We start from the raw sequence: 47482 nt of genomic DNA, 5'->3' as shown, positions 1-47482 counted from the left end.
CGCGGGTACTCGCGCAGCAAGTCGAAGCGGCACTCCCAGGGATCGAAGGGGTGGCGGCTGCACAGCACGCTCTTGACGATCTCCGGCACGGACTGCTGCTGGTAGATGCGGTATTGCTTGCCCTTGCCGAGCAGGGCCAGTTGATGTTGCAGGGTGACTTCGTAGCGGGCTTCGTCCCTTGAGCTGGACAGGCGTTTGAAGTCGGTAATGATCCCGCGCACGGTACGCAACGGCAGCTCGGGTTCGGGCGTGCCCCAGGCCGGTTTGACAGGCGGGTTATGCAGGGTGAAATCGGCGAACTTGCCGAGGACCTGGGCGGCGGCTATGTCTTGCTCGGTGCAGGTGAACTCGATGATGTATTTGAACGGCTGGCTCAGTTGCTCTTCGCCCTCGAAGGCGAGGACGTCGAGGTGGGCGTCGAGGTCGTGGATATCGAGTTTATGGCGGGTGTGGTCGTAGAAGACCTGGGCTGCGGTGGACATGCTCAGGCCTCCCAGCGTCGCAACGGGTTGGGCAGGTGGCCGGTAGCACTTTTAACGTGGCTGTTTAATTGCGTTGAATTATTAGCCTGGAAATAATCAATCAATGGTTGATGGCAATAAACACTGTTGTTTTTCACGGTCGCGACCTCCCGCCACCATGAATATCAATGGCAGCCCGGCTTTAGAAAATCAGATTCTCAAGGTGACAAGGACAGTCTCTGTCGAGGGTTTGCCTTGTCTCAGGCGCGAAACAGTGGAGGATCGGACAGCTCTAATCCAGACCTCGGAATGAGTTTCGGAAAAGTCCTGCGTAGTTAGGGACGAGTCCTACAAATGACTAACGGATAGCCGTCAGGTAATAGTCGGCGGACCGGACGGCAAACATACGCACCCTCCTCTTCAAGTCATCAGAGAAAGGCGCGCTGCATGGTGTTTGACTCAACTGAAGCAATCAAGCTGGAAGTTACGTTACGGCCTCAGCCCAACGCAGTATCAAGAAACATCATCACCGCCCACACATCAGGTCAACAACCGCTCCAACACCACCTCCAACGGATGGCGCATCTGCCGGTCGGCCATGCGCTTGACCTGGCTGCGGCACGAATAGCCGGTTGCCAACGCCTCACCCTGCTTGTCCAGCTTGGTCGCCCAGGACTGCTCGAAGATGGTCCGGGACGTCTCCTGATTGCGCGCTTCGTGGCCGTAAGTGCCGGACATGCCGCAGCAGCCGGTAGCCTCGGTGGTCAACTTCAGGCCGAGACGCGAGAACACCTTCTCCCACTGCCCGGTGCTGGCTGGCACGTTGGTCTTCTCTGTGCAGTGGGCCATCAGGCGGAACGCAGCCGGGGACGCGGACGCCGATGCTGTTGCTTCAGGCAAGGCGTCCATCAGCCATTCCTGTGGCAGCAGCACTTTCGGGCAGTCTTCCAGGCCCGGCACTTTCTGATATTCCTGGCGGTAGACCAGGGTCATCGCCGGGTCCAGCCCCACCAGCGGCACGCCACAGTCGGCCAGGGCCTTGAGCTGGGTGGCGTTGCGCGTGGCGGCCTTGGCGAAGGCGCCGAGGAACCCTTGCACATGCAGCGGCTTGCCGTTGGCGCTGTAAGGCGCCAGGAACACCCGATAGCCCAACTGATGGACCAGCTGAACAAAAGACGCCAGCAGCGGCGTCTCGAAATAGCGGGTAAAGGCGTCCTGCACCAGCACCACGCTGCGCTGGCGTTGCTCATCACTCAGTTCCCGCAGCGCTGGCAACGTCGCGGCGCGCACGTTGCAGCGGCTCAGGGTGGCCTGCAGGTTGTAGCGATGGATCAACGGGCTGTCGAGCATGCCGACGTGGCGTTCGAGCAGGCCACTGACCCACTTCGAGCCCATCACTGCGTTGTACAGGCCCGGTGCGTAAGCCATATAAGGAATGCTGAATTCCAGCGATCCGATCAGGTAGTCACGCAGCGGACGCTGATAACGGCCGTGGTACAGCTCCAGAAAGCGCGAACGAAACTCCGGCACGTTGACCTTGATCGGACATTGCCCCGCGCAGGACTTGCACGCCAGGCAACCGGCCATAGCGTCATAGACTTCGTGGGAAAAATCCGCGTCACCGCGAGACCGCGCCCGGTTGTTGCGCAGCCGCGTCGGCAGCTCCTTGAGCCAGGACGCCCTGCCCCGTGCCGCTTCCAGCACGTCGATGCTCGCCGCGCCCTGCAGACGCAGCCACTCACGAATCAGCGACGCCCGGCCCTTGGGCGAATGCTGGCGCTCACGGGTGGCTTTCCACGACGGGCACATCGCGTCATTCGGATCGAAGTTGTAGCAGGCACCGTTACCATTGCAGTGCACGGCGGTGCCGAAACTCTGCCAGACGCGCTCGTCGATCTGCCGGTCAAGATCGCCGCGCAGGGTGACTTCGTTGACCTTGAGCAGGCCCTCGGCCGCGTCCGGCGGGGTGCAGATCTTGCCGGGGTTGAGCTGGTTGTACGGGTCGAAGGCGCCCTTGAGCGCCTGCAACGCCGGGTACAGCTCGCCGAAAAACGCCGGCACGTATTCCGAACGCAAGCCCTTGCCATGCTCGCCCCAGAGCAGGCCGCCGTAGCGCTGGGTCAGCTCGGCCACGGCATCGGAGATCGGCTTGACCAGCGCGGCCTGGGCCGGGTCTTTCATGTCCAGCGCCGGGCGCACATGCAGCACCCCCGCGTCGACATGGCCGAACATGCCGTAGGTCAGGCCATGACCGTCGAGCAAGGCGCGGAATTCGGCGATGTAGTCGGCCAGACGCTCCGGCGGCACCGCCGTATCTTCCACGAACGGCTGCGGGCGAATCTCGCCCTCGACATTGCCCAGCAGGCCCACCGAGCGCTTGCGCATGGTGTAGACCCGGGTCACCGCCGCCTCGCCTTCGGCCAGGGTATGGCCCAGGCGCTCGATAGTAGTGTCAGCCTGCAAATGCGCGACGAAGGCCGTAACCCGTGCATTGACCTCCTCGACCTCGTCGCCGCTGAACTCCACCAGGTTGATGCCCAGGGTCGGGCGCTCGGCATCGGCCGGAAAATATTCGGCAACGCTGTGCCAGACGATGTCTTTCATCGCCAGCATCAATACCCGGGAGTCCACGGTTTCGATGGACAGCGGCTTGTGCGCCAGCAAGGCGTTGGCGTCGCGCAGGGCATCCATGAAGCTGCTGTAGCGCACGTTGACCAGCACCGAATACTTCGGAATCGGCAGGACATTGAGCCTGGCCTCAACCACGTAACCCAGCGAACCTTCGGCGCCGCACAGCACGCTATTGAGATTGAAGCGGCCCTGCTCGTCGCGCAGGTGCGCCAGGTCGTAACCCGTCAGGCAGCGATTGAGCTTGGGGAAAATCGCCTCAATCAGTTCGGCCTGGGTTTCCTGGATCTGCCGCGCGCTGCGATAAACCTCGCCGCTGCGACCAGACTGGGCGCAGGCGACGTCCAGTTCGGCGTCGGACAACGGCCGGGTATGCAGATGCTCGCCGCCAAGCAGCACGCTGTGCAGTTCCAGCACATGGTCGCGGGTCTTGCCGTAGGTGCAACTGCCCTGACCGCTGGCATCGGTGTTGATCATGCCGCCGACGGTGGCGCGGTTGGACGTCGACAGCTCCGGGGCGAAAAACAGCCCGTGGGGCTTGAGGGCGGCGTTGAGCTGGTCCTTGACCACACCGGCCTGGACCCGTACCCAGCGCTCGGCGACGTTGATTTCAAGGATGCTGTTCATATGCCGCGACAGGTCGACAACGATGCCATCGGTCAGCGACTGGCCGTTGGTGCCGGTGCCACCGCCCCGTGGGGTCAGCTTGATCTGACGGAAGCGCGGCTCGGCCATCAGTGTGGCAATGCGCGCGACGTCATCGGCATCCAGCGGGAACACCGCCGCCTGGGGCAGGCGCTGATAGATCGAGTTATCCGTGGCCAGCACGGTGCGCGTGGCGTAGTCGGCACTGAGCTGGCCGCGGAAACCACTGGCGCGCAGAGCGTCGAGAAACTCAGGGTACTGCGGCGCCGGGGCGGCGCCTGTCAGCTGGGCGATCATCATGGGATGGCCTCTTGTCGGTCTGATCACGGGAAAAAGCAAAATACTTGTCGTCCGGGCATTAATCGGTCAGCCTCGGATCTTGGTCTGTGCCAATGATCCCGGAGGTTATGGCGCAGGACAAATGGATATTCCTGCCGCTATCGATGAATTTTCTGAATGAATTACCGTCACCTCACGCCCTCAATGTCGCTGCTGCTGGCCTTTGAAGCCGCCGCCCGTCATGAAAGCTATACCCGCGCCGCAGTGGAGCTGTCCCTGACCCAGAGCGCGGTCAGCCGCCAGGTCCAGGCCCTGGAGCAACAACTGGGCCTGACCCTGTTTCGTCGCGAGGGCCGCCAAGTGCAGTTGACCGATGTCGGCCGTCTTTACCAGCGGGAGATGAGCGAGGCCCTGGGCCGGATCCGCAGCGCCACCTTGCAGGCCATGGCTTTTCAGTCCGGTGGCGGCACCCTGCGTTTGGCCACGCTGCCGACCTTCGGTTCGAAATGGCTGCTGCCGCGCCTGCATGGCTTCTACAAGAGCCATCCCGGCATGCTGATCCATATCAATTCGCGGATCGACGCCATCGACTTCGACACCAGTGGCATCGACGCTGCCATCGTCGTCGGCACCACCGACCTGCCGGGCCTGATCAGCCATCGCCTGCACGCCGAAGAACTGGCACTGATCATCTCCCCGGAAGCCGCCCAGGCCCATGGCGACTGGACGCCGGAGCGCATCGGCGAGCTGATGCTGCTTAACGTCGCCAACAACCCCAATGTCTGGGGCGACTGGTTCAGCCATCACCACCTACCCCACCGCCTGATGCGCCTGGGGCCGAGCTTCGAACTGACTTCGCACCTGATCCAGGCGGTCAGGGCCGGTATCGGCATTGGCCTGGTCCCGCGCATTCTGGTGGCCGATGAACTGGCCTGCAGCGAGCTGATCAGCCTCGGCCAGCCCTTTGCCAGCCAGCGCAGCTATTACCTGACCTACCCGCCACGCAACGAAATGCTGCCATCGCTGGTGGCGTTTCGTGGGTGGTTGCTGGGGGAGATTTAAACCAGGACGGCTCCCACAGGTCTTGCATGCGACACAGATCCCTGTGGGAGCGAGGCTTGCCCGCGAAGACTGACTGTCAGGCTCCAAAAATGCGCCGGATGTAGGGACCATTTGCCGGCAAGCCCGGTTCCTGTGGGGTCTGCGGGTGTATCGCAGCCGCACTCAACGCCCCAGAAACGCATACCCAAGGCTCACGACCTTGGCGTCCTCGCCATACCGGCCCAGAAACGACACCCCCACCGGCAGATTGCCCTTGATCGTCCCCGCTGGCACCGTTATTTCTGGGAATCCCGTCGCCGAGGCTATATAGGACGCGGCATAGGTATCCCCTGCCGCACAGACGTAACTGTCGTCCGCTACCCCATGCACCACCGACGGCGGACAGTTGAGGGTGGCGAAGAACAGGCTGTCGACCTTGTTCTGCTTCATGATTGCCGACAGTTGCTCACGCAACTGTGGAATCTTGCGCGTCAGGATGGAAATGACCTGTGGCGAATCGGTCGTGCCAGCTTTCAGTACGGCTTGCAGCCCGCTCAGACGCGCCGGGTTCATACCGTGCTCGTTGTTTTGTGCCTGGTTCTTGCCCGCCTGCTCGACGAACTGCTCGAGGGTGCGAGGCTGGCTGGCATCGAGCGTGGCCAGGTAGCGTTCGAATTGCGGCTTGAACTCCGCATCACCGACCGGACCCAGCACATCACTCCACAGGCTTTCAAACCCCTTGGGCAAAGCAATGCTGACGATATGTGCACCACGTTTCTTCAGGGTTTGCTGCGCCGACTGGAACACGGCATCGACCTCAGGATTGGCACCCTTGAAGTTGCTGACGATGCCGATAGTCTTGCCTTTGAGCGACGAACCACTCAAGCCCCGGACGAACTGTATCTGCGCGGACGCCAGGTCCAGGGTCGCCGCGTCGTTTTTGTCCTGGCCCTTGATGACATCCAGCACCACCGCCTGATCCAGCACACTGCGGGTAATGACGCCTGCGGTATCAAAAGTCAGAGACAAAGGAATGACACCACTGCGGCTGACCAGGCCAATGGAAGGCCGCAAGCCCACCGTGCCAGTGACGCTGGCCGGGGCTCGAATCGAACCGCTGGTATCTGACCCAAGGGCTATAGGTGCGAACTGCGCAGCCACTGCCGCCGCCGAACCACTGCTGGAGCCTGAAGCGTCACGCCGGGCATTGCGCGGGTTCACGGTCTGGCCGCCGAACGAACTGTAGCCAAACCAGCCAAAGGACGCGGCCAGTTCCGACATATTGGTCTTGCCGAGCAGAATGGCCTGGCCGTCGATCAGTTGCTGGATGGCATACGCATCCTGGCCCGGCACGGACGTGCGCAGGACATAGGAACCACCGGATGTAACCAGGCCCTTGCTGTCGAAGTTATCCTTGGCTACGAAGGGAATACCCGCCAGCGGTGCATGCCTGGCCCCGGGATTTTTCGCCCGTTGTGCGTCCCACTGCCGGGCCTGCTCCAACGCATCGTCGTTAAGCGTTACCAGCGCATTGATTTTCTGCCCCTGGCGATTATTGGCGCGAATATTATCCAGATAATGACTGACCAACTGCTCTGACGTCATACTGCCGTTATCCAGGGCCTTGCGCATATCGACAAGGGTCAGAGGATCGATTACGCCATCTGCATGGGCAGCGGTGGCCAGCATGCAAAATGCGCAGGCTGCGAACTTTTCAAATAACTGCATTGATATTCCCCATCATGGATACACACGAAAGAATGGCAGCCGACAAGACAGGCCAGCGTTATTCGCCTGGCCCGGGTGATGCAGTCTCTGTGATCAGAGCAACTTGTTATTTTGCAGAAACGCTTTGGCGACGCTCTCAATGGACTCGCGACCGACATCGACCCGCGCATTGAGTTGTCCGATGTTTTCGTCGTCGAGCCTGGCCGACAGTGCGTTGAGCAACTCAGCGATCCTGGGGTTATCCGCGAGGATTTTTGTACGAATGACGGGCGTCAGCGCATAGCTGGGGAAGAAGTCCTTATCGTCCTTGAGCACAATGAAACCGAACGCGGGGATCCGCCCGTCCGTAGAAAGCACCAGTGCCAGGTCGACTTGACCATCCTTGAGCGCCTGATAGGTAAGGCCGCCGTCCATGCGGATGATGTTCCTGCGCTCGAACTCGAACTTGTACATCTCCTGCAAAGGCTTCAAGCCGTCGGAGCGGGAAAAGAACTCGGCATTGGAGGCAAACTTATATTCCTTGCCTGCACTGACCTTTTGCGCCAGATCACTGATCGACGTGATGCCGTCTTTACCCGCTTCGTCCTTGCGCATGGCCAGGGCGTAAGTATTGTTGGCTTTTGATGGATTCAGCCAGGTAATACCCTTTTGCGCATCGAGCATGCTGATCCGCTTATAGGTTTCGTCGGCGCCGAGCCGTTCCTTGATATTGTTATAGATAACCAGCGAAGTTCCGGTGTACTCCCAATACACATCAACCTGGCCGTTTTCCTGTGCCGCTCGCAGCACCGAAGAACCGAGGTCGGCGCGTTTATCGACGCTATAGCCATTGGCGCGGAATAACTGCGCAGTCATTTCCGCAACCAGTTGCTGCTCTGTGAACTTTTTGCCGCCCACGACAATAGTGTTCTCGGCATTGGCGCTGCCAAATGCGCCCAAGGCCAGAGAGAAGACCAGACTGGTGAGTATTCGATGAATCATCATGCACCTCGATTATCAGTTTTATAAGCAGCCCTGGCGCGGGCGCGGTTACCGCCGGCAGTTCGAGCCCTGGAATGGTCACTAACGCCCAGCCAGCCGTAACCCACGCGACACCACAACGGTTTGAATCAGGCCGCAGCCCATATCCACGGCGATAGCCAGCAAGGCAGTCGAGGCGGCACCGGCCAGCATCATGCCGAAGTCATTCAAGTCGATCCCGGTGAAGATCAACTCGCCCAGCCCGCCCCCGCCGACCAGAAAAGCCAGGGGCGCGGTGCCAACATTGATGGCCAGTGCCGTGCGGATACCGGCGAAAATCACATTCATGGCGTTGGGGATCTCGACCTTCAATAGCGTTTCCCGTGGGGTCATGCCCATCGCTTCGGCCGCCTCGATCAGTTGCCGGGGTACGGCACGCAGACCTTCATAGGTATTGACCGCCACCGGTAACAGCGTTGCGACCCACAGGCCGAAGATCGCCGCACCGCCGCCAATACCCAGCAGACTCATGGCCAGGGCCAGCAATGCCAGCTTGGGAATGGCCTGCCCGACGTTAAGAACCTGCATACTGGCCATGGCATAGCGTTGATTGGCCGCACGACTCATCCACACGCCCAGAGGCAGCGCGACCAACAGAGCCAGCACGCCGCTGATGGCGACGATGCGCAAGTGTTGTCCGCTGAGGTAGCTGATGTCGCTCCAGTAATACTGCAGCCCGGTCCAGAATTTCATCATCACGTCAGGCATCGTCAGTGCCCCGCCGTGGTGGTGTTTTCAACCAGCCTGGCGAGGATATCCGCCTGGTAGACATAGCCGACCATGCGACCATCGCTGTCGTTGCACAGTGCCCACTGCTGACCGCGCCCCAGCAGTTGCGAAAGTACCTGACGAAGATCGTCGTTGGGCTTGACGATCAGCGGCGTGTGCAACGAGCCGCCGTTGCCGCCCACGACCTGCATCTGTTCACGCGGCGGATTCATGCAGACGACATCGGCCGCCCGCAGCAGGCACAAGCGCTTCATGATCCGGTCACCGCCCATGAAATTGGCGACGAACTCACTGTTCGGTCGGGCCAACAGATCGTCTGGCGTGCCGAATTGCTCGATCCTGCCGTTATGGAACAGGGCAATGCAGTCGGCCATCTTCACGGCTTCATCAATGTCGTGGCTGACGAACAGCACGGTCTTGTTGACCTGGCGCTGTATGCGCATGAATTCATCCTGAATCACCTCGCGGTTGATCGGATCGATTGCGCCAAACGGCTCGTCCATCAGCATCACCGGCGGGTCCGCAGCCAGGGCGCGGGCGACACCGATGCGCTGCTGCTGACCGCCCGACAGCTCGCAGGGATAGCGCTGCAGGAACTTCGACGGCTCCAGCGCCACCACCTCCAGCAACTCGGCAGCACGCTTGCGGCTTCTGGCCTTGTCCCAACCCAGCAGGTTGGGCACGACACAGATGTTTTCTTCCACGGTCATGTTCGGGAACAGGCCCACCTGCTGGATCACATAGCCGATCGAGCGCTTGAGGGTCACGCTATCGAGCTCGGCAGTGTCGCGACCGGCAATCCTGACCGTGCCGGAGGTGGGAGGTATCAGCCGATTAATCATTTTCAGCGTTGTGGTCTTGCCGCAGCCCGAAGGGCCGAGCAGTACGCAGATCTGCCCTTCTTCAACCTTGAATGAGACATCTTCTACGGCGGTGATAGAGCCAAATTTTTTGTTCAAGTTATCGATCTGGATCACGTCGTCGCTTCCTTCATTTGGCCTGCGGCCATTTTGGTCAGGCCGGTTGGCGTCAAGAGGCGTTGCAAGGCGTACAGCGCATAGTCGGCAGCAATGGCAATCACACTGATGACAATGGCCCCGGCCAGCAGCTGGCGGGTGTCGGACTGGGCGATGCCACGAATGATCAGGCTGCCCAGGCCACCGGCACCGATATAGGCGGCGATTGCCGCGATGCCGATATTGATCACCGTGGCCATGCGGACCCCGGCCATGATCAGCGGCACCGCGAGCGGCAGCTCAACCTTGCGCAGGCGTTGCCAGGAAGACATGCCCATTCCTGTAGCAGCCTCGCGCAACGCCGGATCGATATTGGCAATGGCCGTGGTGGTATTGCGGATGATGGGCAACTGGGAGTAGAGAAACAGTGCAATGACCGCTGGCACTACGCCGATCCCATAGCCAATCAGGGACAAGGCCGGGATCATCAGCCCGAACAGTGCGGCGGAGGGAATGGTCATCAGTATCGCGGCGAAGGCCAGGACCCAGCGCCGCGCACGCGGATGCTGGGAAATGGCGATGCCGACCGGCACGCCGGTAATGATCGCCAGCCCCACCGCGACGATCACGATGAGCAGATGCTGTCCGAGTAGCAGGCTGATCAGCCTGGCGTTCTCCAGAATGAAGTGCATGGTGTCCATGGTGGTGGTGCCCTCTTCACGTCGTTGTTATTTTCGCCGGCAGTGCATCTGGAATTGCCAGCCGGGCTTGTGAAGAACCTTACCCCGAGGCGCAACTGTCACAGCGCCTGGAGATCGACGATCTCTATCAAAAAACCGCCATTACGCGGCTTGTCGGCAATCATTATCAGGAGTGGGCCTCATCAAATTTCCGCCGCTCCTCGCCCGGCGTACAACCCCAGACCCGTCGATAGGCCGCACCCAGGTGCGACGCCGAGACAAAACCGCAGCAGTAGGCAATGGCAGCGATGGGTTGGGCGCTTTCACGCAGCAAGCGGCGCGCCTCGTTAAGGCGCAGCTCCAGGTAGAACTTCTTCGGTGTCATGCCAAAGTGCTGATGCCACAGGCGCTCCAATTGCCGATGCGACAGATTGCAGCGATCAGCAATACTCTCGATGCCGACGACGTGTTCAAGGTTGTTTTCCATGAAAGCAATGGCCGCTGTCAGGCGCCGGTCATGGATTCCGAAACGCCACTGGATAGACATCCGTTGGTGTTCTTCCGGCGCCCGGATCCGCGCGTGCAGAAACTGCTCGGCAATGCTGGCGGCCAGCGGGTTGCCAAAATCCAGCCCGACCTGCGCCAGCATCAGGTCGATGGCGGCAGTCCCGCCTGCGCAGGTCCAGCGATTGCCATGGTTGACGTATAGCTCCCTGGTCACTTCGATGGTCGGGAACTCTTCGGCAAACTGGCCAATGGACTCCCAATGCAAGGTGCAGCGCTTACCCTCCAACAATCCCGCACGGGCCAGAATGAAAGTGCCGGTACTCAAGGCGCCGACCGTTTTGCCCCGGGCCGCCATGCGCTGCAGGTAACGCAGCATGTTGGGCGGTTTCTGGTTTTCGATGTCGAGGCTGGCCAGGACGAATACCCGGTCGATCTCGGGTGCCTGGTCGATGGCGACGGTTTGTATCTCGAAACCGCTGCTGGAACTGATCATGCCGCCCGACTCCGACAGCAGGGTCCACTCATAGAGCCGCTTGCCGGAAAGCCGGTTCGCCGCCCGCAAAGGCTCACTCGCCCCGGCCAGGGCCATCATGGAAAATTGCGGCAGGATGAGCAGACCGATACGCCGGGTTGATTCAGTGCTGGCAGGCGCTATGGGTTCACTGGGGCTAGTCATCGCCAGTTCCTTGTCATGGGAGGTTGTAAGCGGACACGGCGCACCGTTGCGCCACGCGTGATCGCGAAGTGCCGGGCGCACGTCTTGAGCCGCATACTAAAGCCAGACTGAAGATGGATGACAGCGAAGGTGCTGCGAGACCTCGGTGTCGGGGTCTCGCAGGTGGTGACGGGCAGATCAGGCGTGGGCGCGGATGGCTTCGTCAATGCTCTGGATCATCGATTTGAACACCGGGCTGTCGACCTGATTCTGCTGACCATGCTGCATGTTCGGCAAAATCAGCGCGCCAGGCCCGGCATCACCCGGATAGTGCCGATGCAGACGGATGGACTCCGCAGGCATATGCAGGGTGTTGTCGGCACCATGGATGATCAGCGCAGGAGGGAAGCCCTTGGCGCCTTCAATGGATTGCTCCGGATCGTAGGCCACGTAGGTCTTGTAAGACTTGGCAGAGACATGGCTGCAACCCGGCCAGCGATCGGCACCGCCCGCTTCGGTGTAGCCACCCAGTTGCTGATCGACATAGGCCTGGGTATCTGGATCCAGGGGGTAGTAGCCAAGCCTGGTTGCGGCCGTACCGGTATCGAAGGCCGGGATCGCGGCGTCATCAGCGAGTTGCCGGATCGCCGCATCGGCGGCGGCACTGTCGGCGCGCAGGTCCTGCAATTTGCGGATGTTGGTGTAGCTCATCGGTACCCAGAAACGAATCTGTTCACCGCCCTTGGCGGCCAGTTCTGCAACCGCACCGAGGCTGGCCACCGAGCCCATTGCCCAGGACGCAACCACCGGCATTTCACCGAAGTTGTCCCGCGCCCACTGCACGGCACCGAGCACTTCGTCTTTCTGGTCTTCGAGGATGACGTGGGTGATCACCTGGTCACCGGCCTGAAGGGTGTTGCGCACCTGTTTGTTGGAGAAAAAACCCGCCACGTCGTAGGTCATGACCCGATAGCCACGCACTGCCAGGGCTCGACCGAACAATTGACCGTACATCGTGACGCCGCCGGTAAAACCGGAGTTAAAGACCACCGGAGGCAGTTTACGCGCAGCCGCATCGGTATCCGCAGGTTCAAAGACAGTGCCTTTGAGGTTCAGGGTTGCATCGCCGTACTTAACAGCAAAGTTTATTTCTTTTGTAGTCACGTCTGTCATTGCTTGATATCTCGAAGTTAGAACATGGGCTTGGATCAACCTGCCAACGGGCCAACTGCACCACGAAGAAGCTGGCCAACAGGAATACGGGTGTGCGCAGCAACGCGCTGGGCGACTGCGTCGACAAAATCGAAAGTCTTGGTTAAATCGAACTCGCTGGAATAAGGCACGCCATCATTGGAGGCGCCAACATGGGGGGCATCGCTGGCTTCCAGCAGAAGACGATCGGCACCGACGCCATCAATGATCTGCATGACGAAGCGCGCCACCTCTTCGGGCTGCACAGCCGTGCGATAGCCCGGCCCCTTGAACCACACATTGCCGCGCCGTCGCGCTTCAGCCAGCAGCGCCAGGTAGGCAGGCTCACTGGCACCGCGTTCGCAGTGACAACTGCCCAGGTGATCGATAAAAACCCGAATACTTTCAGGAATCTGGCGCAACACCCGCAGGTTGGTCCCGGCTTCCTTTGCATAGATATGCAAGTGCTGGTGCGGCAGCAGGCGCGCATACAACCCTTGCCATTGCCGGTCGCTGAAGCGTGCAGCGGATACTGTCTCCGGCCTGGCGTCATGCAGGACAATTCGTGCGCCGACGATCTGCGGATGGGCAAGCCGTTCCCGGGTGGCGTAGGCAGGATCCGCCTTGATCGTGCCTACCAGGCGGATATTGGCGTAGCGCGACGGGTTTTCGGCCTGCAGATCGTCCAACTCGGTGAACGAGGCGAAGACATTTTCCGAGTCCGGCAGGATACTCAGATGAACGTTATTGATAAGCGTCGGCATGACTGCGCCATCGATCAACCGATCCAGATAGGTTGTCAGCGAATGCGGCGCGGGCAAGGCATAAGGCAGTGAGTCCGCCACACGCTGGAGATCCCGGGCGGTGTAAAAGTGAACGTGGCTGTCAATTCTTCTGATGGGCGGCAGCATGATTGTTGTTTCCTGCTTTTGTAGGAAAACAATAAGCGTCAGCCGCCGCCCGGCGCTCCCGCCAACCCGACGTGTCGTATCAAAATTTCGCCATGCATGGTCATACGATGTTCAGGACAGAGAGCCGTAGCAGGCGTACCTGGCGGTATCGTGGAAAATAACTGCGGGCGAGATAAGGCTGGATGGCGAAATTTTGTTGTCCGCGCCGCATGCCTCCCAAGGTTGGACGCAGATTTTTTTCGGTGATGGCCAGGATGATGGCAAACAAACCTCAGAGGCCAGTGAACGTATCGATAACCCCCGCTGTCTAGAGGCTGATATGGGTCACACGCCCATGTAAAAATTGGTCCCTGGCCCAGGATGGGCCGCCGCTTTGAAACGCTGGCGCAGAAAATTTTTCAATCTCAAGGCTGTCGGATTTGTTACTTTGTCACCGGTTTTTTACATGTGAGCGGCCTTGGTCAACCCATCGACACCCGCCCACTGCCGCGCCGCCCAATGGAGGGACATCTTGACCAGCCCCGAAACGACTGACTCATTTCAGCTCGCACTGGCCAATTGTGCCCGGGAACAGATTCGCACGCCTGGCAGCATTCAACCGCTGGGTTTCCTGATGGTGATTGAAGAACCGGGCATGGCGATCCGTCAGATCAGCGAGAACCTTCCCGAGTGGCTGGGCATTGCCAGCGCCGAGTTGCTGGCTGGCCGCTTCGATGCAGTCATCGAAGACGCTGCCACCTTCGTTGAGCTGCTAGGCGAACTGGACGACGAGGAATCCCAGCCCTACCACGTAGGCGATGTCAGCTTCCTGGTGGGCGCGCAACATCAGCATGTGCCGATGATGCTGCATCGCCATGACGGTGTATTGATCGCTGAATTCCAGCGTCCGGGCCTGGCGTCCGCGCCCAGTTCGCGACTGTACCCACTGGTGCGTTCCTTCATCAGTGGCGTATCGGATTTCGAAACCGTGGAAGCCCTGTGCGACCGAGCGGTGCGTGTCATCAAGCGCCTGACCGGTTTTGGCCGGGTCAAATCCTACCGCTTTGATAGCGACGGCAATGGTTTGGTCAATGCCGAATTGCTCGACGAGGGCTATCCGAGCTATCTGGGGCTGTGCTTCCCTGCCTCCGATATCCCCACCCAGGCCCGCCAATTGTATTGCGCCAATCGTATCCGGGTGATCGAAGATGCTCATTATCAGCCTTCTCGACTGTTGCCCGCAGACAATCCGCTGACGGGGCAGCCGCTGGACCTGAGTTTCTCAACCCTGCGCAGTGTGTCACCGGTGCATCTGCAATACATGCGCAACATGAAGACCCTGGCGTCCATGTCGATCTCCATTGTGGTCGACGGCAAGCTGTGGGGCCTGATCTCCTGCCATCACAGCACGCCTCACTCAGTGAACTTCCAGGTCCGCACCGCCTGCGAGCTACTGGGCCGGGTACTGTCGTTGCAGGTTGAAACGCGTGAAGCCCACATTCGCAACGAGCGGATGCTGGAAATTCGCCAGCGCATCGTCCAGCTGCTTGGCGCCATTGCCGATCACGACAGTGTGCTGCTGGGCCTGCGCTCGCTGCCCGACATTTTCGTCAACTTCGTCGGCGCCGCCGGCGCTGCGGTGGTTTCCGGGTCCGGCTGCGATGTCTATGGCCGCACACCGTCCAAGGCCCAGGTCCGTGAGCTGGCAGGCTGGCTGGCTGAGCAAGGTGGATCCGAGTTTTTCCATACCGACAATGTCGGTCGGGATATCCCGGCAATCGTCGGGCTGAGCGCTTCGGCCTGCGGCATTCTGGCGGTATCGATTTCCGAGATTCATCCGCACTACCTGATCTGGTTCAAGCCGGAACAATCCCAGGTGGTGCAATGGGCCGGTCGCCCGGAAAAAACCATCGCCGACAGTGGCTCGCTCAACCCGCGCCAGAGCTTCGAGCAATGGCAACAGATCGTCGACGGTTTCTCCACGCCCTGGGATGCCAATGAAATCGAAGGCGTGCAGGAACTGCGCCTGGCAGTACTGGGGATCGTACTGCGCAAAGCCGAAGAGCTGGCCCAACTGTCGGAAGACCTGAAACGTTCGAACAAAGAGCTTGAGTCGTTCTCCTACAGCGTCTCCCATGACTTGCGTGCGCCGCTGCGGCATATCGCCGGTTATGCGGAGCTGCTTGAGGACATCGAAGGCTCCAACCTTTCCGAACGCGGCTTGCGCTTTCTCGGCACCATTACCGACTCGGCGAAATTTGCCGGGACCCTGGTCGATAACCTGCTGAGTTTCTCGCAGATGGGCCGCGCGGCCATGCACCTGTCCGACGTCAATCTGTCGGCCATGATCGCTTCGATCCAGCTGGAAATGCGTCCGGACTACGAAGGCCGAACCATAGAATGGTCGTTCGGCGAGCTGCCGGTTGTCGTCGCCGACCCGGCATTCCTGCATCTGGCCATGCGCAACCTGATTTCCAATGCCATCAAGTACAGCCGCGACCGTGAGGTCGCAACCATCGACGTCAACGTACAGGAACGGGCGACCGATATCGTCGTCAGTGTCCGTGACAACGGTGTCGGCTTCGACATGCAGTACGCCGGAAAACTCTTCGGGGTCTTCCAGCGTCTGCATCGCATGGAAGAATTCGAAGGCACCGGCATCGGCCTGGCCAATGTCCGGCGGATCGTCGAACGCCATGGCGGCACCGTCTGGGCCGAAGGCGTACCTGACAAGGGCGCCACCTTCTATTTTTCCCTGCCCAGAAAAACCCTTACCCCTATTCTTGCTGGTCAATGAGGCCATACATGCTCAAACCGATACTCCTGGTAGAAGATAATCCCCACGACCTTGAATTGACCCTGGTGGCGCTCGAGCGCAGTCAGTTGGCCAATGAAGTGGTCGTGGTGCGTGACGGCGCGGAGGCGCTCGATTATCTGTTCAGGAAAAATGAATACGCCGACCGGGTCGAAGGCAATCCTGCGGTGCTGCTGCTTGACCTGAAGCTGCCAAAGATCGACGGTCTGGAAGTGCTGATGAATGTGCGCAACACCGACAGCCTACGCAGCATTCCCGTGGTCATGCTCACCTCTTCACGGGAAGAACCCGATCTTGACCGGGCCTACCAACTGGGCGTGAACGCCTATGTGGTCAAGCCTGTGGACTTCAAGGAGTTCGTTGGCGCCATTTCTGACCTGGGCATCTTCTGGGCCGTGCTCAATGAGCCGCCGCCCGGCTCGACCCGCGTCGTCCGACGCCCGAAATCCTGACGTTGAAACCCGAGAGTGGTACGGCCATGCCTCTGGCAAAAGTGAAGCTGCTGCTCGTTGAAGACAGCATCTATGACGTCGAGCTGACCTTGCTCACGCTGGAAGCCAACGGCCTGCAGGTCGAGCCCGTGGTAGTGCACGACCATCTCAGCGCCGCCGAAGCTCTGGGACGGGAGAAATTCGACGTCATCGTCTGCGATGTGCTGCTGCCCTCCTCCTCCGGCACCGAGGTGCTGGAGGTCGCCAAGCGGATCGTCCCGCAAACGCCGTTCATCTTTCTCTCGGGCATGTTCGGCGAGCAGCAGGCTATCGAGACCATGCGCCTGGGCGCGGTCGATTACGTACTCAAGCAAAACCTCAAGGTCTTGCCCAAGGCGATCCGCCGTGCCGTGCTGGAAGTGCGCGAGCGCGAGAAGCGCCATGCTGCCGAGTCGGCTCTGGAAGACGTCGAGGCCCGCGCGCGGATTGCCATCCAAGCGGCGGAAATGGGCGTCTGGGAAGTCAATATCGACACACTGGAAGTCATCTGGGACGAACGCTGCCGGGCGCTGTATGAGTTGCCACCGGTCGGCAATTTTCAAATGGGCCCGATGATTGACCTCACCCATCCGGATGACCGTGACGCCCTGCAGGAAAAGATCAACCTGGCCCTGAGCCAGGCTTCGGCCTTCAACGCCGAATATCGAATCGTTTTGCCCGGCAACCGCATCCGCTGGCTGCTCTCCAACGGCCGTTCGACCTTCCGGGACGGCCGCTGCGTGCAGTTTACCGGGGTCATCCAGGATATCAGCGAGCGTCGGGTCGCCACTCAGGAACTGGTACAACTGACCGAGACTCTGGGGCAGCGGGTCGAACAGCGTACCCGCGAACGTGACCGCACTTGGGAGCTGTCGCGGGAATTGCTGGCGGTGCTGCGCTTCGACATGACGCCTATCGCTTTCAACCCGGCCTGGGAGTCTGCCCTCGGCTGGTCCCGGGAGCAGATCAACAGCCTGCGCCTGTGGGAATTGATACACCCCCTTGATCTCGATGCGACGATCAAGGAAACCCAAAGCATCGCCTCGGGCAACGTATCGACCCGCTTCGTCAATCGCATGCGCCACAGCAACGGTGATTATCGCTGGCTGTCCTGGACCATAGTGCCGGAGAACGGGTTGATGTACGCAGCGGTGCGGGACATCACCGAAGAGCGCGCCGTAATCGAAGAACTGGCGGCGGCCAACAAACATTTGCAGGAGCAGATCAAGGAGCGCGAGCGGGTCGAAGCCACGCTGCAACAGATGCAGCGCCTGGAAGTTGTCGGGCAACTGACGGCGGGCGTGGCCCATGACTTCAATAATCTGCTCACCGTGATCCTCACCAGCGCGACCTTTGCCAGCCGCGATATCGAACGCGGCAAGCTGGACAAGATCCCCACGCGCCTCAAGCACATCAGTGAAGCCGGGGAACGCGGTGCGCGGCTCACCGCTCAGTTACTGTCATTCTCCCGCCGCCAGCGCCTGCAACCCTGCCCGGTGGATCTGAACACCACCATCCAGGACATGCAGGGCCTGCTGAGCAAGGCCCTGGGCGCCAATATCTGGGTCGACCTGTCGCTCTCTCCCGGCCTGTGGACCGCCTCGGCAGACCCGACCCAGACCGAAATGATCATCCTCAACCTGGCCATCAACGCCCGGGACGCCATGGCGTCCACCGCCGGCTCCCTGAAGCTGCGCACCCATAACGAGATGGTCAAAGTGCCAGCCGTGCGCCCTGAAGACCCGGAGCCGGGCCGCTATGTGGTGTTTACCATCTCCGATACCGGCTGCGGCATGGATGAAGAAACCCTGAAGAAAGCCTACGAGCCGTTTTTCACCACCAAGGCGGTCGGCCAGGGCGCGGGGCTGGGCCTGGCTCAGGTATTCGGCTTTGCCAAACAGTCCGGCGGCGGCGTGCGGATCGAGACCGAGCTGAACGTTGGCACCACGGTCAGCGTGTACCTGCCGAAAATCGACGGCCTGTCCACCCCTCTCACCCAAGCCGTCAGCCCGGCCCGCGACGCCCGGCACATGGGCACCCGCACCGTATTGCTGGTCGATGACGACCCTGTCGTACGGGACCTGACCGCAACCATGCTCGAGTCTTTCGGCTTGATGGTGCTACAGGCCAGCAGCGGTATCGACGCCCTGAGCAAACTGTCTCCGGCCGTTGAACTGCTGATCACCGACTACGCCATGCCCAACATGACCGGTGGCGAGCTTGCCGCCCTGGTAAGCAAGGCACAGCCGGGAATCCCCATCGTCTTCATCACCGGCTATGCCGACACCGACGTCCTCGGACTGGACAATTCCACCGTGGTGCAGAAGCCTTTCACCGAACAGCAGTTGCAGGAAAAAATCTGGCTGGCCATGGCGCAGCGGGTTCAGGTCTAGACGTTCTCAGGAACGCGCTGCACGCTGTAAAAACTGCTCATGAAATGCCAGGGAGGCCAGGTTCTTATCCTTGGCCTCGAGCATGATGTCGAACCGGTCCATGAAAGTGAATGCATAGTCATTGGTCCAGCGGTTCCACATCTGCGCACTGTGGCCGTACAGGTCGCGCTTTGACACGACCTTCAGCAGCGTATCCATTTCCAGCTTGTCGTCGGCACTGAAGCCCAGTTCCTGCAAGCGCTCCGGTGGCTGGGAGTAATGCATGACCGGCCGCACCCCACGCCAGCTTTCCATGATGCGCGCGACCCTGGGGTCATGCGTCGGGATGTAATCGTTCTCGTTGATCCAGCAGTGATGAATATCCAGCACGACCGGGGCCAGATCGGCCAGTTGCAGACAGTCATTCACGCCGTAGGTTTTCTCTTCGTTCTCGAAAGTGATACATCGGCGAGCGACTTCGGAAAGCCGCGGCCAGATCCCTCTGATGCCTTCTGCACCCAAGCGCCCGGCGATATGCAGGTTGCATTTGAAATCCTGGAAACGCCGACCATAACCCATCATCCGGATCATGTCGGCGTGATACTCGAACTCGGCGATGCTGTTTTCCACTACCTGGGGTTTATCCGAACCCAACACGCAGTACTGACCGGGGTGGAAGGACAAGCGAATGTCCGTTGCCCGTGCCAATGCACCAATGCGGGCGAAGCCTTCCTCCAACTGTCGGACAATGGCCGGATCCTGATAAAAAGCGCTTACCTTCGGATGGCTGTAGAACGGCAACAGATCGCTGCTCAGGCGCAGCATGCGCAACATCGGCGCAAGCGTACCGACATAGGTCAGCAAACGTATTTGCGCCGCCAGGTTATGGGTGACGACCTCCACCAGCTTATCCCGCGCGACCTGCGGCGAAACGCTGTCCATCCAGCGCAAGGTAGTGGTACGCGGATTGAAAGGCGCCTCGACAAGCTTCAACTCACTTGTCGAAAGGCCACGATCAGGAGATTTGTACTGGCAGGCGAAACCTATGCGTGGGTGGGTCATGGGCATACTGCTATGGCTGGGTCATGGCAATCTAGACCGCTGCAATCGACAGATGTCGCGACCTTCGGGCTATTGGATTGACCTGCAGTGTCACGCCATCAAAGTAAAAGCACGCACGTTACATCGGGGCTTTGCAGGGCGGTTCAAGCTCGACCTGCCGCAATTTGCAACGCAACCGCGCTTTGCACTTCACTCTCAATGCTCCCTGGTTGAGCCAACGTCCTGAGTCTGACTCTCGTGCGATACCGAGAGCGGGAGGCCCTGTGTCCGATCCAAACAATAACCCATCAAGTTCTCGCCGACAGGTGCTCAAGGTGGGTGCGACTGCGCTGGCCGCAGGCTCACTCTCTGCCATGGCAATAGGCAGCAACACCGCCCAGGCAGCCACTTCGACACCGACTAAAAAAGGACAAGACGAAATGACCAGCTTCACCACCCGCGACGGCACCGAAATCTTCTACAAAGACTGGGGCACGGGTCAGCCCATCGTTTTCCACCACGGCTGGCCGCTGAGCTCCGACGATTGGGACGCACAGATGCTGTTCTTCGTCTCCAAGGGCTACCGGGTGATCGCTCACGACCGTCGCGGCCATGGTCGTTCGACGCAAACCTCCACCGGCAACGACATGGACACCTATGCCGCAGACGTCGCCGCGCTGGTTGCGCATCTGAAACTCACCAATGCCGTGCATATCGGCCACTCCACCGGCGGCGGTGAGGTTGCCCGTTACGTTGCACAACACGGCGCCGGCCACGTTGCCAAAGCCGTGCTGATCGGCGCTGTGCCACCGATCATGCTCAAGACCGCCAACAATCCCGGCGGCCTGGGCATCGAAGTGTTCGACGGTTTCCGTTCGGCGCTGGCGGCCAACCGCGCGCAGTTCTACAAGGAAGTGCCCGTGCCGTTCTACGGCTACAACCGCGAAGGCGCAAAGGTGTCTGAAGGCATCAAGGAAAACTGGTGGCGCCAGGGCATGATGGGCGGCGCAAAAGCCCATTACGACTGCATCAAGGCGTTTTCGGAAACCGACTTCACCGAAGACCTGAAGAAAATCAGCGTGCCGGTCCTGGTTCTGCACGGCGATGACGACCAGATCGTACCGATCGCCGACTCGGCGGAGCTGTCCATCAAGCTGCTCAAGCACGGCACGCTGAAAGTGTACAAAGGCTATCCACACGGCATGTGCACCACTCACCCGGAAGTCATCAACGAAGACTTGCTGGCGTTTATCAAGGGCTGACGCCTACTCGGGTCATGGCTCAGGCCGTGACCCGATGTCCTCCTGCTCAAACCAACGCAAACAGGATCACACCAGCCGCGCACCACCATCGATATTGAGCACGGCGCCATTCATATAGGCATTGGCCATCAGGAATACCGCTGCCGAACCCGCTTCCTGCGCAGTGCCAAGCCGACGCAACGGCAAACCCTGCTCAAGAGACGCCACGTAAGCATCACGCCCCTCGCCCAACGCCTTGCTGAAGATCGGCGTATTGATCGGTCCGGGGGACAGGGTGTTGACGCGAATAGGTGCCGGTTCCAGGGCCAGGCCCCGCGCCAATGCTTCCATGGCCGCCGATGCCGCGCCGATCACCGCCGTGCCGTAGGCATTCGGGCGATCAGCCAGGGCGCCGGAAATAAAGGTGATCGAGCCATCTTTCGCCAACCTGTCGCCCAGGGCACGAATCGCGTGCAGGGCGGCCCAGATACGCTCCTCGAAGGCCCCGCGCAGATGGTCGATTTGCGCAACCAGCACGGTGCCGACGACAAAGGTACCGGCCAGCAGCACCAGATGATCGACCTTGGGAATATCAGCCAGTGCCACTTCGATGGCCTCGCGGCGGGTCACATCGGCGGCACGCCAGCCGTCCAGACCGTTGTCCAGTGCTGCCTGACGGGCGCGATCGGCATTGGAGCCAATGACGATCACCCTGGCCCCGGACGCCTTGGCCTGTATGGCCGCAGCCAGGCCGATGCCGGAGGTGCCGCCGAAAATAACCACGGTGCGGTCGGTGAGCGTGGATGGCAGTGATTGCGTAATAGTCATGCTGAAACTCCTGTGGAACCCCTGGGTGGCGCTCGATGGAGCCAGACTAATGTGTGGCGGCAGGATTGATAATTGCGGCAGAAGTCGCTTTACTCATGCCATGAAGGAACAAATTGGTTTGGACCGCTTGACCGGTCTCATCGCATTTGCCCGCGCCGCCTCACTGGGCAGTTACACCGCTGCAGCGCGAGCGCTGTCGGTGTCGCCTTCGGCTGTCAGTAAAAGCGTGCAGCGCCTCGAAGAGCATTTCGGCCTCAAGCTCTTTACCCGCACCACCCGTTCGCTGACCCTGACGCCTGAGGGTCGGGATCTCTACGATCGAGCATTGCGGATTCTGCGAGAAGTGGAAGAGATCGATCAGGCGGCAGTCGCTTCCCGGGCCGAGCCTTCCGGCACTCTCAAGATCACTGCGCCTGTGCCCATCGGCCTGAATATCCTTGCACCGGCCCTGCCGCGCTTTCGCGAGCGCTATCCCAAGCTGCTGATCGACCTGAGGCTGAGCGATCAGGTGACCGACATTATCGAGCAAGGTATCGACGTGGCGATCCGGGTCGGCAACCTGGCGGATTCGCGCCTGGTTTCTCGGCCTCTGGGGCCGCATCGCATCGGCGCATTTGCTTCCCCCGATTACCTGCGTCGCAAAGGCACTCCCGTGATCGCCGAGGATCTGGCCGACCACGAATGCGTCAACTTTCGTTACCAGAGTTCGGGGCAAAGCCTGCGCTGGCCTTATCAGGCCGCCGAGAAGCAACTGGAAGTCAGCCCACAGGCTGCAATCACTGCCGATTTCAGCGATGCGGTCGCCGCCATACTGGCCGCTGGCGGCGGTATCGGTATCTCGCCTCACTATGTAGCTGCACCCTACGTCCGACGCGGTGAGCTGGTGCCCCTGCTACCGCAGTTCACGGTGGAGCGGTTCACCATCACTGCGCTATGGCCGGAGAGTCGCCGGGGAAGCCCGAATGTGAAGGCATTTGTCGCCTTTCTGAGCGAGCTGTTTCCAGCGCTGACGCCGTGGGATGAGACGGTGAGCAAGGCGATCAAGTGCGAAGCGCTCGCTGGGTCCATCTGAGATACCCCTTTCGCAGCCTTCGGCAGCTCCTACAGATCTCATTTCAATTCAGACATCCCCTCCCGCTGCAGCCACGCACAGAACAGCTGCACCGCCTCATCCTCCAGCTTCTCCACCGGCACATAGGCGCAGTAGCTTCGTGACGGCAGGCGTGGCCCGTCGAAGGGCGTTACCAGCCGTCCAGTCTTGAGGTCGTCGGCCACCAACGCCACAGGCCCCATGGCGATGCCCAGACCACCGATGGCCGCTTGCAGGGTCAGGTAGAAGTGATCGAAGACCATATCAGCCGCGGGCTTTAGCCGGGGTGTCCCGACGCTCGTCAGCCAGTCGGGCCAGAGCCTTGGCAGGCTTGAGGTGTGCAGCAGGGTGTGTTGCCTGAGATCGTCCGGGGTATGCAGTGGCAGCCGTTGCAGGAGTGCCGGGCTGCAGACTGGCAGGCGCTCCTCGGTGAGAAACACCTGGGTCGAATAGCCGTAGAGCGTGTCCGGCCCGCCGCGAATAATGATGTCGCAGCTGTCTTTCAGGCTCTCGACCGATTTGCTCGAAGTCTCTACCCGCACATCGATGCCGGGATGCTCGACGCGCAATGTTTCCAATCGCGGCAACAGCCAGCGCAAGGTGAACGACGCCATAGCATTCACCCGCAAAACCCGCGGTGCGTTATCCGGGGAGCCGAACCGTGCCGTGGCCTGGGCCAATTGCTCGAACAACGGCCCGATCGCCTCCAGGTAGGCCTTGGCTGCCGGAGTCAGCAGCACGCGCCGATTGTGCCGCTCGAACAGCGGCGCACCGAACCAGTCCTCAAGCAGGCGCACGCTCTGGCTTACCGCGCCTTGGGTGACGTGTAGTTCTGCGGCCGCTTCCTTGAAGCTGCCGAGCCGCCCTGCCGCTTCGAAAGCGCGCAAGGCATTGAGCGGAGGGATAAGCCTGGTCATTCGCGATAGTTTTACTGATGTAAAAAAGTAATTTAACTGGTTTGCCAGCCAACACCAAGATAGATATTTTGCTGACAATCCCCTCGATCTGGAAAACACCATGCTCAGTTATACCGGCGGCCTCGTTCTCCTGGCCGCCCTGCTCCATGCCAGCTGGAACGCGATGCTGCACGGCAATCGCGATCGCTATCTGTCCATGGCCTGGATGAGCATTGCCATTGCCCTGATCTCCACGGTCGCGGCCCTGATGTTGCCGTTACCGCCCGCAGCGGCGTGGCCTTATATCGTCGCGTCCGGGTTGGTGCATATTGTCTACAACATTAACCTGGTGCGCTCCTACAGCAGCAGCGACCTGGCGGTGGCCTATCCCATTGCCCGAGGCTCGTCGCCCTTACTCGTGGCCCTTGGCGCCGCGCTGTTTGCCCATGAAGCCATTACGCCGATCCATGCCTTGGGCATCGCCCTGATCTCCGGCGGCATCCTGACCCTGGCCCTGCTCGACCGTCACGTCTCCCGTGCCGCCGCCCTGACGGCGCTGACCACCGGCGCGATCATCGCCCTGTATACCGTGATCGACGGTATTGGCGTGCGCCAGTCCGACGGCCAGGCCCTGGCCTATACCCTGTGGATGTTCACGTTCTATTGGGGGACGGTACTGGTGTTCGTGGCCAGGCGCGGGATTACCGGCCTGCTGGGGCCGATCCGCAGCAACCCTGCGGCCGTCACCTCGTCCTTTGTCGGCGGCCTGGTGTCGATTGGCGCCTACGGCATTGTGATCTGGGCGTTGCAGTCCGGCGCCATGGGCATGGTCTCGGCGTTGCGCGAGACCAGTGTGGTGATGGTGGTGCTGATTGGCCGGGTGTTTCTGCGTGAGGCCGTTAGCGCCAAGCGTTGGGCGGTATGCGTAGTGGTGGCGGTTGGGGCGATTTGTCTGGGCCTATAATTTGAAATGCGGTTTTTTGTAGGGCTTCAGCCGGGAGGGCAGTGTATTTACTCCAGGAGATGCGTTGGATGCGCCGCCCCTCTCCCGGCTAAAGCCGGTCCCACGGAAAAATCAGTCCTGCATTTCAGGCTGTAGCCCCAACAAGAAATCCTGCACATAAGGCACCACCGACATCCCGGCATGGGCGGTGTTGGGCACGATGTCCTGTTGCACGCGAATGTCGTGGCTGCGCAGGTTGGCGGCCAGGGTCGCGTTACGCTCGACGCGGGTGCGGCCGGAGTCGTTGATGCCTTCCTTGTACTGCACTGATTCCGGGGAGTAGTGGATCTCCCAGGTTTCCAGATCCGCTGCGCCTACCAGCAACTGCACATCCACTTCACGCAGGGCTGCCAGGTCCAGGCTTTTGCCGAACACGGCTTCGATGCCGCCCGTACCGACCCACCACTCACGGCTGTCGTCGAGCAGAGTGACCGAGCCCGGTGCGCCAATGGATACCGAGCGCAGGCGCTCGGGATGCAGGTAGTAAAAGCGGTTGGCAAAGTGGCCGCCGCCGGAATACCCGAACAACGAAAACCTGTCGAACGTCGTGCTCAGGGTCTGAGCCACTTCATCGACCATGGCCAGCAATACCTCGTCGTAACGGATATCGCCTTCCTTCAGATACTTGAAGCCGTGAGGGTTGCCATCGCCAAGCGGCCCTACCGGAAACAGTGGTGCGAGGATGATGTAGCGGTTGAAGCGACCGAACTCGGCGAAAGCATCGCGATACTCGACCATGGTCCGCCCGGTGCCATGCACGGCCACCAGCAACTGGTGATTGTCCGGCGACTCGTCAAAGCTCTGGGGCACATACAGGCAGTAGGCGAAACGCGGGTCCTTGCGGCAAGAGAAAATCGTCGTGCTGCCCCGGTAGTACATCTTGCGATGGCGAGCTTGCGGGGTGTCTTCTGGGTTGGCCAACATCGTTAAACCTCGTTGATATTTGTGCCATTATTGGCAATCGTTTTAAGCGAATATCGCGTTCTGGCGCTGACCGTCGCTGTCTGTAATCGCGCCCCTCGCAGGGCTATGTGGATGTCACTTTTGAAGAAAAACGTTACTGATCGCAGCCAATTGGTGCTGTTGATATCCAAGGACATCAACGCCGGTATCCTTCCGGCGGGCAGCTGGCTCAAACAGATCGACCTGGAAGAACGCTACGGGCACACTCGCCTGGAAGTGCGCCGCGCCCTCGATCAACTGGTGCTCAAGCGCATGGTCGAGCACATCCCCAACCGCGGTTACTACGTCCACACCCCCGACCTGGATCAGGTCTCCGATGCCCGGGAGATCCGCGTGGCACTGGAGTGCGCCGCGGTCAACCAGATGGTCATCAGCGCAGAACGCCTGCTGGCCATCGAGACCGCCGCGCAACGCTTCCACACCCTGGTCAGCGAAGGCACCCTGCTTGAGTGCTACAACGCCAACCTGGACTTTCACCGGGCGCTGTTCGACCTGTGCACCAATCGCCTGCTGATCGAGTTCATCGAGGAAATGCGCAGTCGCCCGCCTACTTCACCGGGTGGCACCTGGCGCACTCACGCCCGCGCCGAGCAATCGAGCCGCGAACATTTCCTCATGCTCGAAGCCCTGCGCCACGGCGACATGGAGCGCCTCAAACTGCTGATCGCCGCCCATATCCGGCAGATCCCGCTGGCCGACTGACCGTGCTTACGGCTTGAGGCTGACGCCCCACAGGCGCGGCTTCTGGCCGATCCACGAGCTGTAGCCCTCGACCTTTTTGTTCAGGGCCATGATGTCCAGGCCGTTGTACATGACGATCATCGGCACTTGGTTGATGAAGCGCTTATGCAACTGGTCGAAGATCACCTGACGCTTGGCCACGTCGCCTTCTTTCAGCGCCTGGCTCAACAGTTCCATGGCTTCGGGATCGTCCCAGGCCTTGCGCGGCTCCTTGTCCTTGTTGCCGGTGACCTGCTCGAAGCTCAAAGCCGGGTCGAAACGTGCGGAATAGGTGAACGACATCGCCTGATAACGCCCGCTCTGATAGCGCTCAAGCTGGGTGCCCCACTCCATCACCTCGACATTCACGTTCATGCCCACGGCCTGAAGCATGGCCTGGGCGATGATCGCCAGGTCATAACTGGGCACCATGGAGCGGCGGTTGGCGACGATGGTCAGGGGCTGGCCGTGGTAACCGGCCTGTTGCAACAATGCAGCGGCCTTGGCCGGGTCGTACTTGAAGCCGGCTTTTTCGGCGGCGCTGTAGTAGTTGGAGGCCACGCTGATGATCGAGTTATTGGGCGCGCCGAAACCGTTACTGGTGGTCGCTACCAGTTGGTCGATATCGATAGCCGCAGCAATGGCCTGGCGAATGCGCTGATCCTTGAGCAGCGGATCACGGGTCTGGAACATCAACACGTTCATGGTCGCGCTGGGCGCCGTCGAGACTTTCACGTTGGCGTGGCTCTGCATTTCCGGCAGGTCGGTCTCGGTGACTTCGGCCATGTCCAGGTCGCCGGAAAACAGCGCGGCCTTGACCGTGGCCTGATCGGGAATGATCACGAAACGCACTTCATCGGTCAGCGCCTGCTTGCCGCCGACATAGCCGTCACGCGGGCCGGGCAGCGACTGGTATTTGTCGAACTTGCTCAGGCTGATGTACTGGCCGCGCTTCCATTCGCCCATCTGGTACGGGCCGGTGCCCACCGGCTTGACGAACTCGCCCTGAGCGTTAACCGAGGCCTTGTTCAGCACTGCCGTGCCGCCGCAGTCGGTGCGCGCCAGGGTGGCGAGGAACATGCCGCTGGGCTTGTCCAGTTGCATGACCACGGTGCGCGGGTCAGGTGCAGTGACTGACACCACTTTGCTCAGGCCGCTGCCATCGAACTCCGGCAGGCAGCGCCACTGGGTCTTGGGGTCCATGTCGCGGTTCCAGCTCCACAGCACATCAGCCGAGGTCAGCGGCTCGCCGTTATGGAAGGTCACGCCGTCGCGCAGGGTGAAGGTGTAGGTCAGGCCGTCGGCAGACAGATCGACCTTTTGCGCCAGCAGCGGCTTGACCTCACCCTTCTCGCCGTAGGCCATCAGGCCCTCGACCATATGCAGCAGCACTTCATCGGTGCGGTCGTCGCGATTGACCCCGGGATCAAGGCTGCGGATATCAGAGTTCAGGGCCAGACGCAGGGTTTGCGCCTGCACGGCAGTGGCGCCGACCAGGGCGACAAGGCCCAGGGCCAGGGCGTTTTGCAAAGAGCGTTTCATGGGCGATTCCTTGTTCAAGAACAAAACTTCTGCACCACTGCAGAGGCAATGGCATTCAAATACGTCAAACCACCGCACTGCTGCGTAGCTGATAACTGCCGTCGGCCAGACGCTGCAGCGGATTCGCGGCAGCCAGCAGGCGACGGGTAAAGGCGTGTTGCGGGTGGTCGAACACCGCTTCGGTGGTGCCGATCTCGACCAGTCGCCCGCGCTCCATGACCGCCACGCGATGGGCGATGCGCTCAACGGCGGCGAGGTCATGGGAGATGAACAGGCAGGCAAAGCCGTACTGGCGTTGCAGGCGTTCGAACAGTTCGAGAATTTGCTTCTGGATGGTCATGTCGAGGGCCGAAATCGGCTCGTCGGCGATCACCAGCTTGGGTTTGCGGATCAACGCCCGGCCGATGGCCACGCGCTGGCGCTGACCGCCGGACAACTGATGGGGAAAGCGCCCGGCGAACAGCTCGTCCAGGCCGATATCCTTGAGGATTTGCCGCACCCGCTCGGCGCGCTCAGCGCTGTTTAGGCCCGGCACATGGCGCAGCGGCTCGGCGAGAATGTCGGCGATGCGCGCACGGGGATCGAGGGACGACACCGGGTCCTGGAAAATCATCTGGCATTGCAGGCGATGCTCGCGGTTGCCGCTCTTGAGGATATCCACGCCGTCGAAGAATATCTCCCCGGAGGTCGGCTTGATCAATCCGACCACGGAGCGGCCCAGAGTGGTCTTGCCCGAGCCGCTACCGCCGACCAGGGCCACGGTTTCGCCGGCGCCGATCTGCAGGTTGATGCCGTCCACGGCGCGTTTGGCCTTGCTGCGGGTCAAAAAGCCCTGGCGACCGGGGTGATCGATGGTGACGTTGCGCATGTCCACCAGCGGCGAATCCAGCGGTGCCGCCGTCAGCTCACCGCGAGTCGGCAGGGCATCGAGCAACTGCCGGGTGTAGTCGGCCTTGGGCCCGAGCAGAATTTGCTGGGTCGGCCCGCTTTCCACGGCCTTGCCCTGACGCATCACCACGACTTTATGGGCGTGGCGAACCACCAGGGACAGGTCGTGGCTGATAAACAGCACCGCCGTACCCTCCTCCCTGGTCAACTCCAGCATCAGGGCGATGACATCGGCCTGGGCCAGGGTGTCGAGCGCCGTGGTCGGTTCGTCGGCGATCAACAGCGCCGGGCGCAGCAGCATCACCGAGGCGAGCATGATGCGCTGGCGCATGCCGCCGGAAAACTCATGGGGGAAGGCTTTCAGGCAGCGCTCGGGGTCGTCGATACCAATGCGCCGCAGCATCTCCAGGGAACGGGCACGAATGGTCTTGTCGTCCAGATCCGTGTGCAGGCGCATGCCTTCGGCCATTTGCTGGCCGATGGTCAGGGTCGGGTTGAGCGAGACCATGGGTTCCTGAAACACCATGCCGATCCTTGCCCCGCGCACACGACGCAGCCCGTCGTAGTCGAGGCTGGCCAGATCGAGGTCACCGAACAGCAGGCGCCCGGAGGACACCCGCATCGGCGGTGGCAGCAAACCGATCACTGCCCGCGCGGCCATGGTCTTGCCACTGCCGGACTCCCCCACCAGGGCGACGATTTCACCGGGGGCCATATCGAAGCTGAGATGGTCGACGGCCAGCGGCCCTTCACTGCCTACCTGAATGCACAGATTGCTGACGCGCAGCAGCGGCTTGACGGTATCCATTAGCGGCTCATCCGTGGGTCGAGGCGATCACGCAGGGCGTCGCCGAAGAGATTGATACCGATCAGGGCAATGGCGATCATCAGGCCGGGAAAGAAGCCCAGCCAGGGCGCCGTGACCAGATGCGGACGGCTGGAAGCAAGCATGTTGCCCCAGGTCGCGGCAGGCGGCGGCACGCCGAGGCCGAGGAAGCTCAGGGCGCTCTCGGACAGGATCGCCCAGCCAAACATGCTGGTGGCCAGGACGATCAGCGGCGCCACGCAGTTGGGCGCGATATGCCGCCACATGGTGTACAGCTCGGAGTTGCCGATCACCCGCGAGGCCTCGATGAACTCGCGCTCGCGCAGTGACAGCACGGTACTGCGCACCACCCGTACTACGGTAGGGATATAGGCAATGCCTAAAGCGAGGACGATGCCGTACTGACTGGCGCCGACAATCGCCAGCAGGCCCAGGGCCAGAAGCATGCCGGGGAATGCCAGCAGCGCATCGTTGACCATCATCAGCAAGCGGTCGGTCCAGCCACGCAGGTAACCGGCGAGCAGGCCGAACAATGTGCCGACACTGATCGCCAGCGACACCGTCAGCAGACTGATCCACAGGCTGGTGCGGGCACCGATCATGATCCGGCTGAGCACGTCGCGACCGAACTCGTCGGTGCCCAGCAGATGCGGCCAGGAGGGCGCGACAAAGCGGTGAGCCAGATCCAGGCGCAGCGGATCGTAAGGCGTCCAGGCGATTCCGCCGAGGGCCAGGAGAATCAACAACAACAGCAAGGTGCCGCCTACCAGAGCATTGAACGAAGGCAGGCGGCGCCGCCGTGTGCGTGCCGGGGCCGGCATCGCGGCCGGTGCGGCATCCCTAAGCGTCTTCATACTTTCACCCGAGGATCGAACAGCGGATACATCAAGTCCACGAGCAGGTTGACCAGCACGTAGATGAAGGTAATGAGCAACAGGCTGCCTTGCAGCACCGGATAGTCCCGGGCGTAGATCGAATCGACCATCAGGCGGCCGATACCAGGGATGGTGAACACGGTTTCGATGACCGCGATGCCGCCCAGCAGGTTGCCGAGGATCAGGCCGATCAGGGTCCAGGTCGGCGCGAAAGCGTTGCGCAAGGTGTGGCGCCACAGCACGGCGCGTTCGGACAAACCCTTGGCCCGGGCGTGGGCGATGTAGTCCAGGCGCAGCACTTCGATGGTGCTGGCCCGGGCCATGCGAATGATCACCCCGCTTTCATGCAGCACCAGGGTGGCGATGGGTAGCACCACATAGGCCAGCGCCTTGCCGAAGTCCTCGCCAAAGGGCACGTAGCCCACCACCGGTAGCCAGCCCAGCTCCAGGCCAAACACATAGAGCAGCAACAGGCCCATCCAGAAGCCCGGCACCGACAGCAGTAAAGTGGCCGAGGTGACCAGACCCAAGTCGAGGAACGAGTCCTGCTTCCACGCCGCGAGCATGCCCAGGGGCACTGCGATCAGCGCCGCCAGCAATACCGCGCTGAGAACAATGGTCACGCTGACGCTGAAACGCTCCAGAATCAGCGGCAATACCGCCTGGCCGCTGGTGATGGAGACGCCCAGGTCACCGCTGAACACCGCCTTGAGCCAGATCAGGTACTGCACCACCAACGGCTGGTCCAGGCCCAGGGACTGACGCAAGGCAGCCAGGCGCGTCGGATCGGCCATGTCGCCAAGCATCAGCAACGCCGGATCGCCGGGGATCAGGCGGATCATCGCGAATACCGCGATGGAGATCAGCAGGAGCGTCGGCACAGCCATGGCCAGGCGCTGGAGGATCAAACGGAGCATGGATTTACCTCGGTTGAGAGCAGTAGCAGTAAATCAGGCAGCGGTGTGGGGGATGTGGGAGCGAGGCTTGCCCGCGAAGAGGCCAGTACAGCCGACGCATACATTGAGGACATGACATCCCTTTCGCGGGCAAGCCTCGCTCCCACAACCGACACGGCTTTACCACACCGCATACCGCGCGTAGTCGCTTTCCATCTCAAGCCGGTACTCGGCGAACTGGCGGTTGATCGCCGGCAACGGTGCAATTTCCATGAAGCCGGCCGCCGGACGCATGACGATCATGGCCACGGTCGCCGACAGATTGTCCTCGCCGCTGGAACTTGGCCGCGGTGGACGGCAGACGGCGAATGGCGTGCCGAAGTTATCGAAGAACGCAGTCTTCAGATGCTCCAGAGTCAGGTTGCCCTGGCGCTGGCGCAGCACTTTCTCCACGCGGATATCCCGATAGAAGCTCTCCGGCGCACCACCGATCCCGGTGTTCTTCAACTTGATCTGAGCCACCTGACTGCGCCAATGGTTGGCGTGGACCAACAGGTCATCGACGGCGTACAGCGGGAAAACTTCGTCCGGCGCGCATTCGTAGTTGATGGCAAAACCACCGGCGTGGCTGAGCATCATATTGTTGGAACCCGACTTTGGCGTCACCGCCACGGCCTTCATGGCCAGGGCGAAATGATTGGCCTCCAGGGCCTTGCGCCGGATCAGCGGCAAGGGCACGCCAAGGTTCTGATAGTCGCGGTCGGACTCAAGGTTATTGCCGGTAATGGCCGTGCCGATGGCGTTGAGCCCGGCCCGCGCCAGGCCACCGGCTTCGGTGAAGGTCAGCAGGTCCGGACCGTCGTCGCGACGGATGCGCAGGACGATACCGGTCTCGGCACATTCGGCGCGCCAGTCCCAGTTCTGCCCGTGCAGCAGCTCGCCATTCAACGTGGCGTCGGGCAGGACAATGGCGCCGGTGCAACCGTCCAGTTCCGGTTTGTCGTGCTGATGTCGGCGACCCAGGTGAATGATCTCGGTCCGCGCATTGATCAGAATGATCGCCTCGAAATCCAGGCCCGAGCCTTCGGCGATGCCGCGCATTTCTTCCAGATACAGCGGCTCGAACGCCTCGATATTGGGTTTGAACTGATTGACCAGGCGCTTGATGCCGTTCCAGTCATAGCCCATGTCCAGCAGTTGCTGGCTATAGATCTCGACACTGCGAGCAATGATCTGCGGGCAGGCGCGACCGTACTGCACGCCTCGTTCGAATGGCGAACCACTGATTTCGAAACACGGAAATAGCCGACTCATGTCACCCCCTCAAGTTGTTTGGTTGAACAGAGCAAGGACCGCGCCAATTATTTGTAAATCCAGCCAATATTGGCGCCAATTTAATAATCTATTGTTTTTCACCGCTGAAACGGAGCCAATCTGGTGCGCATCAGAGATCAGTTGCGTCGAAAGTGGGCAGATCGGTAACAGCGGGTGTTGCGTTAACGCACAATTCACACATCCCAAAATATGGGACGTAAAATCATATATTGAGTCATCGGATAACCTCGTCTAAGGTGAACCGATGCAACCGCTACCACTCTCATAACAATAAATAGGGAGGTCACATGCATCAGCCATTCGCCGACTCGGGCCTGCACGCCAGCACCATGAAGCGCCTCAACCTGAAGTTGATTCCCTTCCTGATGTTGCTGTACATGGTCGCCTATATCGACAAGTCCAATATCTCCGTTGCCGCATTGCAGATGAATGCCGAGCTGGGCCTGACTGCCCGAATGTACGGTATTGGCGTGGGCCTGTTCTTCCTCACCTACATCCTGCTGGAAGTGCCCAGCAGCGTGATCCTTACTCGAGTCGGCGCGCGGCGCTGGATTGCGCGGATCATGATCACCTGGGGTATCGTCGCCGCCGGCATGAGCCTGGTGCAGAGCGCCAACCAGCTATACGGCATGCGCTTGCTGCTGGGCGCCGCCGAGGCCGGTTTTACGCCGGGGATCATCTATTACCTGTCACAGTGGTACCCGCGCAGTGATCGGGCCAAGGCCATGTCGTTCTTCTATATCGGCGCGGCCCTGGCCTCGGTGATCGGCCTGCCGCTGTCGGGCGCGTTCCTGCATCTGGACGGGCACTTTGGTGTCAGCGGCTGGCGCTGGCTGTTCCTGCTCGAAGGGATACCGGCGGTGGTCCTGGGCATTGTCGTGTTGCGCTACCTGCCGGAAACGCCGCAAAGCACCCACTGGCTGCAACCCGAGCAGAAAGAGTGGCTGAGCCGCACCATCGCCGCCGAGCAGGCGACCTCACCCATCAGCCATCACGCCGCCTGGCAGACCGCGTTTCGCAGCCGCCAGGTATGGCTGCTCAGTCTGTTCTGGCTGCTGCAGGCGTTCGGCACCATCGGCATCACCCTGTTTCTGCCGCTGATCGTCAAGTCCGTGTCCGGGCAGGCGTCGTTTACCGTCAGCGTGCTGTCAGCCCTGCCCTTCCTGTTTGCCTGCATTTTCATGTATCTCAACGGCACTCACTCCGACCGCAAGCGCGAACGCAGCTGGCACCTGGGTGTGCCCTTGATGCTGGCCGGGGCGCTACTGGCCCTGGCCGTGGCCACCAGTAATCCGTGGCTGGCCTATGCCCTGCTGGTGGTGGCGGTGGGCTTGAACTGGGCGGCGACCCCGGTGTTCTGGGCGACCACCACCGAGTACCTGTCCGGCGCTGCGGCGGCCGCCTCGATTGCCCTGATCAACTCCATCGCCAATATCGCCGGCCTCGGCCTGCCACCGGTGATGGGCTGGATCAAGGACGCCACGCAAAGCTATGACTACGCCCTGCTGATGGTCTCGGCGGCACTGCTGCTCGGTGGCGTGCTGGGGCTGTATCTGGCCCGGGCGCCGCGTCCGCTGCCGCCGGAAACGGCCGACCTGAAGGTCAGCCAGGCAGGCTAGAGTTTTAGCCCCAGCCGCTCCATAGCCTCATGGGCCTCGATGATCATGCCGGACACTTCGGCGACCGTGACATGCAGTTTGGTCGCCCGTGTCCGCATCAGTTCGTAGGCCTGGGTCTCGCTCACATTCTGGCTGTCGACCAGCACGCGAATTGCCTTTTCGATCTGGCGCCGGGACTTGATGGTCAGCTCCAGCTTGTCGATCTTGCCTTGCAGACGCTCCTGATAACTGAAGGAGGCCCGCGCCAGCACCAGTGTGCTGAGGATCCCCGAGGAACGAAACGGCTTGGAAATCACCCCATGGGCACGGGTATCCAACAGCAGCTTGAGCATGGTCGGGCTTTCGTAATCGGAGAGCGCGATCAGCGAGGCATTCAGCGAGGCGCCGGACCAGATGCGATTGCCTTCCAGTTCCTGAGTGATCTGAAACAGGATGACGTCGACATCGGTCGGCGGCTCCGAGGGAAAGGGCCAGACGATCTTGACCCGGCAGCCGATACGCTTGAGCTGCTGCATGATGATGTCGCGGTCATCTCCGGGAGGATAAACGAACGCAACGCAGATACTGCGCAAGTCTTCATAGAGACGACGAAGGCTGGAACTCATGGCGTCACCCCAACCAGAACTCAGAGAAACCGAAAGTAGACAGGTAAGGATCGGGCTTGACCGGCCCCGAGCCTTCCCACACCACGTCGAACTGCCCGTCATTGCGGCAGATGCCGATGCGCGGCGTCAGGGCACAATGGTTGTTTTCCGCGTCAATGGCAATCGGCCCTTCGGGAGATTCGAACTTGACCTTGTGCACCGCCTCCACCAGTTTGCGCCGGTCGAGGCTGCCCGCCCGCTCCAGAGCCCGGGCAAACAGGTGGACCTGGGAATAGGCCATTTCCGACCAGGTACTGGTGGGTTTGTCGCCGAAGCGCTGGCGCCACAGCTCGATGAAACGCTGATTGCTGTCGTTGGGCAGAGAGCTGAAATAGGTGGCGGCAGTGATATGTCCCTCGCACAGCTGCGGCCCGATCAGGCGGATTTCCTCTTCGGCCATGGACAGGCTGGCAATGGGGATTTTCTTCGGATCAAGGCCATGTTCGCCATATAGCTGGTAGAAGGAACGCGCCGACTGCCCGACCAGGGTCGAGAACACCACATCGGGCTGAGCGTCGCGGATTTCCCGCAGGACCTCCTTGAGCTGTTCCACCCCGGCCTCGATGGGCAGGTAGACCTCATCGACGATTTCGCCGCCATGCTGCTCGACCACATCGCGCATGATGCGATTGGATTCTCGCGGGTAGATGTAATCCGCCCCCACCAGAAACAGCCGGGTGCCCTTGTTCTGCAACAGATAGGCGGCGAGCTGGATGCTGTTCTGGTTGGGCACCGCGCCGGTGTAAATGATATTCGGCGAGTACTCGAAGCCTTCGTAGAACGAGCAGTACCAAAGCAGCGCGTTGTGCCGCTCGACCAGCGGCAGCACGGCCTTGCGGCTGGAAGATCGGGAACAGCCGAAAATCACATTGATCTCATCCTCGATCAGCAGCTTGCCGGTCAGGCGCCGGTACTCCTCGGGCGAGCCCTTTGGATCATAGGCCGTGGGGATCAACGGCAAGCCCAGCACACCGCCCAGGGCGTTGATTTCCTCGATAGCCAGTGCCGTGCCGAAAAAGTGCTCGGATTCGGTCACCCCGGTCGCCCCCGAGCGCGAATACAGGATGCCCACCGGCCATCCCGGCTCTTTACTGCCTGCGTTGCTGGTCGTTGCCATGAACGCTCTCCTGTCAAACACAAGGTAATGCTCTGGATTGGAACTCGGTATTTGCTGCGCGGTGTCAGACACCTATCAAACAACCCAAAATCTGTCGAATGTCTGAAACCCTGTGGGAGCGAATTCATTCACGAAGGCGGTATTTCAAACGACACAAATGCGCCGGATGTACTGGCCTCATCGCGAATGAATTCGCTCCCACCCGATTTTCTGCCGCCCCTGCGAAGTATTTGCTGCTCGGCAGCGCGGTGTCAGGGACGCCATGGCAACGCCTATCGATCAAAGATAGCCTGCAGTTCAGCCGCTGAACGTGGGCTCTGCAGCGCCAGCATCAACAGGATCCTGGCTTTCTGCGGGCTCAGGTCATTGGCGAAAATCACCCCTGCCTCTTGCAAGGTACTGCCACCACCGATGAAACCGTACAGGGGTCTGACCCGCCCACGGGGTACGCGGCTGGCAATGACCACGGCAATACCGGCACCGAGTGCTTCGACAATGGCGGCATACATTTCACCATTCACATTCCCGGCACCCAAGGCCTGTATGACCAATCCCCTCGCTCCGGCCTGCACGGCAGCCCGTAACAGGGCGCCGTCCGCCCCGGCGTACATGGGCACGATATCCACCCGGTGCAGACTGCCTCCCTGCAACGGCAGATGCTGTCGGCGGCAGGACGCGCGATAGAAGGTCACCCGATCAGCGTCCACCCGGCCGAGCAGACCGGCGTCCCCGCAGTGGAACGACTCGACGTCCGCAGTATGGGTCTTGCTGACTTCCCGCGCTGCGTTGATCTGGTCGTTGAGTATCACCATCACGCCCTTCCCCGCCGACTCCGGCGTACAACAGACCCTGGCACCGCTCAACAGATTGCGCGGGCCATCGAAGTCCGATTGCGAGGCGTTGCGTTGGGCGCCGATCAGCGCCACGGGCTTGCGGGAGGTCAGGGTCAGGTCGAGAAACCAGGCCGTTTCTTCCAGCGTATCGGTGCCATGGGAGACCAGCACTGCGACGATATCATCCCGAGCCAACGCGCTTTCGATGACCTGATGCAGTTGTACCCAACGTGCCGGTCCCATCTCTACCGAAGGGACATTGCTCAGATTATTCACCTCCAGCCGGGCAACGTTGGCCATGTCAGGCACGACCTTGATCAGGTCGCTGCCCGACAGTGCCGGGACAGGCGCCGAGGTGGCAGGATCGATCTGCATGGCGATCGTGCCGCCCGTGGCGATGAACAGACAAAGAGGCAACTCGGCGGACTTGGTCTGGGTCATAGGCCTCATACCCGCAGGTGATTGAAAATGGACTCGGTCGCGCCTGCGGCATTGGCGTCGCCCTGCTCCTCGATTTCGCCCTGTTTGAGGACCAGGTAGCGATCGGCGACTTTCAGGGCGAAGGGCACGTTCTGTTCGACGATCAACAGGGTCGTGCCATGGACCTGGCGCTCATGCAGCAAGGCCGCGGCGATGCGTTCGATGACCGAGGGCTGCAAGCCTTCGGTGATCTCGTCCAGCAGGATGATCGAAGGACGCATCATCAGGGCCCGCGCCACCAACAGCATCTTCTGCTCACCGCCGGACAAGGTTCCGGCGTACTGCTTCAGGCGCGCGTTGAACACAGGAAAGACGGTTTCGATATCGGCAAAGCGCTCATCGAACAATGAGTCCTTTTCCAACCCCATGCGCAGGTTGTCGCGAATGCTCAGTTCGGTGAACAGGGCTTTTTCCTGGGCGGCATAAGCAATGCCCGCATGGGCGACCCGGTGCGGCGACAGCCGGGTAATATCGCCGTCGTTGACCTGCACCGAACCCTGCTTCTTCGGCAGATAACCCATGATGGTCTTGAGCAGCGTGGTCTTGCCCATGCCGTTCTTGCCGAGCAACGCCAGGGCCTCCCCGGCCGCGACCTTGAACGACACATCGCGGATCACCACCGAGGCACGATAGCCGCTGGTGATGCGATCAAGTTGCAGCGTGGCACCGTTCATACCACCTCCCGTGGCGCAATGGCGGATCCGGCGTAAATGGTCTTGACCAGATCCGAGTGGACGACTTCCTCGAACGTGCCCTGCATGACCATCTTGCCCTGATGCAGGACCACGATGCGCGTGGCGATCTGTTCGACGAAATCCAGATCATGCTCGACCAGCAGACAGCACAGCTTGTAGCGGTTGGCGAGCAGGGACAGCACCACACCGATCTGGGTGCGCTCGGTCTTGGTCAGCCCGGCAGTAGGCTCGTCGAGCAGGACGATACGCGGCTCCAGGACCAGCACCATGGCCAGTTCCAGCGCCTGTTGTTCACCATGGGACAGATCCCGGGCGACCACATCCAGCATGCCGTCCAGCCCGGTGACCCGCAGCACTTCCAGAGCATAGGACGGCAGCGCCAGGCGATCGGCACGGCTGAACAATAGCGGGCGCTGATGCAGGGTATTGGCCATGCGCAGGCATTCAGCGACGGTCAGGGATTCAAAGATATTGGCATTCTGGAATTTACGCCCCAGGCCAAAGCGCACACAGGCTTCGGCCGGCAGACGGCGAATATCATTACCGCACAACTTCACCGTCCCCGAAGTGCGATCGGCGCCATCGCTCATGCAACGCATCAGGGTGGTCTTGCCCGCGCCATTGGGCCCGATCAGCCCGACCAGGTCACCGGCCGCAGCCTGAAGATTGATGCCTTGCAGAACCTTGAGCGACCCGTAAGTTTTGGTGACTTCTTCCATTAATAACGCAGGTTCGTCGTTCGACTCGGGGGCGGCCCGCACCGCACGCTCCACCAACGTCGGCACCTGGGCCGATTGACGGCCGAAACCGAAAGGTTTGAGCAACGCAGGAACTATCCCCTGGGGCAGCAGGACGATCACCACTACGAACGACAGGCCGAGAATCAGTTGCCAGAGAAACGGCATGCGGCTGCCCAGATAGGCCGTGGCGACGTTGATCAGGATGGCGCCGGCCATGGGCCCCCAGAGCGTGCCGCGCCCGCCCAGTGCTACCCAAATGATCAGCTCGGTGCCGAGGACAAAGCCGGACAACTCAGGGGCGACCACACCACTGAAGGCGCCATAGCCAAACCCGGCAAGCCCGGTAATCGCCGCCGTGGCGATCAGCAGCAGGATCTTGATGCTCGGCACGTTGATGCCCAGGTAGGCACAGCGTGACTCGTTATCCCGGATCGAGGCCAGCACACGCCCGGCATCGCTGCGCACGAACAACCAGGCGACGAAGCCGATCAACGCCACCGCCCCCCCGGCAATCCAGTACCAGGCCTGCAAAGACAGGTCGAAGGTGTCATAGCCGGTCAGGCCCGAACTGGAGCCGGTCCACTCGCCGCCGGACAACAGCAACTGGGTCATGACGATGGGCAATACCAGGGAAATGACCGTCGCGAAGAACGGCGAAGCCCCTCGATAAAACGACAGCCAGCCCACCAGCGCAGCCACCGCCATGGGCACGACGATTGCCAGGCCGATGGCAGCGGCAATGGTCCCCGGCGACAGACCGAAGTGGGTGAATACCAGGCCGGCGGCGTAAGCGCCGATGCCGAAGAACGCCGACTGGCCGAAGGTCAGGTAGCCGGTGTAACCCCAGAGCACATCCACGGTGACGGCAACAATGGCGAACAGGAACGCCTTGATCAGCAAGTTGAGGACATAGCTGTCGAAAATCCATGGCCCGACCACCAGCAAGGCAATGCCGAGCGCTGCCAGGACAAGGGAGCGGTTCCAGGCATGTTCGCGGCCGGGTCTTGCCGATTTACTGTTCGCGTTGTGCAAGGTCGTGTCAGTCATGGGCGAACCCCTTTGGACGAATACGCAAGGTCAGTGCCGCCAGTACGGCAATGGTGAGGCCGCCCAGCACCGGGCTGCCGAAGGTGCTGACCAGTACCTGGCTGGCACCGAATACCGCGCAGGTGAGCATCAGGCTGGGCATCGAATGGCCGGAGACCATCACCAGCATGAACGCGGAAACCAGCCAGGTAATGCCCATGCCCGGATCGATGCTCGACAGCGGGCTGATCAACGCCCCCGCCAGCGTGCCCAGGCCCGCGCCGAGGCTGAAGGTGATGAAGCGGATGCGCCCGGCATGAATGCCCAGGCCGCTGGCCAACTCTTCGTTCATGATCACCGCGCGGGTCTTGACGCCGAAGCGCGTGCCGTTGAGCAGCGCAGTGAGCAAGACACACAGACCCAGGGCAAGGGGAATCAGCATCAGCCGATAGGCCGAATAATCCGTACCGCCCAGGGACCAGGTACCGCTCAGGGGTGCGTCGGCAAATTTAACGTCGCGACCAAAGCCGATGATGATCAACTGGCCGATCACGATGCCCAGCCCCCAGGTGGCGAGGATGGCGTCCAGTGGGCGCTTATACAGGGGGCGCACGATCAGGTATTCAATCACCGCCCCCACGATCATCCCCGTGGCCAGGGCCAGAGGCCAGGCAAGCCAGGGGCTCCAGCCGAGCTGAGTAACCACGAACGCCGCGTAGCCGCCCGTGGTCAGCAAGGCGCCGTGGGCAAAATTGACGATTTTCATGATGCCGAAAATCATCATCAGCCCGGCAGTCACAATGAACAGCATGGCTATTGTTGTTGTTATATCGAGAAGTAACACCATGACGTCTCCCTCCGGGGAGCATGCAGCGTGAAGCGCTAACAGGTAATGACAGAGTGGCCTATTGCAGATTCGGGCACTGGATACCGGGGCTGACCGCTTCCTGAGTGGCGAGGATGCGGATCGAACCGTCGGCCTGAATCTGGCCCAGGCGCATGGCCAAAGGCGTATGGCGGCTGGCATTCATCTGGATAGTCCCGCGCGGCCCGACCACCGAAACGTCTTTCAAAGCGTCCACCACTGCGGCGGATTCCGTGGCCTTGGCTTTTTCCACGGCGGCCTTGTAGAGGAAGAACGCCTCATATTGCGGCTCGGACAGCTCGTTGGGCGTGGACAGACCGGCACCGAATTTCTGCCCTAGATCGCTAAGGAATTTCTTGTTTTCCGGGGTATCGATGCTGGTCAGGTAGGAGGCCGACATATACATGCCGGTGGCCACATCGCCCATGGTCTTGCCGGTGCCTTCATCGATAGCCAGATTGCCGTACGGCAGGGTCAGCGCCGCCGCTTTCAATTGCTTGGCCAGGGACACATTGGGCGCACCGCCCGCCGTTGCGCTGATCAGCGCATCCGGATGCAGCGAGCGGATTTTGGAAATGACTGCCGTCCAGTCGCTGCCGTCCATTGGCAGGTACTCTTCACCAACAACCTTACCGCCCTTCTGTTCGATATATTCCTTGGTGAACTTGAGCATGCCACGGCCAAAGGCGTAATCGCTGCCGACCAGGAAGTAGTTCTTCGCCCCCAGTTTCTGGCTGAAATAATCCACTACCGGGGCAACTTGTTGTTCCGGTACCCAACCGTTGGCATACATCCATTTGTTGCAAGAGCGACCTTCATAGAACGAGGTGTAGATATAAGGCACACGGCCACGGGAAATAACCGGCAAGGCCGCATTACGTGCCGCGCTGCTTTCCATGGCGATAATGGCGTCGACTTTCTTCTCCAGTACCAGAGTATCAAAGGCCTTTTGTGCGCCTATTGCCCCGGACGCATCATCAACAATTTCCAGTTGCACCGGACGGCCCAGTATTCCACCCGCCGCATTGATCTGCTCCACGGCCAGTTGTGAAGATTGCACAACAGCCGGTGCGACAACACTATTGGCGCCAGACAAACCCACCGCCACACCAATCTTGATAGGCTCGGCGGCATGCCCCTGAGCGGCCATGAAAGTGCTTGCTGCAAGAATAGCGATACGCATAATGGAATGTTTGAAAGTCATGTAAGTGTCCTCGGTCAGATTTATTGTCGGTCAAAATTTCAATAACGAGGTAGCGGCCAGCCCGTACCGAGCATGGGGTCGTAAAGGTCATTGCGGCGGTCACGCAGGACCGTATTGAAGGTGGTCAGATGCCGGGATTGGCGGGAGGCTTTAAGGTTGATATCGGCGTAGAGGATCTGCTCGCAATCGGCGCTGGCGGTCTCGGCCAACGGCCAACCCTCGGCACCGACAATGATGCTGCGGCCGACAAACTGCTGACCGCGCTCGGTGCCTGTGCGATTGGCGCAAATGATATTCAGGCCATTGACGTGGGCACTGGCCATGGCCAGGGTGTTGGCCATGATCACCCCGGTCTCAGCCTGCCCCGGCATCGGCACCCAGTTGGTGGGCATGCAGACAATGTCCGCGCCTTGCATGGCGAGCAGTCGATAGACTTCCGGGAACCAGCCGTCGTAGCAGATGATCATGCCCAGGCGGCCAAACGGTGTATGAAATACCGGCAGTCCAAGATCGCCGGACTCAAAGTACAGGTGTTCATCACCCCATAAATGCAGCTTGCGGTAAGTGCCGACATAACCGTCCGGCCCGGTCATCACTGCGCAGTTATAAAGTTTGTACCCGTCGCGCTCGGCAAGCCCGCCGACAATATAAATATCGCGTTGCCGGGCAATATCCAGCCACGCCTGAGTAGTGACGCCCTGCGGTACGGGCTCGGCCAGTTCAAAGGCTTCTTCGCGACTGGCAAACATATAACCGCTGCTGGCCAGTTCCGGCAGCACAACAATCTTCGCCCCGCCGTCTGCCGCCTCATTGATCAGGCGCAGCGACACTTGCAGATTGGCCGCCTTGCAACCGACCTGTGGCTGCATTTGTATCGCGGCCACTTTCAGGCCGGGAAAATCCGGGGTTGATTCAGCAGCTTGCAAAGTGATCATTTATTTTTTCCAAAAAAAAAGCCCCCGAATGCGCTTTAAACGCAAATCAGGGGCTTCTATAGCCGATTATGTACTCAGCACTATTGCTGAGGGTCTGCGACTTCCAAACAACAAGTCGCGACCTATGGGGCTGACGTTACAGATATGTGTCGAATGATGTCAACGGCTTTTTCAAAGAAATAATAAAACTTCTGGGGTAGGCGCTATAGACCATCGGCCAGGGTATTGCTTGAGCCCGCCAGGGTCATCGGCTAGCATTCACCCATATCCCCCCAGGGAGGATATAGACATCTGGTAAAACCGAGACCGATCATGCTCAAGATCCTCACCCACAGGACTTACAGACACCTCTTTCTGGCACAGGTGATTGCGCTGGTGGGCACCGGGCTGGCGACCATTGCGCTGGGGCTGCTCGCTTACGATCTCGCGGGCGCCGAAGCCGGTGCTGTACTGGGCACCGCGCTGGCGATCAAGATGACCGCCTATATCGGCGTCGCTCCCGTTGCCGCAGCATTTGCCGAACGCCTGCCGCGCCGCACCCTGCTGGTTTCCCTTGATCTGATCAGAGCCCTGGTCGCCCTGGCGTTACCCTTTGTCCATGAAGTCTGGCAGGTCTACGTACTGATCTTCGTCCTGCAATCGGCATCCGCCGCCTTCACGCCGACGTTCCAGGCGACCATCCCCGATATCCTCACGGATGAGGACGACTACACCAAGGCCCTGTCGCTGTCCCGCCTGGCCTATGACCTGGAAAGTGTTGCGAGCCCCATGCTCGCCGCCGCGCTCCTGACCATCATGAGTTTTCACAGCCTGTTCGCCGGCACTGTCGTTGGCTTCCTGGCTTCGGCGGCTTTGGTCTGCACCGTGGTGTTGCCCAAAGCCAGCGCCGTGCAGCGGCGCAGCGTCTATGAGCGGACGACCCGGGGGCTGCGTATTTTCCTGGCAACGCCGCGCCTGCGCGGCCTGCTTGCCCTGAATCTGACCGTGGCGGCGGCCAGCGCCATGGTCATCGTCAATACTGTGGTGCTGGTGCAGTCCGGCTTCGGGTTGACGCAAAGCTCGACGGCCCTGGCCCTGGCGGCGTTTGGTGGCGGCTCGATGTTCGCGGCCCTGCTCCTGCCGCGCATGCTCAAGGGCTTCAGCGACCGCAGCGCCATGCTCGGCGGTGGTGCAATCCTGGTAGCGGGATAGGGGCTGGAATGGCACTGAACAGCTATTACGCTCTGTTGCCGTTGTGGTTTGTCCTCGGCACCGGTTACTCCCTGGCCCAGACACCCGGCGGTCGGCTGCTGCGTCGCTCAGCCCACCCTGAAGACCGCCCCGCCTTGTTCGCCGCGCAGTTTGCCCTGTCCCACGCCTGCTGGCTGATCACCTATCCCCTGGCGGGCTGGCTCGGCGCGAAAGTCGGGCTGAACGCTTCATTCGTCGCGCTGACCATGGTCGCAGGCGCGGCGCTGCTGTGTAGCATGATCATCTGGCGCCCGGCCCATGACCGGGCGTTCATTGAGCACAGCCATGACGGCGACAGTGAGGCGGATCACGGCGAGGCTGGCGCGTCGACCCATCGTCACCCCTACATCATCGATGACCGCCATCCGCGCTGGCCGAAAGATCAGCGCAATTGAGCAATCCCGCTGCGCCGGTTTGACCCTGTCCCCCCACGATGGATAGGATGCCCGGCTGAATCATTCGAGCAAGAGGCGCACGTCATGAGCGAGCATGAACATCCTCATGGGCACATCCACCAGTCCCATGAAGCCATTATCAAGCGGCTCAAGCGCGCCGATGGTCACCTGCGCAGCATCATTACCATGATCGAAGACGGCCGTGACTGCGTGGATATCGCCCAGCAACTGCACGCCGTGGAAAAAGCCGTGTGCCAGGCCAAGCGCACCTTGATCCATGACCATATCGATCACTGTCTCGAAGGCACTGTGGACGCCCTGGCGAGCGGCGAACACGCGCCGCTGGAAGCCTTCAAGCAGATCACCAAGTACCTCTGATACGCCTATGGCTGTACGCCCTTACCCTGGGAGAAGTCCACAGCGATGCTCAGGCTCTGAGGCTCGTTGATCGCCGCCATATATTCCTCGACGGTGATTTCCCCCACGCACGGCCGTGCACCGGGCTCAGGCAGATAACCCCCGGCCAGTTTCGCCGCCAGAGCCACGGCGGCGCAGCTGGGAATTTCCGGGCCCTTGCCGTTTTTCGCCGTCAGTTGCACGGTCATGGACAGGGACTTGCCATCAGTGCCAATCCCATGCACATCGATGAACATCGCGCTTTTTCCGTCATCAAGGCCTTCAAACAACAACCCGCAACGATGCAGCCGCGCAGCCCAGGGCGCATGGTCACGGACCAGGCCGATCTTGACTGCCTGGGCCAGCAGGAAGTTGGCGATACCGGCCAGTTTCAGCCCGGCTCCGGCCTGAAAGCCTAGGGTGTGGGCGCCATAGCGGGCGGCGAAAATATCCAGGTCCGGCACGTCGACATTAGCCAGCAAGCGGGTTCCCAGCTGCGGCATCTTGCGCAGCTTCAAGCCCTGCCAGCCCGACACTTCATGCACCTGGCCATCCTTGAGCTGGCGAATCGGTTTACCCGCATAGGCCAGCACGCCTTCGATAGTCGACAGGCCCGGCATCTTTGCCGACGAGGAAATGCCATGTTCGATGCTGTCGATGCGCTGGAAGCGATGGCGCTGTTGATCGATCAGGGCTGAGGACAGCGTTGGCACCGAGCTGCAACCGCTGAGGATCGCCACCCCGGCCTCACGGGCCCGAACGTCCAGTGCGGCAATGCCGCTGACGAAGATTCGGCAGTCGGCCAAGTCGCAGTAGTTCACCCCGGCCTCGATGCAGTTCTCGGCAACGGCATAGGACTGTCCCTGAAACGGGCCGCCGGTATGAATGACCCACTGGATATCCAACGCGCCCAGGGCGGACTTGAATTCAGCGCCCATGGCATTGCCGCACCAACTCTCGCAGGGCTTGCCCGACGACGCCCGCAACTCGTCGACCTTGGCCTGCAACTTGCGCGGATCGCGGCCCGAGATCACCAGTTCGATACCGGACATCGCAATCAGATGCCTGCACACGATACTGCCAAAATTCCCGTAGCCGCCGACCACCAATACCCTGAACGCCATGTAACGCTTCCCTGAGTGACTCAACCAAGCGGGCAACTGTCCTTGAACAGGCCGCTTGAATCAATGCGTTTTTCAAGAGTGCCTGCGGCGACATGTGCAGCACACGTTTGGCTGGAGGCAGGAGCCAATCATGTGGAAGCGAATTGTGGGAGCGAATTCATTCGCGAAGGGGCTGGGGAGGTCGATATAGCCTTTATCGCCTGAGCATTCTTTTCACGAATGAATTCGCTCCCATAATTTACCCATAATTCGCTACTACAATCAGGCCCCGCAATTCCCGCCAACGGGCTCGCTATGGACACGGGTTTCAGGGCTGCCACAAGGTCTTGCTGCCATCCAGTTTGCGGTCCAGAAAGCTCGCCGCACTGATCAGCGCCAGATGACTGAGGGCCTGGGGCGTATTGCCCAGATGGCAGCCATGCACGTCGAACTCCTCGGCGTACAAACCCAACGGATTGGCATAGCGCAGCAACTGCTCGAACTCCAGATGAGCCTGTTCGACCCGACCGGCCCGGGCCAGGCATTCGACATACCAGAAGGAGCAGGCGGTAAAAGCGCCCTCCTCGCCGGTCAGGCCGTCGTCGTGTTGGTCATCGTTGCGATAGCGATAGACCAGGCCGTCCCGTACCAGCGTGCCTTCGATGGCCTCCAGAGTCGCCAGCCAGCGCGGATCACTGGCACCGACAAAGCGCACCAACGGCATCAGCAGCATCGACGCATCCAGGTTGCGACTGCCCTTGTACTGCACGAAATGGCCGAGGTCAGCGTCCCAGAAATTCTTCCAGATATCGTCATGAATCGCCTGGCGCTGGGCGTCCCAGCGATCGAAAGGCGCCGGCAGGGAACGCTTGAAGGCCAGACGCAAGGCACGATCCAGGGCCACCCAACACATCAGCCGCGAATGCAGGAAATGCTGATCCTGACCGCGCATTTCCCAGATGCCGACATCCTTGTCCTGCCAATGCTCA

The 47482-nt window shown here is 60.8% G+C and carries 39 protein-coding genes and 1 pseudogene (1 of these 40 cut by a window edge); 11 read left to right on the top strand and 29 right to left on the bottom strand.

What is annotated here, in order from left to right; genetic code table 11:
• On the bottom strand, nucleotides 1-482 hold a 482-nt coding region (locus tag M2401_RS26695; RefSeq protein WP_259108029.1), incomplete at its 3' end, for a contractile injection system protein, VgrG/Pvc8 family.
• Between the two features lie 519 nt (nucleotides 483-1001).
• Entirely contained in the window at nucleotides 1002-4031 is a 3030-nt protein-coding gene (locus tag M2401_RS26690) for an FAD-binding and (Fe-S)-binding domain-containing protein (RefSeq protein WP_259108043.1), read from the bottom strand.
• A 159-nt stretch (nucleotides 4032-4190) separates the two neighbouring features.
• Between M2401_RS26690 and M2401_RS26685 the strand changes: the two genes are divergently transcribed.
• Nucleotides 4191-5075, top strand: coding sequence for a LysR substrate-binding domain-containing protein (locus M2401_RS26685; RefSeq protein WP_259108026.1), 885 nt, complete (start codon nucleotides 4191-4193; stop codon nucleotides 5073-5075).
• Between the two features lie 162 nt (nucleotides 5076-5237).
• On the opposite strand, the gene M2401_RS26680 is transcribed toward M2401_RS26685, so the two are convergent.
• From M2401_RS26680 to M2401_RS26645, 8 genes are all read right to left on the bottom strand, one after another.
• Nucleotides 5238-6782 (bottom strand): amidase family protein, encoded by a 1545-nt coding sequence (locus M2401_RS26680; protein ID WP_259108023.1) that lies wholly within the window; start codon nucleotides 6780-6782, stop codon nucleotides 5238-5240.
• A gap of 93 nt (nucleotides 6783-6875) precedes the next feature.
• Nucleotides 6876-7766 carry a glycine betaine ABC transporter substrate-binding protein gene (locus tag M2401_RS26675; RefSeq protein ID WP_259108020.1) on the bottom strand — a complete coding sequence of 297 codons (891 nt, stop codon included), beginning with the start codon at nucleotides 7764-7766 and terminating at the stop codon, nucleotides 6876-6878.
• A 78-nt stretch (nucleotides 7767-7844) separates the two neighbouring features.
• The gene (locus tag M2401_RS26670; RefSeq protein ID WP_259108018.1) at nucleotides 7845-8510 is read right to left on the bottom strand and encodes an ABC transporter permease; all 666 of its coding nucleotides are present in this window, start codon (nucleotides 8508-8510) and stop codon (nucleotides 7845-7847) included.
• A gap of 2 nt (nucleotides 8511-8512) precedes the next feature.
• Complete coding sequence (locus tag M2401_RS26665; protein ID WP_259108015.1) at nucleotides 8513-9508, bottom strand: ABC transporter ATP-binding protein; 996 nt, start codon at nucleotides 9506-9508, stop codon at nucleotides 8513-8515.
• Entirely contained in the window at nucleotides 9505-10188 is a 684-nt protein-coding gene (locus tag M2401_RS26660; protein WP_259108013.1) for an ABC transporter permease, read from the bottom strand. Before M2401_RS26660 ends, M2401_RS26665 begins: the two co-directional genes overlap by 4 nt.
• 166 nt (nucleotides 10189-10354) lie before the next feature.
• Complete coding sequence (locus tag M2401_RS26655; RefSeq protein ID WP_259108012.1) at nucleotides 10355-11350, bottom strand: GlxA family transcriptional regulator; 996 nt, start codon at nucleotides 11348-11350, stop codon at nucleotides 10355-10357.
• 177 nt (nucleotides 11351-11527) lie between these two features.
• Nucleotides 11528-12502: an alpha/beta hydrolase gene (locus M2401_RS26650; RefSeq protein WP_259108010.1), complete on the bottom strand. Its 975-nt coding sequence runs from the start codon at nucleotides 12500-12502 to the stop codon at nucleotides 11528-11530.
• Between the two features lie 35 nt (nucleotides 12503-12537).
• Nucleotides 12538-13431 (bottom strand): amidohydrolase family protein, encoded by an 894-nt coding sequence (locus tag M2401_RS26645; protein ID WP_259108008.1) that lies wholly within the window; start codon nucleotides 13429-13431, stop codon nucleotides 12538-12540.
• 511 nt (nucleotides 13432-13942) lie between these two features.
• Here M2401_RS26645 and M2401_RS26640 point away from each other — a divergent pair.
• Genes M2401_RS26640 through M2401_RS26630 form a run of 3 tightly spaced genes read left to right on the top strand, consistent with a single transcriptional unit; the run spans nucleotide 13943 to nucleotide 19088 of the window.
• A complete protein-coding gene (locus tag M2401_RS26640; RefSeq protein WP_259108006.1) occupies nucleotides 13943-16207 on the top strand; it encodes an ATP-binding protein in 2265 nt (754 codons plus the stop codon).
• Between the two features lie 8 nt (nucleotides 16208-16215).
• Nucleotides 16216-16677: a response regulator gene (locus M2401_RS26635; protein WP_259107994.1), complete on the top strand. Its 462-nt coding sequence runs from the start codon at nucleotides 16216-16218 to the stop codon at nucleotides 16675-16677.
• Nucleotides 16678-16703: 26 nt separating this feature from the next.
• On the top strand, nucleotides 16704-19088 hold the full coding sequence (locus M2401_RS26630; RefSeq protein WP_259107991.1) for a response regulator: 2385 nt from the start codon (nucleotides 16704-16706) through the stop codon (nucleotides 19086-19088).
• A gap of 6 nt (nucleotides 19089-19094) precedes the next feature.
• On the opposite strand, the gene M2401_RS26625 is transcribed toward M2401_RS26630, so the two are convergent.
• Nucleotides 19095-20129, bottom strand: a complete 1035-nt coding sequence (locus tag M2401_RS26625) for a UV damage endonuclease UvsE (protein ID WP_259107989.1) — start codon at nucleotides 20127-20129, stop codon at nucleotides 19095-19097.
• A 419-nt stretch (nucleotides 20130-20548) separates the two neighbouring features.
• On the opposite strand from M2401_RS26625, the gene M2401_RS26620 reads away from it, so the two are divergent.
• Complete coding sequence (locus M2401_RS26620) at nucleotides 20549-21370, top strand: alpha/beta fold hydrolase (protein ID WP_259107987.1); 822 nt, start codon at nucleotides 20549-20551, stop codon at nucleotides 21368-21370.
• A 66-nt stretch (nucleotides 21371-21436) separates the two neighbouring features.
• On the opposite strand, the gene M2401_RS26615 is transcribed toward M2401_RS26620, so the two are convergent.
• Nucleotides 21437-22177, bottom strand: a complete 741-nt coding sequence (locus M2401_RS26615) for an SDR family oxidoreductase (protein ID WP_259107984.1) — start codon at nucleotides 22175-22177, stop codon at nucleotides 21437-21439.
• Between the two features lie 118 nt (nucleotides 22178-22295).
• Between M2401_RS26615 and M2401_RS26610 the strand changes: the two genes are divergently transcribed.
• The gene (locus tag M2401_RS26610; protein WP_259107983.1) at nucleotides 22296-23249 is read left to right on the top strand and encodes a LysR family transcriptional regulator; all 954 of its coding nucleotides are present in this window, start codon (nucleotides 22296-22298) and stop codon (nucleotides 23247-23249) included.
• Nucleotides 23250-23287: 38 nt separating this feature from the next.
• On the opposite strand, the gene gcvA is transcribed toward M2401_RS26610, so the two are convergent.
• Nucleotides 23288-24184: a transcriptional regulator GcvA gene (gene gcvA, locus M2401_RS26605; RefSeq protein WP_259107981.1), complete on the bottom strand. Its 897-nt coding sequence runs from the start codon at nucleotides 24182-24184 to the stop codon at nucleotides 23288-23290.
• 100 nt (nucleotides 24185-24284) lie between these two features.
• Here gcvA and M2401_RS26600 point away from each other — a divergent pair, with 100 nt between their 5' ends.
• The gene (locus M2401_RS26600; protein WP_259107977.1) at nucleotides 24285-25127 is read left to right on the top strand and encodes an EamA family transporter; all 843 of its coding nucleotides are present in this window, start codon (nucleotides 24285-24287) and stop codon (nucleotides 25125-25127) included.
• A 111-nt stretch (nucleotides 25128-25238) separates the two neighbouring features.
• Here the strand turns inward: M2401_RS26600 and M2401_RS26595 are convergent, their stop codons facing one another.
• Nucleotides 25239-26090, bottom strand: coding sequence for an alpha/beta fold hydrolase (locus M2401_RS26595; RefSeq protein WP_259107974.1), 852 nt, complete (start codon nucleotides 26088-26090; stop codon nucleotides 25239-25241).
• A gap of 111 nt (nucleotides 26091-26201) precedes the next feature.
• On the opposite strand from M2401_RS26595, the gene M2401_RS26590 reads away from it, so the two are divergent.
• Nucleotides 26202-26831, top strand: a complete 630-nt coding sequence (locus tag M2401_RS26590; RefSeq protein ID WP_409033987.1) for a GntR family transcriptional regulator — start codon at nucleotides 26202-26204, stop codon at nucleotides 26829-26831.
• A gap of 6 nt (nucleotides 26832-26837) precedes the next feature.
• On the opposite strand, the gene M2401_RS26585 is transcribed toward M2401_RS26590, so the two are convergent.
• The 5 genes from M2401_RS26585 to M2401_RS26565 all read right to left on the bottom strand — a co-directional run bounded on the left by M2401_RS26585 (nucleotide 26838) and on the right by M2401_RS26565 (nucleotide 33190).
• The gene (locus tag M2401_RS26585; RefSeq protein ID WP_259107970.1) at nucleotides 26838-28391 is read right to left on the bottom strand and encodes an ABC transporter substrate-binding protein; all 1554 of its coding nucleotides are present in this window, start codon (nucleotides 28389-28391) and stop codon (nucleotides 26838-26840) included.
• Nucleotides 28392-28455: 64 nt separating this feature from the next.
• On the bottom strand, nucleotides 28456-30087 hold the full coding sequence (locus M2401_RS26580; RefSeq protein WP_259107969.1) for an ABC transporter ATP-binding protein: 1632 nt from the start codon (nucleotides 30085-30087) through the stop codon (nucleotides 28456-28458).
• Nucleotides 30087-30959 carry an ABC transporter permease gene (locus tag M2401_RS26575; protein WP_409033986.1) on the bottom strand — a complete coding sequence of 291 codons (873 nt, stop codon included), beginning with the start codon at nucleotides 30957-30959 and terminating at the stop codon, nucleotides 30087-30089. Before M2401_RS26575 ends, M2401_RS26580 begins: the two co-directional genes overlap by 1 nt.
• Nucleotides 30956-31897: an ABC transporter permease gene (locus M2401_RS26570; RefSeq protein WP_259107967.1), complete on the bottom strand. Its 942-nt coding sequence runs from the start codon at nucleotides 31895-31897 to the stop codon at nucleotides 30956-30958. The genes M2401_RS26575 and M2401_RS26570 overlap by 4 nt, the downstream gene beginning before the upstream one ends.
• 159 nt (nucleotides 31898-32056) lie before the next feature.
• Complete coding sequence (locus M2401_RS26565; protein WP_259107966.1) at nucleotides 32057-33190, bottom strand: C45 family peptidase; 1134 nt, start codon at nucleotides 33188-33190, stop codon at nucleotides 32057-32059.
• Between the two features lie 308 nt (nucleotides 33191-33498).
• Here M2401_RS26565 and M2401_RS26560 point away from each other — a divergent pair, with 308 nt between their 5' ends.
• Nucleotides 33499-34830, top strand: coding sequence for an MFS transporter (locus M2401_RS26560; protein ID WP_259107963.1), 1332 nt, complete (start codon nucleotides 33499-33501; stop codon nucleotides 34828-34830).
• On the opposite strand, the gene M2401_RS26555 is transcribed toward M2401_RS26560, so the two are convergent.
• From M2401_RS26555 to M2401_RS26520, 8 genes are all read right to left on the bottom strand, one after another.
• A complete protein-coding gene (locus M2401_RS26555; protein WP_259107962.1) occupies nucleotides 34827-35435 on the bottom strand; it encodes an ANTAR domain-containing response regulator in 609 nt (202 codons plus the stop codon). The two genes, M2401_RS26560 and M2401_RS26555, sit on opposite strands and share 4 nt — an antisense overlap.
• A gap of 4 nt (nucleotides 35436-35439) precedes the next feature.
• A complete protein-coding gene (locus M2401_RS26550) occupies nucleotides 35440-36591 on the bottom strand; it encodes a transporter substrate-binding domain-containing protein (protein WP_259107960.1) in 1152 nt (383 codons plus the stop codon).
• Nucleotides 36592-36863: 272 nt separating this feature from the next.
• Nucleotides 36864-37865, bottom strand: a complete 1002-nt coding sequence (locus M2401_RS26545) for an asparaginase (protein ID WP_259107958.1) — start codon at nucleotides 37863-37865, stop codon at nucleotides 36864-36866.
• 5 nt (nucleotides 37866-37870) lie between these two features.
• Nucleotides 37871-38578, bottom strand: coding sequence for an ABC transporter ATP-binding protein (locus M2401_RS26540; RefSeq protein ID WP_259107955.1), 708 nt, complete (start codon nucleotides 38576-38578; stop codon nucleotides 37871-37873).
• Nucleotides 38575-40386, bottom strand: coding sequence for an ABC transporter permease subunit (locus M2401_RS26535; RefSeq protein WP_259107954.1), 1812 nt, complete (start codon nucleotides 40384-40386; stop codon nucleotides 38575-38577). The genes M2401_RS26540 and M2401_RS26535 overlap by 4 nt, the downstream gene beginning before the upstream one ends.
• Entirely contained in the window at nucleotides 40379-41212 is an 834-nt protein-coding gene (locus tag M2401_RS26530) for a branched-chain amino acid ABC transporter permease (RefSeq protein WP_259107951.1), read from the bottom strand. Before M2401_RS26530 ends, M2401_RS26535 begins: the two co-directional genes overlap by 8 nt.
• 58 nt (nucleotides 41213-41270) lie before the next feature.
• On the bottom strand, nucleotides 41271-42434 hold the full coding sequence (locus tag M2401_RS26525) for a substrate-binding protein (RefSeq protein ID WP_259107949.1): 1164 nt from the start codon (nucleotides 42432-42434) through the stop codon (nucleotides 41271-41273).
• A gap of 38 nt (nucleotides 42435-42472) precedes the next feature.
• Nucleotides 42473-43369: a nitrilase family protein gene (locus M2401_RS26520; protein ID WP_259107947.1), complete on the bottom strand. Its 897-nt coding sequence runs from the start codon at nucleotides 43367-43369 to the stop codon at nucleotides 42473-42475.
• A gap of 312 nt (nucleotides 43370-43681) precedes the next feature.
• Between M2401_RS26520 and M2401_RS26515 the strand changes: the two are divergent.
• Both M2401_RS26515 and M2401_RS26510 read left to right on the top strand, forming a co-directional pair.
• Nucleotides 43682-44994, top strand: a pseudogene (locus M2401_RS26515) (MFS transporter).
• 84 nt (nucleotides 44995-45078) lie between these two features.
• Complete coding sequence (locus M2401_RS26510; RefSeq protein WP_259107945.1) at nucleotides 45079-45372, top strand: metal-sensing transcriptional repressor; 294 nt, start codon at nucleotides 45079-45081, stop codon at nucleotides 45370-45372.
• 5 nt (nucleotides 45373-45377) lie between these two features.
• Here the strand turns inward: M2401_RS26510 and M2401_RS26505 are convergent, their stop codons facing one another.
• Both M2401_RS26505 and M2401_RS26500 read right to left on the bottom strand, forming a co-directional pair.
• Nucleotides 45378-46514 carry a saccharopine dehydrogenase NADP-binding domain-containing protein gene (locus tag M2401_RS26505; protein WP_259107943.1) on the bottom strand — a complete coding sequence of 379 codons (1137 nt, stop codon included), beginning with the start codon at nucleotides 46512-46514 and terminating at the stop codon, nucleotides 45378-45380.
• Between the two features lie 307 nt (nucleotides 46515-46821).
• A protein-coding gene (locus tag M2401_RS26500; RefSeq protein ID WP_259107941.1) for a glycoside hydrolase family 15 protein crosses the window boundary here: on the bottom strand, nucleotides 46822-47482 show its final stretch. Its footprint extends 1166 nt past the window's final position; only the last 661 of its 1827 coding nucleotides appear in the window; its start codon lies beyond the right edge, outside the window; its stop codon occupies nucleotides 46822-46824.

Source organism: Pseudomonas sp. JUb42 (assembly GCF_024807945.1).
In the GTDB taxonomy this organism is placed as follows: domain Bacteria; phylum Pseudomonadota; class Gammaproteobacteria; order Pseudomonadales; family Pseudomonadaceae; genus Aquipseudomonas.
Note: the sequence above shows the minus strand (reverse complement) of the source record. Positions and strands in the feature narration are given on the sequence as shown.

Bases quoted from the DNA above. Each gene is read 5' to 3' on its own strand.
- M2401_RS26690 (WP_259108043.1), bottom strand. From the start codon at position 4,031: ATGATCGCCCAGCTGACAGGCGCCGCCCCGGCGCCGCAGTACCCTGAG.
- M2401_RS26685 (WP_259108026.1), top strand. From the start codon at position 4,191: ATGAATTACCGTCACCTCACGCCCTCAATGTCGCTGCTGCTGGCCTTT.
- M2401_RS26680 (WP_259108023.1), bottom strand. From the start codon at position 6,782: ATGCAGTTATTTGAAAAGTTCGCAGCCTGCGCATTTTGCATGCTGGCC.
- M2401_RS26675 (WP_259108020.1), bottom strand. From the start codon at position 7,766: ATGATGATTCATCGAATACTCACCAGTCTGGTCTTCTCTCTGGCCTTG.
- M2401_RS26670 (WP_259108018.1), bottom strand. From the start codon at position 8,510: ATGCCTGACGTGATGATGAAATTCTGGACCGGGCTGCAGTATTACTGG.
- M2401_RS26660 (WP_259108013.1), bottom strand. From the start codon at position 10,188: ATGGACACCATGCACTTCATTCTGGAGAACGCCAGGCTGATCAGCCTG.
- M2401_RS26655 (WP_259108012.1), bottom strand. From the start codon at position 11,350: ATGACTAGCCCCAGTGAACCCATAGCGCCTGCCAGCACTGAATCAACC.
- M2401_RS26650 (WP_259108010.1), bottom strand. From the start codon at position 12,502: ATGACAGACGTGACTACAAAAGAAATAAACTTTGCTGTTAAGTACGGC.
- M2401_RS26645 (WP_259108008.1), bottom strand. From the start codon at position 13,431: ATGCTGCCGCCCATCAGAAGAATTGACAGCCACGTTCACTTTTACACC.
- M2401_RS26635 (WP_259107994.1), top strand. From the start codon at position 16,216: ATGCTCAAACCGATACTCCTGGTAGAAGATAATCCCCACGACCTTGAA.
- M2401_RS26630 (WP_259107991.1), top strand. From the start codon at position 16,704: ATGCCTCTGGCAAAAGTGAAGCTGCTGCTCGTTGAAGACAGCATCTAT.
- M2401_RS26625 (WP_259107989.1), bottom strand. From the start codon at position 20,129: ATGACCCACCCACGCATAGGTTTCGCCTGCCAGTACAAATCTCCTGAT.
- M2401_RS26620 (WP_259107987.1), top strand. From the start codon at position 20,549: ATGACCAGCTTCACCACCCGCGACGGCACCGAAATCTTCTACAAAGAC.
- M2401_RS26615 (WP_259107984.1), bottom strand. From the start codon at position 22,177: ATGACTATTACGCAATCACTGCCATCCACGCTCACCGACCGCACCGTG.
- gcvA (WP_259107981.1), bottom strand. From the start codon at position 24,184: ATGACCAGGCTTATCCCTCCGCTCAATGCCTTGCGCGCTTTCGAAGCG.
- M2401_RS26600 (WP_259107977.1), top strand. From the start codon at position 24,285: ATGCTCAGTTATACCGGCGGCCTCGTTCTCCTGGCCGCCCTGCTCCAT.
- M2401_RS26595 (WP_259107974.1), bottom strand. From the start codon at position 26,090: ATGTTGGCCAACCCAGAAGACACCCCGCAAGCTCGCCATCGCAAGATG.
- M2401_RS26590 (WP_409033987.1), top strand. From the start codon at position 26,202: ATGTCACTTTTGAAGAAAAACGTTACTGATCGCAGCCAATTGGTGCTG.
- M2401_RS26585 (WP_259107970.1), bottom strand. From the start codon at position 28,391: ATGAAACGCTCTTTGCAAAACGCCCTGGCCCTGGGCCTTGTCGCCCTG.
- M2401_RS26580 (WP_259107969.1), bottom strand. From the start codon at position 30,087: ATGGATACCGTCAAGCCGCTGCTGCGCGTCAGCAATCTGTGCATTCAG.
- M2401_RS26575 (WP_409033986.1), bottom strand. From the start codon at position 30,959: ATGAAGACGCTTAGGGATGCCGCACCGGCCGCGATGCCGGCCCCGGCA.
- M2401_RS26570 (WP_259107967.1), bottom strand. From the start codon at position 31,897: ATGCTCCGTTTGATCCTCCAGCGCCTGGCCATGGCTGTGCCGACGCTC.
- M2401_RS26565 (WP_259107966.1), bottom strand. From the start codon at position 33,190: ATGAGTCGGCTATTTCCGTGTTTCGAAATCAGTGGTTCGCCATTCGAA.
- M2401_RS26560 (WP_259107963.1), top strand. From the start codon at position 33,499: ATGCATCAGCCATTCGCCGACTCGGGCCTGCACGCCAGCACCATGAAG.
- M2401_RS26555 (WP_259107962.1), bottom strand. From the start codon at position 35,435: ATGAGTTCCAGCCTTCGTCGTCTCTATGAAGACTTGCGCAGTATCTGC.
- M2401_RS26550 (WP_259107960.1), bottom strand. From the start codon at position 36,591: ATGGCAACGACCAGCAACGCAGGCAGTAAAGAGCCGGGATGGCCGGTG.
- M2401_RS26545 (WP_259107958.1), bottom strand. From the start codon at position 37,865: ATGACCCAGACCAAGTCCGCCGAGTTGCCTCTTTGTCTGTTCATCGCC.
- M2401_RS26540 (WP_259107955.1), bottom strand. From the start codon at position 38,578: ATGAACGGTGCCACGCTGCAACTTGATCGCATCACCAGCGGCTATCGT.
- M2401_RS26535 (WP_259107954.1), bottom strand. From the start codon at position 40,386: ATGACTGACACGACCTTGCACAACGCGAACAGTAAATCGGCAAGACCC.
- M2401_RS26530 (WP_259107951.1), bottom strand. From the start codon at position 41,212: ATGGTGTTACTTCTCGATATAACAACAACAATAGCCATGCTGTTCATT.
- M2401_RS26525 (WP_259107949.1), bottom strand. From the start codon at position 42,434: ATGACTTTCAAACATTCCATTATGCGTATCGCTATTCTTGCAGCAAGC.
- M2401_RS26520 (WP_259107947.1), bottom strand. From the start codon at position 43,369: ATGATCACTTTGCAAGCTGCTGAATCAACCCCGGATTTTCCCGGCCTG.
- M2401_RS26510 (WP_259107945.1), top strand. From the start codon at position 45,079: ATGAGCGAGCATGAACATCCTCATGGGCACATCCACCAGTCCCATGAA.
- M2401_RS26505 (WP_259107943.1), bottom strand. From the start codon at position 46,514: ATGGCGTTCAGGGTATTGGTGGTCGGCGGCTACGGGAATTTTGGCAGT.